Genomic DNA, 57,671 nt, shown 5'->3' with positions numbered 1-57,671 from the left:
CTGGCCGGCGAGCACTTCGCGCACAACCTCCGGTGGGACGCGCCCCTCGGTGTCGCAGATGTGCAGCCGCCGTTCGTCATCTCCGACCCATCGCTCGCCGACATGAGCGCGGTCTACAACGACCACCCCGACGCCGCGCACGGTGTCCGCTACCAGTTGAGCAGCGCCTCTCCCGGGGATGTGGTCTTCCTCCTGGCCTATGACTCGGACAGCCGGACTGTCCAGGAAGCGATCCGGGCCGCCGAAGCGGCAGGCGCCTGGCTCTTCCTCATCCATCAGGCCGGCCTGACTGGTTCCGGCGCCGAGCCGCGCCACTTCACACTGCCCCAGGTCAACCATTTCGGCCAGGCAGCGCTGCTGCAGTCCATCGCGCACCTGGTCTGCCGGACCACCCGCGCCGAACTGACGGCCGGCCCCGCCGGGCAAGTCACGCAGCTGTCGTCCGACGGCCTCATGGACCAGGACCTGGCGCCGCTCCGCGAGCTTTCCTCCGCCCCAGAACATCTCTGAAAGAAGGGCTTCAACATGTCCGAACGCGAGATCCACATCGAGATCGTCCGCCCCGCCCGCAGCCAGATCGCCGCACTGTCACGCCTCCCGGTCGCCTCGATCCTCGACGCCCTCGGCAAGACCGGAGCTCTCTCGCACTGCCTGAGGCTCCAGACCCCGGGCCTGGTCCTGTGCGGCAGCGCCGTCACGGTCCTGGGCCCGGACGTGACCGTGCGCCGAGCGGCCATCGACCTCGCGCAGCCCGGCGACATCGTCGTGGTTGCGGCTGGCGGCAGCAAGGAGCGCGCCTGCTTCGGGAGCGTGACCGCCGAACACATGCAAAGCCGGGGCATCACCGGCGTCCTGGTCGACGGCATGGTCCGCGACGTCACCGAGCTGCGCCGCATCGGCTTCCCCACCGTCGCTCGCGGCATCACCCCGCTGAACTACGACTATCCCGCGGGTATCCAGAACGGTGCGGTCAACGTCCCCGTGATCATCGACGGCGTCCGCGTATCTCCCGGAGACGTCGTGGTCGGCGACGAGGACGGGGCCGTGGTTGTTCCACGCGCCCAGGTCAACGCCGTCATCGACACCGTCCTGGCCGCTACGGCCGCCGAGGCCGAGAAGTGGTGGGGCCGCCGAGGCCAGAGCCTCGGCGCCGTTCAGCAGCTCGCCGACTCCGGTTACAAGATCATCTGAGGAGTTCCTGTGACCACCCACACCCAACTCGCTGAAACCTTTGAGCGGTTCGCCGCCCAGCAAGCCGCGGGCAGGTCCCCGCTGTACGCCACCTTGTCCCGCGCCGTCGCGCGCACCCCCGAACTCCTCGACCTCGCCGATGGCACCCAGCCTGGGCAGCCGGCCCCCAACATGTTGCTCGGAGCTGTCCACCACATCCTCCGCCGCGGCGTCCAGCATCCCCTGGCCACCTACTTCACCGGTCACGGACCGCTCGACGAGGAACGCGCCGGCAACCTGCTGACGGACTTCTGCCGACGCCACGTCGAGCACATAACGCGGATCATTTCCACCCGATCCGTTCAGACCAATGAGGTGGGCCGCTGCGCGGTGCTCCTGCCGGCCTTCGCAGCGCTCCAACAGCGACTCGACGAGCGCCCCATCCGGATCGTAGATGTGGGTGCCAGCGCCGGACTGAACTTACTGTGGGACCGCTACACCTACGACTATGGCGGGCAGCGGATCCGCCTTCCCGCCAGTCATCCGGACACGGTCCTGTCCTGCGAGGTCAAGGGTGAGATGCCGCCCCTGTCCCTGGACGTCGCACGGTTCGTCCGGCCGGTCGGGATCGAGCTCAATCCGGTGGACATCACCGACACCGAGGCCACCGAGTGGCTGGTCAGCCTCACCTGGCCGGAACAGACAGCGCGGATGCGCACCCTCAACAGCGCCCTGGCCTTGGCCGCACGCACACCACCGACGATTCTGGCAGGCCGGGCCGAGGACCACCTCGCCCACGTCGTCGCGGAGACCCCGACCGACCAGCACCTTGTGTTCGTCTTCTCGTGGTCCATCTACCAGATTTTCGGCTCGCCCGGTGGTCGGGAACGGCTGGTCGACACCCTCGCGGAGCTGAGCCGGCAGCGCCCTCTGCACGAGATCTCCATCGGGCACTTCGGCCACGAAACCCCTCGCATGATCACGGCCGACTACAACGACGGAGCAGGGGCGGCCCACATCGTGGCCCACTGCGACGTCTACGGCACCTGGATCAACTGGCTGGCCACAGCCGCTGGCCGCTCGACGGGAGCCAAGACCTCATGACACACACCATCACTAGGGCAGTCGTGGCCGCCGGCGGGGCAGGGACCAAGATGGCGCCGATCACCCGCTTCATCGCCAAGGAAATGCTGCCTGTCGCACGGAAGCCGATCCTGGAGCACCTGATCCACGAGCTGAGCGCGGCCGGCATTCAGGACGTCCTCTTTGTGATCTCCTCGCACAAGACGCAGATTCCCCGCTACTTCGGCGGCGGCGAGGCGTACGGAATGGACTTCTCCTACCGCATCCAGCGCGATGGGGCCGGCCCTGGGGCACCTGTTCTCGCTGCCGAGACATGGACACGGGAGCAGCCGTACGTCTTCGCCTTTGGGGACAACCTGATCCGCGCAGCTGCCGACGGTGAGCCGCCGCTGCGCCGCCTCGTTCATGGCAACACGGCGCAATGCTCTGTGCTGACCTGCCGGTTCAGCGCTGACCAGATTCCGCTGCACGAGACCCTGCTGGGCGCGGCCGACCCGCCCAGCCCGGACCCCGACTGCCCTCATGTCGTGAACTTCGGCAGAGAACTTCTGGACCACACCGGTGCTCCGTGGGTACACGCCTGCGCCGCCCGCTGGGTCCTGGGGCCATTCATCTTCGAGGCTCTGCGCGCATGCCCGCCCCGCTCCAACGGCGAGCTGTATCTCATCGACGCGGTGCGCCGCTGGATCGACGAAGGCAACAGTGCCAGGGCCATGACTCTGCTGCCGTCCGACCTCCGGTTTAACTGCGACAACTGGGAGACCTACGCAGATGCCATCGCCACCATCCGTGCCTGAACACCCCTCCATTCCGCACATGCGCAGACTCCTCCTCGGCACCGCCCCCCTGCCCGCGAACATCCGAATCGCCCTGGAGAGTCCCTATCAGAGGCCCGGGACCCAGGTCACCCTGGCCTTGCCCGAGCAGCCTGTACGCAGAATCGTCGTAGCCCTGCCAGTCGAGAAGGGCGACGGGAGCAAGTACGGCCGCAGCCTCGACGAGATCGGCCAGCTCCCACCAGACCTACGCGATGGAACGGCCTTCGTCGCACCGACCTTCAGCGAATCACCCTGGCTGGTCAATCATGCGACGCGAGCCAACTGCCGGCAGGAGGATCATCTCGTGCACGTTGTCGTGCCGACGGTCCACGCCCTCCTTGGCGGACAGTCCCGGAGACCGGTGCACCTGTTGGGGTTCAGCAAGGGCGGCTTCGCGGCCCTCAACCTACTGACCCGCTACCCTGACCGGTTTTCCGTCGCCAGCATCTGGGATCCTTCTCTGCTCAGCGGGAGGCCACCGCACCCGCAGCTCGTGGAGGTCGCCGGCAGCACCGGCCGGCTCAACGAGTACGACGTCCGGCAGAACCTGTGCCGACATGCGCCGGCCCTGCGAGGAGCCTGCCGCATCGCGCTCGGGGGCATCGGCACCCTGGCGGCCGACTGGATCGCCGGCCGCCAACTCCTCGAAGAGCTGCAAATCCCCCACCACGCCTACCAGGATGCTCCGGCGGAACACCGGTGGGACACCGCATGGCTCGCTCCCGCCATGCGGCAGGTGCTGGCTCTCGAAGCCGTCTCGCGTTGAAGCCGTCGAGAGGTATCAGTCCTTCAGCATCCTGTCGCGCACCGGGATCCAATTCAGGGCAGAGCGGATGCCTTCCTCCAACGGCAACTTCGGCGTCCACCCCAGAAGCTTTTCGGCCCGGTCGCTCTGGGTATAGCCGCCGGCGACGTCACCCGGGCGAGGGTCGGCGTCGACGGTGGCCAGGGGCGTGGACACGACGTTGTTGAACGCCGCGCACAGTTCCCGGACCGTGGTGCCGGAGCCTGTGCCCAGATTGATCGCGCTCGAGCGCTTCGACTCCGTCAGAATCGAGTCGAAGCGTTCGAGCGCCGCGACGTGGGCCGCAGCGAGGTCCCACACGTGCACATAGTCCCGGATACCCGACCCGTCACGTGTCGGGTACTTCGTACCTGTGACGGGGAAGGGGCGACCTTCCTGATGGGCCTGAATAAGTACGCCCAAGGCGTGGCTGGGTCGCCTGAGCTGAAGGCCGGTGCGCAGCTCAGGATCAGCCCCGATCGGGTTGAAATATCGCAGCGATAGCACGCGCGGTCCGGCCTCGGCGATGTCGCGGAACATCTCCTCGCACACGGCCTTGGTCCGCGCGTAGGGGCTCTGAGGCGCCAGCGGCGATTCCTCGTTGACGGGCGAGCCGTCCTCGGCCTGGTAGATGGAGGCGGAAGAACTGAAGACGATACGATCACAGCCATTGCGGTGCAGGTGGCCCACGAACGCCAGGCTCTTGGCTACGTTGGCCTCGTAGTAGCCCATCGGATCCGCAACCGACTCCGGCACCACGATCAAGGCCGCGCAATGCACCACGGCAGAAATATCCGGGTGCTCCGAGAAGATCCGGTCGATCAGCGCCGCGTCCGAGATGTCACCTTCATAGAAGGTCCGCCCTTCGGTGAATTCCTTGCGGCCCCGGACGAGGCTGTCGAGGATCACCGGGGTGATGCCCGCATCCAGACACGCTGACGCGACAGTACTTCCGATGTAGCCGGCTCCCCCGGCGATGAGGACAGACATGCGATTCTCTTCCCGGCCTCGGACCAGACCCAGTAGACGACCGGAGCAAGGCTAGCTGAGAAGCCAGGTATGAAAGTGCGGCCGCCGAAACCCGGTACGAATGCAGCCCCACACAACCTGTTGCTTTTAGGCCGCGCGCACTCTCCCTGCAGGATCCTGGATTGCCTCGGCCCTTGAGCACCCACGTGGATCATGCTGAGTTCACCGAGCCGGAGAGCACCGCCCGCCACCAAGCGGCGCTCCGCCCGTTCTCCCCTGCACCGCGTTCAGAAGGAGCCAACGGTATGACCGACATCGTCAAGCGCAACGCTCGCGCCATCCTCCTCGCCGGCGACGAGCTGGTCCTGATCAAGCGCACCAAGCCGGGCAGGGACCCGTACTGGGTGACGGTCGGCGGCGGCGTAGAGGAAGACGACCCAACCATCGAAGCAGCCCTGCACCGTGAGGTGTTCGAGGAGCTCGGCGGCAAGCTGGAGCGCGCCGAGCTCGTCCATCTGATCACCGAGCAGTTGGAGGGCGGCATCGGCGTTCAGCACATCTTCGCGGCCCGCCTGGAGTCGATGGACCTGTCCGCCCGTACGGGCACGGAGTTCGCCAAGCCGGAGCGGGGCGGGTACGAGGTGGTCCGGGTGCCGTTCACAGCCAAGGCCGTCCGTGAGCTGAACCTGATGCCGCCGGAGCTGGCCGACTTCATCGCCACGAACACGGACGCGATCGTCTCCGTCCTCAACACCCTCATCCGCGAGTCATGAGCGATGACGTCGGCCCCAGACTTCGTCAGCCAAAATGGCCCTGACAACGTGACCAAGACGACCCACGGCGCGCGGCTGGCCGAGCGGTGGGACGGCTTATAGCCGCTGGGCGCTGTCCACGAGCACGACCCCGAGCCGTGGGTTGGACACCAATCTCCCGCACGCGTTCGGTCAACCCATCCCCACGGCAGGCTGACCTGCAAAAACGCCCCGCCCGTGCGTTACCCCGTGGCGCATGGGCGGGGTCTCCGGCGTCTGGCCCCGCATTCCGTCCAGGTCCTTGTAGAGCGATGACAGCAGGACTTCACGCCTCCGGGCTCTTGTCCGCCCCCGGGCCGCTGCAGCGTGCCTTAGCGTGTGCGGCATGACGGTGCTGATCATCGGTGGCAGTGGATTCTTAGGGACGGAGTTGCTGCGCCAGGCGCGCGGGCGTGGCTGGGAGGCGGATGCGACGTTCCACTCCCGCCCTGGGGCTCGGCAGGCCAGCGCCTGGCACCAGCTCGATGTTCGTGATCCCGTGCGTGTGGAGGAGCTTCTGGCCGCGGTGGAGCCTCGTGCGGTGATCAACGTAACCAGTGGCGGTGCGGACTGGGCGGTCACGGCGGACGGGTCCGTGCACGTCGCCATGGCCGCCGCAAAGCTCGGGATCCGCCTGATGCACGTCTCCTCCGACGCTGTCTTCTCCGGCATCGGAAAGACTCACTACGACAAGACCTGCGCCCCGGACCCGATCACCCCCTACGGGGCCGCGAAGGCCGCCGCCGAGACGGCCGTGCGACTGCTGTGCCCGGACGCGGCCGTCGTGCGCACCTCCCTGATCATCGGCGACGGAGGATCCGACCACGAGCGGATCGTGCACGAACTCCCCGCCGGAACACGCGAGGGCGCCCTGTTCACGGACGGCATCCGCTGCCCCGTCCACGTCACAGACCTAGCGGCGGCTCTGTGGGAACTCTCTGCCTCCGGGGCTGTCGGCACCGCCCACCTGGCCGGCCCCGACGCTGTCAGCCGCTACGCCCTCGGCGTGCTCGTTGCCCGACGGGACGGGCTCGACCCAGCCCTTCTGCCAGCTGGCCGCCGGGTGGACAGCCCGCTGCCCGGAGCTCTCGATGTACGTCTCGACAGCCGTGCAACACAGCAGCAGCTCGCTACCCGGCTGCGCGGAGTACGGGAGTTCCTGCACAGGAGGTGACGACAAGCCTTCCACGTAGCGGCGGCCCGCACCTCGAAGCGGGCCATGCCCAGCTTCGACCCCGTCAGGCGTGTCCCTGATCGAGCGCCGTGCCGCACGCGGCGCGGAATCTTCGCCGTACGAGCGCGAGACGAGCACTGGGTGGAGTGGCGCGGCGGAAGAGCGCACGAGCATGAGGCCGCCCGAGGCGCCGAGGTACCGCCAGCCGCCGACGGGGCCCGTACCCGGCTGCAACGGCTGCGGCGACCATAGGGGCGACCCCGCCTTCTGCACTGGCGTCGCCGATCCTGTCACGCACCGACGGAGCACGGCCCCTGATTCGACGAGGCCGAGGCGATCCGAGGAGATGCCCCCGGTGCCCGGCCCTGATGCAGGTTCCGCCGACAAACCGAGCCTCACGGCGCCAGCGGCCGTCCTCCCCGCGGTGGCACTGGACGGCTGGCCGCACTCGTGATGCGACTCACTTCGCCACCGAGATCTCCGCCACCGCACTCTGGCGTCGCGATATTGCATGAGCGCTCCGGAGCCTTCCCAGGTCACAGGGCATATCCAGACCCGCGCGAGAGGCAATGTCAGTTATGCCTGATATACAGAAACGATGGCATATGACCAAGAAGATGAACATGATCCATATCGCGTGGATCCGGATACCTATGAAACAGAGGGCCTGACGGCGGACGAGCGTGATCTGTTCACTGAGCTCGGGCAGTCTGCAGTGGCCTCGCCCGAGTGGCAGGAACTGGTCCGAGCCCCCGGGTTCATGCGGCGGCGGGTGTCACTCGCTCTTTCGGGGACGCTGCACGACTTGGCACGACGCCCGGGACCCCAGCCGTTCCCGCGGCAGCGGTATGACCTGGTGAGTTTGGCATTGGCGGCGCTGGACGCTGTGGTCTCCCGGCAAGGGCTGGAGGATGAGGCCACCACCGAGGAGATCGTGCGCTTCTTGAGCGGGATGGCGGAGCGGTCCGCGCCGGACCGTCCCCATGACGAGCACGTGACTGTGGCCCGGTTCGTGTGGCGGGGCCTGCTCAACGACGACGCCGGCGGGGCCGATTTCACCGTTGATTGCAGTGACTTCCGTGACGGTCACCAGATGCAGCCAGTGCGGTTCCATCTGGTCCGCGAGGAGCCGCACCGCTCCGGCAATCCCGTGGTCCGGGCCAGCAGCGAGGCAATCAATGTGCTACTCAGCGGTCTGGACCTGGCGGTGGAGGATGCGCAGGCGGCGATGGACACGGTGCTGCGTCGCCAGATCGAGGGCGGCCAGTGGAGCCGGGCCGAGCAGAGCGCGGCTCAGAGCCTGCGCCTGTCGGTCGCCTACGCCGAGCGGGTGCGCACCGTGCTGGTGGCGACGGAACGCGATGTGGCGTCGGTGGACTGGAATCAGCGGGCACCGGAACTGCTGCACGAGGCACGCGAGCACCTCACAGAACGCCTGGCAGCCGAAGGTGACCTCATCGACCGGCTGCGCCAGACCCACAGCGGCTTCGGAGACGACCAAGTGCGGCAAGCCTGCGGACGGGTACTGGACCTGCTGCAGCGCGCCTACACGCGCCACTCGGAACTTCACGGGCAGGTCATGCGTGCGGAACCGACCTTCCTGGATGCGCAGGCGGCCCAACGGTTCCGGCCCCCTGCGCAACTGCACACGGTCGCGATGAAGGAAGACGTCTTCACCCCGCTGCTGAACCTGGACTGGGCCGAGGCCCTAGACGTCGCGGAGGCGTTCGCCGAGGCAGTGTGCGGTCCGGTCGTCGGTGCTCTGCCGGTCCTGGCGGACCTGTATCCGATGCTGCTCACACCGCCGCGGGAGAACCTGGCCGCGTTCCCCGACGAAGACGTAGAGATCATCGACGACGGACTGGATACGGCACCGGCCTACGACAGCACCATCTGGGAACAGGCATTCCAGGTCCTAACCCGGGCCGCGGACGGGCCGATGCGGTTGTCGCAGTTGCTGGCCGATGCCGCGCCCTTCGGCCCCGTGGTCACTGACCTGGTGGCGCTGAGCGTACTGCGGGCCTTTGCGCCCAACCCCGAGGACGCCGAAGAAGATACCGCCGACCCGGACCCGGCCGTCCGGCTGAGAAGCCTGTTGGCCTCTGAGCTCATCGTGCTGGACGACGGCACCTCCCTTACCTCGGCCACCCACCAGGGCAGCGACCTGCTTGCCCTTCCCGCGCCCGCCGTGCGCCACCTTGCAGCAGAAGAGGCCGCTTGATGAGCACCACCACCGCCCCACGTACCCAACAGATATCCGATGCGGCCCGGCTGGTGCGCTACGCGTGCCAGCCCCGCCGCAAGCCGCTGGGTGACGCCGACTACCACGATCTCGTGGAGCGCTATCGGTCCTCGCCCGCCTTCCGGGAACTGGTCGACGCCATCGCCGAGGGCATGTCACTGAACGTCATCACGGCCCACGCCGAGGAGGGCCTACGAGTGTCGGCCGTCGCCGGGGGGCTGTTCGCCTTCAAGCTCGCCGACCTGCCGGCCAAGATGCGCGACCCCAAAGACCGGCTGGTCTACGGGCTGATCCACGTGGCGATCGCCGCGCATGCCTACCCCACTGCCGCCGATCTGGAAGAGGAGACGATCAAGCGGGTCTCGGTCAAGGAGATCGACGCGTTCGTCCGCCACCTGATCCACCGGCTCCGCGAGGAAGCCGAGGATGACGCCGGGCTATTGCCCGCAGCAGCCGCCGCCCAGGCCGCCTGGAACGCGTACGACTCGCTGTCCCCACACCGGCTGACCAAGACCGGGCAACTGGCCGCGTCCTCCAGCCTCGGCAGGATCAAGGCCGTCCTGGACTGGCTCGTCGGGCAGGGCTACGCCCAACAGGCCAGAGCCCTAGGACCGCTGGAGTACCGGCTGCTGAACAGCTTCCGCCTGCAGGTAGCCGGCGCCGCTGCCTTGCCCGCCTTCCAAAAGATCACCGATGTACGCCGTCAGCAGATCGCGGACACCGACCCCCACCCCGCTGCTGCCGAGGAGAACTGAACATGCTGCGACTGCGCCGGATCCGGCTGGAAAACATCGGCCACAAGGACGCCCGCTTCAACGGCACCGTGCTGGACATCACCGACCCCAACGGGCAGATCAGCGACGCCATCATCTGGCTGCGGAACGGCGGCGGCAAGTCCAGCCTGCTCGCGCTGTTCTTCAACCTGCTCTTGCCCGGTAAGCCTGACTTCATCGGCTACACGAAGAAGAAGGGCCTGATCGACTATGTCCTGGAGGGCAAGCCCGCCCACGTCATCGCGGAATGGGAAGACGACGCCTCTCCCTTCGGGATCCCCGCACTGATCACCGGCGCCGTCTACCAGTGGCCCGACGGACACCGCCCGGCTAACGATGACGATGCCTGGGACAAGCTCCAGCGCGCTTGGTACACCGTTCGCCCCTCCGGGACTACCGGCCTCACCACCCTGCCCGTACACACATTGGGCGGCTGGCGCAGCAAGAAGGGGTATCTAGAGGCCCTCACCCACCTGATGACAGCGGATCACCACCTGGACCTGCACATCGTGAACGACGGCAGCCACACCACGTGGGAGAAGGTGCTGTCCAACCGTGGGCTCGATCCGCGGCTGCTGCAGGTACAGCGCCGGATGAACCTCGACGAGGGGGCGATCACCGAACTCTTCCAGTTCGACAGCGCCAAGGGTTTCCTGGAGCTCCTCATCGACCTGGTCGTCGACCCCACCCAACCGACGACCGTGCGCGCCAACCTCAAGAACCAAGCAGAACGGCTGGCCAAGCGGCCCGCCCGTGAACTTGAACTACGGTTCCTGACTGGCGCTATCACCCGTCTGCGGCCATTGCAGCAGGCTGTCGCTGACTCGGCGGCCCTCAATGGGCAGATGGCCGCCGCCCACGCGGCTGGCGAGCTGGCCTGTACATGGATCGGCGCCCGTCGCAACGCCCTCACCGCTCAGAAAGCGTCGTTGGCTGCTGGTGCGAGCGAGGCGCAGCAGAAGGCCGAACAGGCGCGTTGCCGCGCCGAAGAGCGTCGGCAGCGGGCCGATGTTCTCGACCTCGCGGCTGCGGTTCTCACCACCAGAGCCCGGCGTGCCGACCAGGAGAAGGCCGAAGCCGCCAAGGAGAAGGCCGAAGCACGGAGGAGGGCCTGGCAGTCGGTTCATATTCACCTGGAGCACGAGGGCCTGGCCCGTGCGCAGGCCGAGTTGAACACTCTGCTCACCCGTCGTGTTCATGATGCTGCCCCGCTGCGGGAGGCGATGGAGAGCGCCGGCGCGATGTTGCGCGCCAAGCTCACCCAGGTCATTGAGGAGCGCGAGGCAGAGTCCGCGGAGCTCACGCAGCGCATCAAGGACGCCGAACGCGAGGGGAAGACGGCGGACCAGGCCGAGACGCAGCACTTGGTCGCTGCGGAGCAGGCCCGCAGTAGCGTCGCCCGCCTGCAGCAGTCCCTCAAGAAGATCGACACCCTGATCTCTCGGGCCCGTACGGACGGACTCCTGGAGCGGGAGGAGACTCCGGAGGATGCCCACGTCCGCTGGTCAGCCGACACTGCCCAGCTGGACACTCAGTTGGCGCGTGGTCAGGTGCGCCTCAAGGAGCTGGCTGAACAGCTTGCGGAAATGGCCGGTGACCGGGAGACGGCTGACAGGCACTGGCGGGAAGCAGCCAACGAGCACGACCGGATCTGGGACCGTTGGAGCAAACTCCGCGCACAGCAGGAGCTCTTGGCCAGTCACCCGCGGCTGACCGAACTGGCCCTGCTGGACGACGAAGTAGCCGCCGGTAATGGTCTGGACTTCGATGTTGCCGGCTATCCCCTCCTGAAGATGCTGGACCAGGAGATCACGCGGGCACGCGACGCGCTGATCGCCGAGCAGCTCGCCGTAGCCGCCGACCGGCGAGCCCTGGCCTGCCTGGAATCCGAGGGCTATCTCCCTGCGCCGCTGGAGACCGAGCGCGCCCTGGCCGCACTCAAGGCTGCTGGCATCTCGGTGGAGGCGGTCAGCGGTCTTCAGTTCCTGCGAGAATCTCTGCCTCCCCGCCAGCACGCCACCGCGATCGCCAAAGCCCCCGACGTCGTCGGCGGCATCGTCGTTCTTGGCGATGTCGATGACCAGGATCTGCGCCGTCATATCGCTGCCACCGGCGTGAGCACTCGCTCGGTGATCTCGGTCTGCGATAGCGCCGCCGCCCGCGCTCGCCTCACCGACACGGGCCACGGCGATATCCATGCTGTCTTTCCCGTCCAGAGCGCAGCGTTGGAGCCCCAGGCCGCCGACAAGGAACAGGTACGGCTCAGCGCCCGCATCAGCGAGAGCGCAGAACGCTGTCAGCACATCACCACTGCCCAGGAACGCGACCAGACTCTGGTCCGCGAACTGGCTGGGCACCTGGAAGCCTTCGCAGCCGCCCCTCGCCAGCGGCTCAAGGAGTCCCTGGATCGGGCCGAATCCCGCAGAGACGGTTGGAAGGACAAGCTCGACGCCCAGAACATGAGCCGTCGGCAGGTACTGTCCGAACGCGACCGGATCCAGCAGAAGATCGCTGAGGCAACCGGTCGCCTGCGACAAGTGGCGGCGAGCGAGGAACGAGCCCGGCAGGTGGCTGAGCAGGCACAGCGCACCAACGATCTGCGAGAGCAGCTTGCCTCTGCACAGCAGCACCAAGCTGACCGGCTGGAACAGGCGCGTCTTGCCACCAGCGTTAAGAAGGACGTCCGCAAAGCCGAGCAGCGTCACCGGCGTGACGAGACGCTCTGTAGGCAGGATCTGAAACGACACCGCAGCGCTCTGCGCAAGCTCGCCACCTTGGTGGCCGAGGACCCGGCCGTGAGCCTGAACCAGCGGACCTTGGAGCGTTCGTCGCTGGATGCTTTGCAGGAACGGTTCACCAACGCCCGGACCGTCTATGAGTCCGATACGGCAGACACCCAGCTGCGCACCGACCTTGCCATCACCGCTGGCCGGTTGGAGATAGCGGACAAAGCCCTGGCCACGCTGGACGACCCCACCCGCGCTCTCACCGCCGAGCTCGCCGCGCGTCCCGAGGCCACAGCCCCGGACCGCCGTGACCACGCTGTGGAGCAAGCCGAGCACGACGCCCGTGAAGCTGGCGAGCACGCAACGCGCAGCGTCATGCGGGCCGAGCAGGCTGTTGAGGCCGAAGCGTCCGCCGGCCAGAAGCTCGGCGACGCAGGAGCCGCGGCGGACTCTCTTGCCGACTTCTCTGGGCCCGGAGCGGCTGAGACCGCAGCGCGAGAAGCCCGGCAGGAGGCCGAGCAGGCCGATCGAGACCAAACCGCCTGCACCGAGCAGCACTACGCCCTCAAGGAGAAGGCCAACACAGCTGCGCTAACCGCGAGTTCGCTGTCCGGCGCCCACCAAGTGCTCCAGGCCAGTCTCAATGCTCTGGTCACTCAATGGTCGCCCAGCCCAGAGGAACCGCTGGTGGACGCCGAATCCTGGCTCACAGAACGCTGCTCCATCACAGTTCAGGGCGCGTCCACTCTGACCGAGGAACAGGCTCACCAGCTGCGGGACCTGCTGACTGAAACCATCACCGCCGCACAGTCGACCCTCGCAAAAGCCACCCGCAAACTCGCCGGCGCCACCCGCCACGTACAACAACTGGCCGCCGACCGGCAGTACACCGATGCCGTCGACGCACAGATCGTCGCCCGGCTCAGTGAGGACCCCGCGCAGCTGCACGCATCCCTGTCCGAACTGATCCCGGAGATCGAGCTCCGCGAGAAGCGCATCACTGAGCTGCTCGATCAACTCACCGAGGACCAGCTCCTCCTGGTGCAGCAGTGCGCGGCCCTCACCAAGACCATCGTGGCGATGCTGCACCAGGTTGCCCGGCACTCCAAGCTCCCTGCCGGACTGGGCGCCTGGTCGGGTAAGCCCTTCCTTACGCTCAAACTGGCTGACTGGGGCAGCGAGGAGACCCTCACCCACCGCATATCCACCTGCGTCGACATCTTGGTCGCCGACGTCGCCGCCAAGCACTCCAACAGCGCCAATGTCCTACCCCCTGCAGTCGACTTGGCCAAACGATTGGTCCTCGCCGCCCTGGGCGGTAGCGGAAGCATCACCGCCAAGGTCCTCAAGCCCCACCCGGTGCCGGTCATGGACCCCGTCGACGTCACAAAGATCAAGAAGTTCTCCGGCGGTGAACTCCTGACCGTATCTGTGATGTTGTACTGCTGCCTGGCGCAGGTGCGTGCTGCCAACCGCAACAGCGGGCTTCCCGGCGGAGTCGGCACCCTGCTGCTGGACAACCCGATGGGCAAATCCAACTACGTGCCGTTCATCGACCTCCAGCGCACCGTCGCCGCCACTCATGGCGTCCAGCTCATCTACACCACTGGTGTGGAAGACCTCGATGCCGTCGGCCGCTTCCCCCTCATCCTGCGCCTGCGCAACAACGCACACGACGCCCGCAGCGGCCACCGCCTCGTCCAGCTGACCGAACGCTACGGGGATGCGGTCAGTGCCGGCGTCACCGATGCCCGCTCCGACGGCATCCGTGCCGCACGGCTGCACCGGTTCCCTCTCTCCGAGCCCGACCACGACCAGCCGGACGACTCCACGGAACCTGATGACCGGGATAGGGAAGACCGGGCATGACCACACCACGCACGCTCGACAAGATTCTGCTGGACCGGCTGAACGCGCACCCGCGGAAACGGATCCCCTTCGACGACCTGGCCGACGCCGCGTACACCTCGAACCCGGCCCTCCTCACCGCGCCCGAACGACGTCAACTCCTCGCCGAGGCTCTCGCTGTTCTCCGGGACACCGGCGCCCTCAAGCTGCCCGTCACCCGGAAGTTCTGGGACCATACGGCGCTTCCGCCCCTGCCCCAATGGGCCGAGCGCATTGACCCGCCCCGCCCAGCCACCAGCCGCCCCCCAACCCGATCCTGGGTAGCAGAGCTGTCATTTCTCGACGGCCTCCGACTCTCCCCGCACGACCATCACTTGTTCACCCGCCTCAATGCCTTCCTCCTCGCCGACGGAGCCGGCAGCGAACTGGTTCCGCTACGCGACCGTGCCTTCGAGCTTTTCGGCGACGAAAAGCACCTCGACGGCATTCACGACTCGAAATGGGTACTCGGCGGCTTCCTGAGCATCAAGGACCACCTACGGGCCTACCTCACCCCGGAGCCCTTGAACATCATCGAGCTCGGGCCGGCGCCCTGGCTTCTGATCGTCGAAAACACAGCCGCCTTCGACAACCTCCGCCGCATCCTGCGAAATTGGCCCCACCGCCACGAAATCGGCTGGCTCGCTTTCGGCGACGGCGACCGCGTCGCCTCCAGCATCACCACGCTCCCGGAGCGCCTCGCCGAAACAGGCCAATCGCTCACGGAAATCCTGTACTACGGAGACCTCGATTACGACGGTCTCCACTGCGTGATCCTCGCCAGCCAACGATCAGTTTCGGTCGGCCTCCCCCCGCTCACCCCAGCAAACGGGCTCTACGCAGCACTCCTCAAATGCGCACGCCGAACGTCTGCTGTAGTCACTCCCGAAGCCGCCCACAACGTCAGCGCCTGGCTGCCCTCACCACTCGCCGTCGACGCAATCGGCATACTTACCAGCGGAACCGTTGTCCGCCAGGAAGCCCTTCTACTCACCGCACTGCGGAAAGTTCTCGCACCGACCAATGGCGCCTTGCGGCAACAACTCGCCACTGACCCCGGCGACGCGGGCCCACCATACAACTAGGCTCTGCGCGCTCACCAGACGTACCTCAACTGCTGTCGGATAGCTTGCCCATTCAGCACGCGAGGGACGGCAACATAGCCGACGATCCCCGGTTACCGAAACCGGGGATCCGCCGCATCCTTATAGCTCCACCGCCACTCCCTGACCGCCCCGTCGAAAGGAAGCACCACGGCAGCAGCCCACAACTACACATCCCGGCCGCAAAGCCCGCACCGGCCACTGGCCCGCTACGCAGCGGCAAAGCTGAGGCGGAGCAGGTCCTGGGCCCGCTCCAGATCCCGTTCCGTGCGCAACTGCAGCTCCAGGTCGCCGGTGCCATGGTGACCGAGCCCCGTCACATCCCGGGTGAAGCCCGCAACGAGGTCGACCTCCTTCGGGGCCGCCTTGAGGTAGACGAGGACCTTGGTCTGCTGCGGCGGGCAGACACAGGCAAAGTTCCGCAGCCGCTGGTAGGCGCGGTACTGCTTGCGCTGGATCCGCGTCACGCCTTCCCCGAGGCCGAGCAGCACCTCGTCGAGCGCCCAGGCCAGCTCGGGCATCGCGCCGTCCTGCCGTCGGTCAGTCGACAGGGTGGCCGAATGCCGGCGAACCCGCCGCGAAGAGGCCGACTGCCCGGTGACCGAAGCCACGGTCTCAAGGCCGAAGTGGTCGTTGCCGAAGTACCGGTAGCGGACCAGGTCAATGCTGCGCCGGTGCTCACGAACAGCGTGCGCGTCATAGCGGGTGAAGTCACCGGCGACACAGATCAGCCGCGGAGCGCTCCACAGCACCTGGGACGCGGCTGTGATACCGAGCTGATCTCGGACCAGGCTCCGAAAGACTTCCTTGTGCGCCATGAGCCACGACATGTAGTACAGGCCCTGGTTGATCACCCCGGCGTCGGTGCCGCGCTTGTACTCGACGATCACCGGTGCCCCGTTCTCGTCGAGACCCAGCGAGTCGATCCGCCCGCCGTCGACGCAGTTGATGACGTACTCGCTCGCCAGGAACGTGACACCCAGCATCTTCTCCATGTGCGCCTCGACGAGATCCTGTACATCCGCCTCGACCTCCGCGAGACGCGGCATCACCTCGGCAACGCCACCTGCCGTGCTGAACAGCTTCAGACCGACCACTCCCCCACTCTCGATTACGACGCCAGAGGGGAACGCCGCACCGCCCAGGGATATTTCCGTCGCCCACCGCCATTTCGAGAAGGAACCAGCGAGCAGCACATGCACCGACATGACCACCAGCCACAGGGCGCCCCCTATAGCCCCGCGCGCATCCGCGCCACCTGGGGCGGAACAGGCAGCGTAGAAGATGCCTCCACGGCTTTCGGGTTCTCCCGGGCCAAGGGGTACGACCTGGTCCGCCGCGGCGAGTTCCCCTGCCGGGTACTACGCATCGGCCGGAGCACCCGCGTCGTCACCGCCTCCCTGCTCCGCGTCCTCGACAGCGGCGAGCCCGAGTACAGCGCAAGTCACGACACACACCCCGCGCCAGCATGACCCACTGCACGCAGAAGCCCCCGCCGGATGGGCGGGGGCTTCTGCGCGAGCACACGTGTCACACACTTATCACCAACAGCGTTGACGCACCTGGACCACAAGACCCTGACCTGCGTCTACGCCCCTGAGCTGGACCACCTGGACCGCACAAGACGCATTAGCCCACCTGTGCCATGTAGTACCGAGGGAGGGGCCTATGACGAGGACCGGGGCGTCTTCTGGCCCGTCAAAGCGGTATTGCAGGGTGTTCGGAGGTGTCTCGCTCACCCGCCCGACCCTCTCATCTGTCACGACAGCCCCTATGATCGGGGGTCTGGTTCCAGCTGTCCGACCAGGTGAAAGACCTCCCGGGCAGCCTAGCGTTTCAGGCAGAGGACGTTTCTGCGTCGGCCCTGCCCTCCTTGATCCGACGCTCAGGTGACCCTCAGCGCGTGGGGCGACCCGCTTGCGCATGTGCACAATGCGGTGGAGTGCAGCATTTTGCTTGACGGCGGCCGCCGGCGGTTGAGGCGACGGGACCACCGGCGTCCCGAAGAACGCTCGACGGACTGGCCACGCGCAGCGGGCGAGGGACGCCTTGCTGTTCAGCCGTGCATCCCCGATGCGGTCTACTCCCAAGCCACCTCCCGCACAGGCCGACGGCGGAGGGACTTCGGAGCAGGTGCCGCGCTGGACACAGTTGAACTGAGCATGCCCGCCGTCCCTCCGATCCGATGACGCGTCGCGTTGCCGGTACCGGGCCACGTCGGACGGTCAGGAACGTGAGGACGCCATATCATTCGGCAGGCCCCTATTGGGACACACCCCGTCGGCCCGGCACCGACAACGCACCATCCCCGGTCAACGGCCGACAATGTGACAACAGGACACCTCGGTCAGATGTGTCATGAGTCAGACCCCAGACCCGGGACAGCACCCACCTATACTCCCGACCCTGACTGCACGTCGAAGCCGGTGTTCCAACCTGATGGCCAGTTGAGAACATTTGACAGTTGATGCCCAGCACCGACAAGACATGCGCGAAGAAGAACATCGGCTACGCACCGTGCGGCAGGTCTTGCCAGCCACCTCCTCAGCCAGAGAAGTGGGGTTGGCCCGCGGCCGGCCCACACTCTCGGCGCGTAGGTGCAGTCGGTGCGTGACCGGCCGCGCCTCCGCGTCCTACTCGCTCAGACCCACGACCCCCCAGCCTCGCCGGGCTGCTTCGGACAGGACGTGGCCCCAGTCGTCCAACAAGTCGGTGAAACCGTCGAATTCGCCGACCCACCCACGGGAAACGGCGGCATGCTCGTCGAAGGCCCCACGCAGCCCGCCGAGCAGCGGACGTACCCGACGCCACGTCGCGGCCAGTTCCCGCACGCTGTCCGGCGACCGCGCGAGCAGCACGCCATAGGAGACGGCGGGGTCATCGTCGAAAAAGCCCGGATCCATGTGCTCTGCCTCGCCGTCCAGCCCTCTCCAGATCAGCCCGAGCAGCAACGTGTCCAACCCGGCCCGCAGCAGCGGGTCGGGTTGGTCGCGTACGGACTCCCACCGCTCCCCGGCCCAGAAGTGCGCCTTGAACGAGCCGGCGGTCCGCCGGAACTCGTAGACGGCGAAGGAGTCGCTGTGCGGTCCCCGTGGCCATTCCCAGTCGCCTTCGGGCGCCGGTGCGTCGTGATCCCACATCCCGGTCTCGTCGTCGTACCAGGCGTCCCTCAACCGCGAGAGCCTCTGCCTTGGCGCGACCTCACCCAGCCACGACCAGTCGGCAATCAGCACCGTGATGTCCAATCCCATGCCCGTGACCGTATCGATCACCCAGGACACCGATCCGTCGGCGGGCGTCGCCTCGGTCAGCTGCTCGGACGCGTTCGCCGGAGGCATGCCTCGGGGCGTATGAGGTGGCGCAGCGTCACGTCCTGCTCATCCGGATCCCAGGCTGTGATCTGGACGAAGAGAGCCGGCTGCCGTCGAGCCGAAGGGCCCTCGGGCAGTGAACTTCACAGCTGTCTCGACGGGTCAGAACCCGTGCCGGCCACTCCGGTGCGCGATTCCTACCCGGCAACTGAGCCGCGCCCGCTCCCACCCGACGCGGCCACGGGCAGGCATGGATTCCAGGTCGGTTCATTCACCGGGCGGGCGCCGCCACGGCTGTCATTCCGCTGCAGGTCAAACGCCATCCCGGCCTGCCCACACCCACCCTCCTGCAACAACCTTTGGCTTCGTCACGATAGAACTGTCGCCACCTGCCGCTCTGCTTGGACGACAGCGTTTCTAACAATTGAGATCTGTCGACATCGGCGACCTCGCCGTTTCGCGCAGGTCCAGCCCCGCGCTACTTCGTAGGCTTGCTCACCAAAACTCTGTGGGGGCTTCGGTGCGCGATTCGATGCCAGCCGTGGCGATCTCCCCACGGTTGTGAGCAAGAGTCCACAGGATGAGCCCCGGCAGCCCGCAGGCATCGGCACGCCGGGCCGTCAGCGGGCGTACACGATCTCACCGCCCAGCACCGTCAGGTCGATCGCCGCGTCTCGCAGCGCCTCCGCGGGCGCGGCGAACACGTCCTGCGACACCACTGCGAAGTCCGCATACTTGCCGACGGTTACCGAACCCCGGTCGTTCTCGCAGAAGTTGGCGTACGCGCTGCCCAGCGTGTACGCCTCCACGGCCTCCTGCAGGGTGATGGCCTGCTCGGGGACCCAGGCGCGGCCACCGTCACGGTCGCGCCGGGTGACCGCCGTGTAGAGGTGGGCCAGCGGGTCCATCTCTGCGACGTTCCAGTCGCTGGAGAACGCCAGCGTCGTACCGGCGTCGCGCAGCGAACGGAACGCCCAGGCATGCGCCCAGCGGTCCTGACCGACGCCCTCCGCCCAGTCCTTGCCCGGCCCGGCCACGTCCGGCGCGCCGTGCCGGGGCTGCATGCAGGCGACCACGCCGAGCCGGGCGAACCGGTCGACGTCACCGGGGTGCAGGCACTCCACGTGTACGAGTTGGTGGCGGGCATCGCGCGGGCCGTTGGCGCGGCGGGCTGCCTCGTGCGCGTCGAGCGCGACCCGGATGCCCCGGTCGCCCGTGGCGTGCGTGAAGGTCTGGAATCCACGCCGGTCGAGTTCGGTGAGGACGGCGGCGAACTCCTCGGGGTCGTAGAACGTGCGGCCCGAGTTGCCGGGCTCGTTGGCGTACGGTTCCAGCAGGGCGGCGGTGTGGGGTTCGACGACGTCGTCGATGTACAGCTTCAGCGGGCCCACTCGGAACTGGTCGTCGTCGAACTTCTTCGCCGCTGCGGCGAATTCGTCCAGCTCGGCCGCCGTGGTGCCGCGCCCGTGGAACAGCGCCGCGATCAGCCGTGAGCGCAGTCTGCCCTCGCCGCGCGCCCGCTCGAACAGCGGCAGGTCGTCCAGCGAGTTCTGCGGCTCGACCACGGTGGTGAGGCCGTTCTCCGCCGCCATGTCGAGAGAGCGGCACAGCCGGTGGTAGCGCCGGCTGTCGCCCGCCCACGGCAGGAATTCCGCGAGCGCCCGTTGTCCGTCCCGGGCCAGTCCCAGCACCGCGAACCCGGTGAGGAAGCCCGTCGGTTCGCCGGTCGCCGGGTCCTTCTCCACGACTCCGAATGGCAATCGCTCGGTGTCCCGGGTGACGCCGAGCCGACGCAGCGCCGCCGTGTTCAGCCACACACTGTGCACGTCGTAGGTGAGCACGAACGCGGGCCGGTCACCCGTAACCACGTCCAGGTCGGCGGCCGTGGGCATCCGGCCGCCGGGAATCGCGCCGTAGTCGAAAGCCTCCGCCTCGATCCAGTCGGCCCCCGGGTGGGCCGCGGCCCAGGCGGCGATCCGCCGGTGCACTTCCGCGAGGCTGTCGGCGCCCGCCAGCTGGGCGCTGTCCTCGTCGGATCCGAGCCGTACGTGGTTGTGCGCGTCGACGAATCCCGGCAGCAGCAGCCGGCCACACAGATCGACGACCTCGGTGGAGGAGGCCGCCACCGCCGACACCTCGGCGGCCGAGCCGAGCATGGTGATGCGGCCGCCGGTCACGGCCACCGCCTCGGCTCGCGGCCGGGTGCGGTCCACCGTATGGACGGTGCCGCCGGTGAGGATCAGGTCGGGGGCCGGGACGTGAGACGTGGGCATGCGGGACTCCATGGCGTGGCGCGGGTCGGAAGAGGAGCTCTGGTCGGGCGTTGCCGGCCCGGCCCGCAGGTGGATGCGCGGGCCGGGCCGGCAGCGGGTTGCGGCGCCCGGCGGGCCGTCAGGCGGGACTCGGGGCGGTCAGCAGATGCGGTACGTCGATGGTGCCGCCCGCCTCCGCGAACTCACGCCGTACCGCAGCCCGCAGCCCGGCGTCGGCCAGGAAGTCGGCGGCGGTGCGGGCCAGTGCCGCCGCACCGTCGAGTACGGCGGTGTCTGCCTCGGGACCTTGCGCGTACGCCGCGAACTCAGCGGTGTGCAGGGCCGTTCCGGTCGGCGCGATCGACAGCATCGGGTGGATCGCCGGGATGCGTACGCTGATGTTGCCCAGATCCGTGGAGCCGTGGGCGCTGTCCGGTGCCGCTCTCCCGGACACGACGGTCCTGCCTCGGCCGGTCAGGTGCACCGCGAACGTCGAGGCGAGCGTGTCGTTGTTGCGTACCGGCAGACATGGCGGGCAGTCGTCCCAGCGCACGGTCGCGCGGGTGCCCGTCATCGCTGCGGCGCCCTCGAAGATCCGCTGGACCCGGTCGGAGAGTTCCGCGAGTGACTCGACGGTGGCCGACCGCAGATAGAAGTGGGCCTCGGCGCGCTCGGGTACCACGTTGGGACGTGTGCCGCCGTCGGTGATCACACCGTGTACCCGGTCGGACGGCAGCATGTGCTGGCGCAGCGCGGAGACGCCCTGGTACGCGGCGACCACCGCGTCCAGCGCGTTGCGCCCCATGAACGGGGCGCCGGAGGCGTGCGCGGCCAGGCCGGTGTATTCGACCACCACCTCGCGCAGCCCCAGGAACGGGGCATCGGCCAGGTCGGGCCCCGCGAAGGGGTGGATCATCACGGCCGCGTCAATTTCTTCGAACGCGCCTGAGCGGGCCAGGAGTTCTTTGCCGGTGCCGTTCTCCTCGGCGGGCGTGCCGAGGAGAACGGCGGTGCCGCCGGTCTCAGCAACCACGGTGGTCAGTGCCAGGAAGGCGCCGACCGCGCTGGCGCAGATGATGTTGTGGCCGCATCCGTGTCCGATGCCCGGGAGCGCGTCGTACTCGGCGAGCACGGCGATGGTGGGTCCGGAGCCTGATCCGGCCGTGGCGCGCAGCGCCGTCGGCAGACCGTGCACGCCGAGTTCCGTCGTGATGCCGTGGGCGCGCAGGAGCTCTACGACGCGGGCGGCGGCGCGGTGTTCCTCGAAGCCCGGCTCGGGGTCCTCGTGCAGTGCGTGGCTGAGCGCCAGCACCTCGGCATGGCGCTCGGCCACAGCGGTGTCGATCCGGGCGTGCACCGCCTCGCCCGCCCCGTCGTGGGGGGAGTCCCAGGCGGGTGCGGCGGCAGCGGCACGCTCTGCCGCGCGGGCGGCCCGCTCCAGGTGGGCGCGGCCCGCCGGCGAGGCGCTGGGCGGTGTGGTGGACGAGTTCATCGGGTCCCTTGCAGAAGAGTGTCGGCCGTGGCCGCGGTGGTGGTGGTGCCGGTTTTGGTGTCCGGCCGGTACGCCAGCACGCAGACGATGCTGATCAGGGTCATCACGGCGAAGAGGACGGCCACCGGGGTCCAGGAGGCCCCCGACCCGCCGGCCAGCCACTGCGCGAGCGGCGGGACGATGCCTCCGCCGAGGAGGCCGGCGATCTGGTAGCCGAGGGACAGGCCGGTGTAGCGGATCCGGGGTGGGAACCACTCGCTGATCATCGTGCCGACGGTTGCGTAGGCGATGGTGCTGGCGAGCATGCCGAGTCCCATGCCCGCCCACAGCCCTACGACGCTCTGTGACCCGGCGAGCCAGAACATCGGGAAGGCGACCACGAGGTGCGCGGACATCCCGATCAGGGTGATGCGCCGCACGCCGTACCGGTCGGCGAGCAGCGCCGTGAGCGGTGTGAAGACGATCACCACGACTGAGGCGAACATGCCGGCGGCGGACGTCTCGGCGTCGGTGAACCCGAGGTGTGCCACGGCATACGCGGACATGAAGGTGACAATGACGTAGAAGCCGCCGATGGTGATGAGGAACGCTCCGATGGCCAGCAGCCAGGTGCGCCAGGAGGAACGTGCGACGTTCAGCAGGGGCAGTTTCCCGGCGAGGTCACCACCTTCCTTCTCCTGTCGCAGCGCTTCCTTGATCTCGGGTGACTCTTCGAGCTGAGTGCGGATGATCAGCCCGGTGAGGACGAGCACACTCGACAACAGGAAGGGGATGCGCCAGGTCCACGCGAGGAGGGCGTCGTGTCCCGGCAGCGCGGCAAGTGTGAAGGCGCCGGTGGCGAGGAAGAAGCCGATCCCGTCGCCGATCTGCGGGAACGATCCGTACAGGGCTTTGCGGCCCGGCGGTGCGTTCTCCACCGCGTACAGGACGGCACCGCCCCATTCACCGCCGACGGCCAGGGACTGTGTGATCCGGATGAGCAGGAGCAGTGCCGGGGCGAGGCCGCCGGCCACCGCGTAGCTCGGCAGCACACCGATCAGGAAGGTGGACACGCCCATCAGGAGCAGGGAGCCGATGAGCGCGCGCTTGCGACCGTACCGGTCGCCGATGTGTCCGAAGAGGATGGCGCCGACCGGCCGGCCGAGCGAGCCCACGGCCAAGGTGGCGAAGGAGCTGAGCACGCCGAGCGCGGGACTCATGTCGGGGAAGAACAGTTTGGGGAAGACCAGGGCGGCCGCGGTGCTGTAGATGCCGAAGTCGTACCACTCCACGCTGGTGCCGATCAGCGTGGCGGTCGCGATGCGCAGCGGACTTTGCCGGCGTTCGGTGGCCGGTGGTGCGGGGTGCGTCATGGGCCGGGGCTCCTTCTGAGGGCAGGACGGCAGACCGCGAGGGAGCGGGGGGTGGTGGTGCTGACGGCCGACCGGGGATACGCAGACCAGCACTATGGGTTCGGTTGGACCCATAAAGTGGTAACCGGACGCTATGGCGCGGCGATTGCACTGTCAATAGGGTCCGATTGAGTCCAATAAGACGAGGGAGCGCACGTGGCGAACGAGCCGGGTACGAACGGGGCGGCGACGGATGACGGGGTGCCGCGGCCGGGGCAGCGCACGCCCTCTCGCGACATGGTCACGGAGATCCTGCGCAAGCGCATCGCCCTGGGCGGCTTCGCACCCGGCAGCCGGCTGCCCCCGGAACGGGAGCTGGCCGCCGCCCTCGGCGTCGGCCGCAACACCGTGCGCCAGGCCGTGCGCCACCTCGCCGACGAGGGCCTAGTCGTCACCACCCTGGGCCGTTCCGGCGGCACGCGGGTGCGTCCGGCACCGGCGGTGACCGGTGAACGCGCCGCCGTGGTCGCCGATTTCCGGGCCACCATCCGCGATCACATGGAGTACCGCACAGCCGTCGAGCCGTTCGCGGCCGGGCTCGCGGCCCGGCGGGGCTCCACCGTGGGCCGGCGCGCCCTGGTGCGCATGCTCGACGAAAAAGTTGCCGACCTGGCCGCCTATCACCAGGTGGACTCCCGGTTCCACCTGGCGATCGCCGCAGCGGCAGGCAACGAGGTGCTCACCGAGGCTGTGGCATCGGCCCGCACGGACATGTTCGTGCGCGCCAACGCACTGTGGCTGGAGTGCGACTGGTCGCTCGTCTACCCGGCCGACAGCGACCTTTCCGAGGTCTTCTGCGAGGAGCACCGGGCCATCGCACTCGCCGTGCTCGCCGGGGACGCCGAAGCGGCCGAGACCCGGATGCGCGAGCACCTGGAGGATTCCCACCGCCAGTTCCTGGTGCTGCTCGACCACTTCGAGACGATGGGCGAGAGCTGAAGAGCGCGGCCGCGCATTGACCTGCGGGCGCACCTGTGGCTAGCCTCCAAAATGGGTCCGGATGAATCCAATTAAGCCGCACCCGTGTCAGGCGCCGCCTCGGGCGCCCAGCTCCTGGAGGTACGGCACTGTGCACCGCTACGAAGAAGCCCTCGCCCGCACCGTTCTCGCTCACGTGGAGAACCGGCTGCGGCTGGATCCCGCACCGCTCGGCCGGCTGGGCGACGCGACGGAGCTGGACATCGCACTCAAGGACGCCCTCGGAAGCGAACCGGCCGACGCCACCGAGGTACTGCGCCTGTACGCCGACCACATCGAGCCCACCGTCGTCTCCTGCGACAGTCCGACCTTCCTGTCGTTCATCCCGGGCGCCCCGACCAAAGCCGCCGCCCTCTTCGACATGGTGCTCTCGGCCTCGTCCCTGCACGGAGTCTCCTGGCTGGAGGCGGCCGGGGCAGTTGCCGCGGAGAACCAGGTCCTGCGCCTGCTCGCCGACCTCGCGGGGATGCCCGCTGACGCCGGCGGCTGTTTCGTCAGCGGCGGCTCGGCGGGCAATCTCTCTGGACTCCTGGTCGCCCGCGACACCGCCCGCACCCTCGACGGCGCCCCAGTCGCCCGGCCCCGCGTCGCCGTCAGCGACCAGGCCCACTCCTCCATCGGCAGCACCCTGCGCATCATGGGCGTCGGCGCCCTCGTGGTCCCCACCACGGACCACCGCCTCACCGGCGAGGCAGTTCGCGCCGCGCTGGCAGCCGATCCCGACGCGGCGAGTGTCGTCGCCGTCGTCGCCACCGCGGGCACCACCAACGCCGGCATCGTCGACGACCTCGCGGGAGTCGCCGAGGTGGCCCGCGAGCACGGCCTGTGGTTCCACGTCGACGCGGCCTACGGCGGCGGGGCTCTGTTCTCGCCGCGCCTGCGCGAGCGTTTCGCGGGCATCGAGCACGCCGACTCCCTCGTCATCGACCCGCACAAGTGGCTGTTCACCCCGTTCGACTGCGGCGCCCTGATCTACCGAAACCCGGCGCTCGCGCGCACCGTGCACACCCAGGACGCCTCGTACCTGGACTGCATCCACACCGACGCCCCGCAGGAGTGGAACCCCAGCGACTACGCGTACCACCTCACGCGGCGCCCTCGCGGCCTCCCGCTCTGGTTCTCCCTCGCGGTCCACGGCACCGACGCCTACCGTGAGGCCGTCGAGGCCGGGCACCGGCTCGCGACGGAAACCGCCGAGCTGATCCGTGCCACCGACGGCCTGGAACTGCTGCGGGACCCGGAACTGTCGGTGGTGCTCCTGCGCCGCACCGGCTGGCGGCCCGAAGATTACGACACATGGTCGCGCCAGCTCCTGGAGCGGCAGCTCGCCTTCGTGGTACCGACGGTATGGGAGGGCGAGACCGTGACCAGGTTCGCCTTCCTGCACCCGGGCCTGACTATGGACACCGTCCGGGACATCCTGGCTACGATGACGGCCGAACCGGCCCGTCCACACGAGGCTTGACAACCGCAGACCCAGGAGAGTCGGGCGCATCGCACCGACCCGGGAACAGGGGCGAGGCGGCGTCACGTGCTGGACCGTCGAGCACGGCGCCCTCCGCTGCCGCGCACGAGCGCTGCCGCCGAGAACAGCTCACCGCGCCACACGCTGCGATCGCAGCCCGCTGAAGTACGTCCACCCACCACTGATCAGTCATGCGCAGACCGTAAATGTCGCCACCGGCACCCAGGACACAGGGCTCACCGCTACCGCGGGAACAGCCCGGTACCGCAAGCCCGTCGGCAGATCACGCAGATCGACCGATTGAGGTCCTTCCTCGGTGCGCAGCGCGGTGGGCGTTATTCAGTGATTCCGGTGAGGAGTTCCCGCGTGTGTTCGCCGAGAGTGGGGGCCGCGGCACGGAAGGTGTCAAGACCGGCCCCGAAGGTGACAGGGAAGCGGGCCTGAGGTGGTGTGCCTGGCCCGCCGGGGCGGGTGAAGAGGTCGCGGGCCACGGCGTGCGGATCGGCCAGGAGCTCGGCGGGGCGGGTGATGACCGGCGCCCAGGGCGCCCCGATCGCCGTGAGGCGCTCTTGCCACCAGTCGTGGTCGCGGGCTGCGAACACCTTGGTGAGCAGCGCGTTGACCTCGTCCTTGGCGGCCGTGCGGGCCGCGCGGAGGTCGTAGACGTCCGTGTCCAACTCAGGGAAGAACGGGGCGAGTTCGGTGCGCAACTCGCGCCAGAACTTGTCCTCGAAGGTCGCCAACGAGAAGGTGCGGCCGTCGGCGGTGGTGAACAGGGCGTTGTCGCCCTGGACCAGCCCGGCCGTGAGGGGGTCCTCGGTGTCGAGCTGCTGGAAGGCGAACAGGGAGCACCATGCGGTGATGGAGTCGCTGAGGGAGACGTCGATGTGCTGGCCCTCGTCGCCGGCGAGGGCGGCCGTGAGGGCGAGAGCGGCGTGCATGGCACCGGCCATGTCGCCGACGCGTACCCCGGGACGGGTGATCTCACCGCTGAGGTCCCCCGGCACTCCGAAGAAGCCGGACAGACCCAGGAAGTTGAGTTCGTGGCCGGGCTTGTCGGCGTAGGGGCCGCTCTGGCCGTAGCCGGTGAGGGAGCACAGGACCAGGCGCGGGTTGGCCGCGTGCAGCGTGTCGAAGCCGAGGCCGAGGCTGTCGAGGACGCCGGGGCGGTGGCTCTCGACGACGGCGTCGGCGGTACGGGCCAGGCGCAGGAACGCGTCCCTGCCGCTCTCGGTGCGCAGGTCGAGGGCGACGGAGCGTTTGTTGCGATTGAGGGCGTCGAACAGGGCGGGGGCGACGCGGAGCGGGTCTCCCCCGGCCGGGCTCTCGATCTTGATCACGTCGGCGCCGAGGTCGGCGAGGAGCGAGGTGGCGTACGGGCCGGGGAGCAGGCGGGAGAGGTCGAGAATGCGTTTGCCGGCGAGGGCGGACCAGGTCGGGGGCGATGCGGTCATGGCGTGCGGGCCTTTCAGGATGCGGATGCCGGGGTGAACGGGGCTCAGGTGCCGGCCGCGAGCATCTTGGCGATGCCGTTGCGCTGGATCTCGGACGTGCCGGTCAGGACACGGAACATGCGGACCTTTCGGAACATGAACTCGACCTCGTTGCCCTGGGTGAGCCCCTCCTTGCCGTGGATCTGCACGGCCTCGTCGAGGATGCGGAAGCAGGACTCGGCGACGAACAGCTTGCACATGAAGGCTTCCGTACGGACGTCCCGGCCCTCGTCCAGCGCCTTGAGCGCCGCGTACGTCATCGAGCGGGCGGCGTAGAAGTCGGTGGCCATGTCGGCGAGCTTGTGCTGGATGGCTTGGAGCGAGATGAGGGGGCGGCCGCCGGCGACCTTGCGGGTGCGGGCGCGCTGGAGTGTCAGGTCGAGGGCGCGGCGGGTGAGGCCGAGGATGGTGGGGCAGTGCAGCAGCCGGTTGGTGGTGACGCGGCCCAGTGCGATGCGCATGCCGTCGCCCTCGGCGCCCATGAGGTTGGCGGCCGGGACGTAGCAGGCGTCCAGGACGATGTCGCTCTCGATGTGTTCGCCGGACATCGGGGTCACTCCGTCCTCGACTCGGCAGCCGGGGCTGTCGAGGTCGACGAGGAAGGCCGAGAAGGACGGCTTGTCGCCTTCCGCCTCTCCGGTGCCGGCCATGCGCGCGACGACGATCGCGAAGTCGGCGAAGGGGCCGGCGGAGGAGAACACCTTGTGTCCGGTCAGCCGGTAGCCGTCGCCGTCGGGTACGGCGACCGTCCGCATGGAGCGGACGTCGGAGCCGGCGTCGGTCTCGGTGAGGGAGAAGCAGCATGCCCGCTCGCCGCGGATCAGCGGCAGCAGGTAGGTGTCCAGCTGATGCCGGGTGGCGTGCTTGAGGATGTCGCCGGCGCGCAGGGGGCCGCCCATGTCGCCGAGCACGCTGTGCGACAGGACGCGTCCGCTCGCCCCCAGCTCCTCCTTGAGGGCGGCGAGCTGCGAGAAGGTCAGGTCCTGGCCGCCGTGTTCCTTGGGCAGGTGGATGCCGTAGAAGCCGAGTTCGATGCTGCGGCGCCAGACCGGTTCCAGGTCGGCGCGGGTCAGGCGGCTGCTGTCGGTCAGGCCGTGCTCACGTTCGTAGTCGGCAAGCTCGCCGCCGAGGTAGTCACGCAGCCGGCCGACGAGTTCGGCGGTCCGGGGATCGTCGTAGGAGGGGTGCAGGGAGAAGGTCACAGGAACTCCAGAAGTCGGTGGAGCGAGGTCAGTTGACGCGGCGGGCGGTACCGCCCCAGAACGGCTCACGCACGGCCTTGCGGTCGACCTTGCCGTTGCGGTTGGTGGGCAGCTCGGCCACGAAGTCGACCGAGCGCGGCTTCTTGAAGCGGTCCAGTCGCTCGGCGCAGAAGTCGATCAGCTGCTCCGCGGTGATGTCCTGGCCGGCGTGGGTCACGACGACCGCCTTGACGGCCTCGCCCCACTTCTCGTCGGGCACGCCGACGACGCAGGTCTCCTGCACGGCGGGGTGCTCGTAGAGGGCGGCCTCGACCTCGGTGCAGTAGATGTTGAAGCCACCGGAGATGATCATGTCCTTCTTGCGGTCGACGAGGAACAGGTAGCCGTCCTCCCGCATCCACCCCAGGTCGCCGGTGAGCACCCAACCGTCACGGAAGGCTTCCGCTGACAGCTCAGGCGCCTTCCAGTACCCGCCCACGCAGTCCGGCCCGCGCACGACGAGTTCACCGATCTCGCCGGGGGCCAGTTCCTGGCCCTTCTCGTCGACGATGCGGATCTCGGTGTCGAAGACCGCACGGCCGCAGGACTGCAGCAGCTCGGGGTCCTCGCGCACCCCGCGCGCGACGTCCGCGCTGGACAGGCTGGCGATGATGCTGGTCGTCTCGCCGAGGCCGTAGCCCTGGGCAACGACCGGGCCGAAGAACTCAACCGCGTCGCGCAGCCTCTGGGGGGAGATGGGGGCGCCGCCGACCCGCAGGTTTGTCAGCGACGACACGTCGTGGTCGGCCGCGCCGGGGTGGGCGAGCAGCGTGTTGAGCATGGCGGGGACCAGGAACGTGGCGGTGATCTGCTCCTTCTCCACCGTCTCGAAGAAGGTCTGCGGGTTCCAGGCGGGCAGGACGTGCGTGGTGGCGCCGCTGAACACGCAGGCGAGCAGGGGCATTCCCGTGGCGTGGGTGATGGGGCCGCAGGCCAGGTAGCGGGTGCCGGGCCGGGGTCGGGACTCCTCGACCATCAACTGCTTGCGCATGTTGGCCAAGCGGTTGCCGACCGTCTGCACGGCGGCCTTGAGGGATCCGGTGGAGCCGGAGGTGAAGTTGAGGACACAGGGCTGGTCCTGGTCGACCTCTACGCGGACCGGCACCCCGGCCCCCTCGCCTCCCTCGGCCAACAGATCCTCGTAGCTGATCTCGCCCGGTCCCGTGGCCTGCGGCTCGTCGAGCGCGACGGGGATGCAGTCCGTACCGGCGGCGGCTATGGCCGCGAGGGCGTCCTCGCGGTGCGCGGCGTCGTACACCAGGACGCGTACCGGGGCGTAACGCAGGATGTGTTCGATCTCGCCGCGTCCGAGGCGCGCGTTGATGGGGGCGCGCGTCAGCCCGGCCTTGTACAGGGCGAACTCGACCTCGACCAGTTCACCGCGGTTCCAGGCCAGGGAGGCGACAGCGTCGCCGGGGCGCAGGCCGCGCGAGACGAGGGCGGAAGCGAGGCGGTTCGTCGACCGTTCCAGCTCCCGGTAGCTCCAGGATCGGTCCTGGCAGACGAGGGCAGGAGCCTCGGGCCAGTAACGGGTGCTGCGCGTCAGGTAGATGCCTAGGTTCATGGGGTTCACTCCAGCCAGCTCGGGAGGGGACGTCGACGGGCGAGGCACGCGACAGCAGCCGCACACTCCAAAAGATATCCACTCAGACCAGTTACATACAGAGTGTTCATTAACGTGTTCAGTGTCAAGATCTCATAGACTGGTGCGGACGAAAACGTGGGAGTGAAGGAGGGGAACATGGCCGAGGACAGGCGCACGAGACGCTCACGCCGGCTGCTGGGCACCGCGCTGGTGGAGCTGGTTCTGGAGCGCGGTTTCGCCGCGCTCACCGTGGAGGACATCACCGAGCGCGCGGACGTGGCCCGGGCGACGTTCTACGCCCACTTCCGCAGCAAGGAGGAGCTGTTCGCGCGAGTGACCGCCGACCTGCTCGACGAGCTGGTGACACGGCTGACCCACACCATCGCCGGCAGCAGCACCGGGTTCACCGGCAAGCCGGTCCTGGAAATGCTCCGCCACGCCCGCGAGGAACGCGACCTGTACCGGATCGTGCTGCGGGGGGAGGGTGACGGCAAACCGCTGCAGATGTTCACCGACACCTGCGCGCGCATCACCGCCGACGAGTTCCGGGCGCGGGCCGAGCGCAACGACGTGAAGCCGCGCATCGACCCGGAACTGTTGGCCCGCGTCTGGGTGGGCGAACAGACCGCGGTGCTGCGCTGGTGGGCCGAGCAGGACTCGCCGTCCCTGCCCGCCGAGGAGGTCGTGCGCATGCTGCTCGACCTGGCCCTGCACGGACGCTACTGGGCCACCGGGTTCGAGGCGCCGGCCTGAGCGCCGGCGCCGTCACCGCCTCAGTGCGCCGTTGCCTGCGTCGGCGCGGGAGCGGCCGGGGTGAGCCCGAGACGTCGCGCGTCCCGCTCGGGCCGAATGGTCACCATCGCGAAGATCCCGCAGACCAGCATCACCGCCCCCGACACGAGGAAGGCATGCAGGTATCCGGCGCTGCGCGAGGACGCCGTATCGAGGAAGTGCCCGGTCAGATAGGGCGCGATCAGGATCGGCAGCGTTCCCGTGCCCGCGACGATGCCGAACACCGCGCCACGCTGTGACGGCGGCACCACCGCGGCGGCCGTCACGTAGTGCAGCGGGAAGACCAGGGCGAAGACGCTGAACGCCACCGCGACCAGGACCAGCGTCGCTCCCCGTCCTTCGACGAGCGGGACAGCCGCCATGGCCAGACCTGCCATGGTGACCGCCGCCCCCTGCAGGGCACCGCTCGACCAACGCATCGACACGCCGCGCCGGTTCAGCGCGTCCACCACTGGTGACACCGCCAGCAGCAGCACGAAGCCGAGGCCCGCCACGATGCTGATCACCGTCGCCGCCCGCCCCGGCGCCAACCCCAACTCCGTACGCAGATAAGCCGGCAGCCACGCCTGGCTGAGGGCATTGGCCCACGAACCGCCGAACGCACCCACCATGCTGCCCAGCATCGTGCCGGTCGTCAGCAGCCTGCGGTACGGCAGCCCGGCCACCTTCGCGGGTTGCACCGCTGTCCCCTGCTCCGGAGCCGGCTCGCGCGGTGCACCGCGCTTGGGCGCGGGGCGCTGGTCGTAGGGGCCGTCATGCCCCAACTTCCACCACACCAGGCTCCACACCACACTCGTCACCGCGAGCGCGGCGAAGCCCGAACGCCAGCCGAAACCCGTGATCAGCCCGGTCAGTACCGGTGCCGCGATCAACGTACCGAGCGCCGCACCACTGATCTGCAGCGCCGACGGCAGCCCACGACGCCCCTCGGGAAACCACTTGTACAGGGCGTGCATCGACATCGGAGTCGCGGGCCCTTCGGCGGCCCCCAGCAGCACCCGGCCCGCCACCAGTGCCGGAACCGAGGCAACCAGCAGCACCGGGACCTGCGCCACGGCCCACAGCAGGGCCATCACGAACAGCATGACCCTGCTCGAGATCCGCGAGGAGAAGAACCCCGCGAGAAACCCCGACAGGCTGAACAGCACGGCGAACGAACTCGCTATCAGCCCGTACGCACTGTTGCTCAGCTGCAGCTCATCCATGATCGGCACCGCGGCCAGCCCCAGCACCGCCTTGTCCGCGTAATTGATCAGCATGAACGTCACGATCAGCGCAGCGATCAACCACGCGCGCCGTCGCCTGCCCGTCTCGTCCGGTGGCGGCACCCTCGCTCCCTTCGGTGGCGAGACCTGGCGGGGCTGCGGCATGGGCATAGGGCTCTCCTGCGGCTCAAAGGCAATGCAAAGGCAATACGGGAGGCGACCTGCAGGAATCACGCACAACGCACCCGGACCAGCCGACGGCGGCCCACAGGTTGAACGAATCCATACAGACAGTCCAGTAAAAAGTGATCCGTTCAGAAAGCTAAACGGAGTTCGCCACTCGGTCAACAGCCTGGCGACCGCGACTGTCGGGCCCTGCCCGAAGAGCTAGTGAGCGGCAACGGTGAGGTCAAGGTCTGGACCGTCGGTCCTGACTGCGCGGTCAGCGACGGGAAGATCACAGGCATACCGGATCCTGTGATCGCTGAACATTTCCCCGAGGCGGGACCGTTGTGGCACGGACGGCTCCGGGTCCAGGCTTGGCCCCGCCCGCGGAGGCGCACCGTGCGCTCCGTCGCGAGGCACCGCCGTACGTGGCGAGTGGTCGGCCTCGAAACGTCCGCATGCGGGTTCCGTGGAACCGACATGCGCGTCCGGGCGTTCTGCCGCAGGTACGACGTCGGCGCTGCACCGGCGCCGATGCTGTCCGCTTCCCGGCTGCGCGCCGACCACCGTTGCGATCACCAGGGGCGGATTGCCTGGAGCCTCACTCGGCGACCGTCCTCGTCCAGCAGATGCCCCAAGCGTTGCAGACGCCAGCGGCTGCCTCCACCGAGAGCGACGCGATGAAGCCGTCCAAGGTCCGCGTCGTTCCCGCCCGCCGATCCATTCGGACTGGGGGAGATACCCGGCACCAAGTCATCCCGTGGAGACTCTGCTACGGCGTCGGTCGGTCAAGGCGGGTGATGGACGGTAGGGGCCATGTTCCGTCGAAGGCAGCATCGGTCGGCTGATAGAGGCGCAGGATGAGGTAGAAGGGTTCGGCCGGTGCCGGCAGCCAGTTGACGGTGCCGGCGGCGGGACGCGGATGCTGGATGACAATGTCGAGAGTGCCGTCGGGGCCGTGGACGAGACCGGGGGTGTCGGAGCCGATCTTGTACCGGTCCAACTCATTGTCGACAAGCATCTTGTCGGCGGCACGGTAAAGAGTGAGGGACCAGAAGGCGTCGACCGGCGGGCTGCCCGCGAAGCGCACGCGGTAGGCGTGCTCGCCGGTGAGAGGGCGGCCGTGGTCATCGGTGAAGCCGCCGGGATACATGGCTTCCCGCTCGCCGTTGCCACCCAGGTACGGGCCCGCGATGACGGCACGGCGGGGGTAGTCGAACCCGAAAGCATCCATGCCCGGGACCCAGGTCCAGCCGTTGCGGTCCTGTGCGGTGGAGGCAAATCCCGCTTGAGCGGCAGCGGGGCCGTCATTGAGTGCTCTGACCAGGGCGTGGCGTTGGCGGTCGGTGAGCCGCTCCGGCTGGAAGCCCTCGGTGGTCAGGCCGATACGCTCGTACTGGGCGACCAGGGCGGCATCGGCGGGGTAGATGGGGTTCTCCCGCATGGCAGCGCCGAGGTGCGTGAAAAAGCCCAGCTCGTCGCCCTCGATGTCCGGGAGTGCCGGCAAGCTGGTCGTGGACGTCGCCACGGCGTCGAGGGTGAAAAGCTTCTGCAGGTCGTGGACAGGCATGAGGTCCTCGCCATCACGCACGTGGAGCCGGCCCCACAGCCAGACCCGTCCGGTGGTTACGTCCAGGCGGACCGCATCGGACGGCAGATCGCCCGTCCAGTGCGGAGGCACGATCACGTACCGCCCCGGCTTCGTGCCCGTGGTGCGGCGTCCGATGTAGTGCTGCAGCTCCTGGTACATGTTGAATACGTTCACCACGTAGTAGCGGTCGCCGACGTCCGGAACCGTGAACACGCAGGGCCGATCCAGATCCACGACGGCGCTCATGTAGAGCGTGTCGTAGTTGGCTGTGGGCATGTCGCGCGAGGCCGGTGTCGCCAGTTGGGTGGCCCACCCGATCCGGTTGAGCGGTGCGCGGTAACTCGAAGCCGGCAGAGGCTCGGGAACGTCCGTGTATTCACGGCAGACACGCTCCATCCGCACGAGTGGGTAGCCCCAGAGGAACGCGGAAACGCCGAGGTGGTAGGCGTCGTACTCCAAGCCGTCGGCGATCAGCTCCGGAGTCATCACCGCTTCCAGTAGCGGATCGGGTGTACTCGACATCTCGGCTTCCTTCCGGACAGGCTTCCGTCATGACTGGCGGCCTGCGCCGCGGCGGGCGGATCTCGGCCCACCGGGCGCCCCTTGCAAATCCGGTGCATTCGAGTCTCCGCGCCGTCGCTCGAACGCACCTCGATGACCAGTTCAACAGTGGACATAAGTACATATATCACCCTACTCACAGAGGGTCGTCCGACGCGCCCGCAGCCGACTTTCCGCTGCCATGGGTGTCAGTGCTGAGTGGTCATGCCCCGTCGAGGCTCCAACTGGCCACCGGGTGTGTGCTGCAGTTGCTGCTCGGCCTGTCGGACCAGCCGTCCGTCGAGGCGGTCCGCTACCGCATCGACTTCATGTACACGATGGCCATGGAGCTGGACGCCCCGGCTCCCACCACAGCGTGCTGACCGTCTTCCGCGACCATCTCGCCGAAGATCACCGCGCTGACCAACTCCTCGACCTCGCGCTGGCTCGACTCAAGGAGGCCGGGCTCGCCCCACGCAGTGGACCGACTCCGCCCATGCCCTGGCCTTGAGGCCGGCCCTGACCTGCCTGAGCTGATCACCGAAGCGACGCACCGCACTGGAAGAAGTTGCCGGCACCGCACCTGCTGGACGAACCGGTCGGCCAGGACCGGGGACACCGCTGCGGCCGACCGGTCCGCCTAAGGGCTCGCAGAGAATCAACATGTTGAGTTGATCTTCGTGGGTCTGCTGTTGGTGAGGAATGCGGTGACGTCAGCGGGTGTGCGGAATCTGGCTGTCGAGGGTGGGATGGTGTGACCGTTCTCGGCGAGGATGGGCTGGACTTGGTGCACGGCCCTGGTGATGGTGCTGCCATTGACTCCAAATAGCTGACCGATCAGGTCTCGAGTGCCAAGTTTGCGCAGGTAGAGCACGGTGGCCAGGACTCTGTCTGCGGTGGTCAGCCTGTCCTTGGCCCCGGCGCCGCGGGCCCGGATGCGGTCTCTTCCTCGCTGCTGGGACCACCCGTGTTCCCGTAGCTGATCGAGTCTCTGGGACACCTGCTCGACGAGTCCGTCCAGCGCCGGCTCGGTCATACCGGTCAGTTCCGAATTGCGTAGATCGTCAGCGCGGGACCGTGAGGACAGGCCCTTGGCCGGCCGAGGTTCTTCGGCCGCGCCGACTGTGTCGCGGTGTTGGGGGTGGAGCGTGTAGTTCCAGTCGCCGTGGAAGCGGTGCCGGTGCATGGGCAGGGCGTCGATGTCTTTGTCAGTGACCTTGATGCCGGTCTCGTAGGTGCCCGGGTCGAGTTCGGCGTGGACTCTCAGCCCGGCGTGAGTGGTGGTGGCCTTAATACTGTTCACGATGATGTCGTGGCTGGTCAGGGGCCTGCCTTCGCCAGTTCATGGAGATGTGGGAGAACAGCCGGTGCTCGATCTTGTTCCACTTCGAGGTGCCCGGCGGCATGTGGCAGACCGTGATCTCCAAGCCGGTCTCGGCGGCCAGGGCAGCAAGCTCGGTCTTCCAGGCGCGGGTGCGGTATCCGTTGGAGCCGCCCGCGTCCGCGGTGATCAGCAGCCGGGTGGCCTGAGGGTAGTCGTGACTGCCACGGGCCTTCCACCAGCGACGGATCGAAGCAACGGCGAACGCGGCCGTGTCGTGATCGGTGCCGACACTGACCCAGCCGGTGTTCGCAGCGACGTCGTAGATCCCGTAAGGGATCGCCTTGCCCGGTCCCTGCCGATCCAGGAAGTCATGGGTCCTGACCTGGGTCGGCAGTCCTTTCGGACGCCACTCGCGGCCCCCGTTCCTGTACTGGCCGACCAGCTCCTTCTTCTTGGTATCGACGCTGATCACCGGGTCGCCAGCTCCCATATGCTCTTTGGCCCGGTCGTTGACGTAGCGGAACTGGGCATCCCGGTCCGGATGCTGAGCTCCCTCGACGGTCTTGGCGTTGGCCTGGAGGCTGAACCCCTCCTCCCTCAGCAGGTCGGCGACGGTATCCGCCGAGATCCGGTGACCCTGCCTGGTGAGCTCGTCGGCGAGTCTGCGGGTGGACTTCGTCGTCCATCGCAGCGGTGACATCGGATCCCCGCGCATATCCGGCTCGACCAGGGCCAACAACGCGGGCCGCAGTCCGGCATCTACCTCAGCCGCCCGCTTGCGCCCGCCACCAAGACGGCGAACCCGGCCCAGCGGTTCCGCCCCCGCCTCCAACTCGTCCACGCCTTTGCGGACGGTGGTCTCGCTGACCTCGGCCGCCTGAGCGACCGCCCGGATTCCGCCGTGTCCCAGGATCCTGGCCTCAGCCCCCATCAGCAGACGGCGCTGCCGCTCGTCCAGGTGTGGGAACAACACCTGGAACTTCACCGCAAGTTGACCACGTGCCTCGCCAGATACGCGCATACCACACCAACGAGCCGAACCACGGGAAGCAACACTTTGATTCTCTGCGAGCCCTTAGTGACGTGAAAGTCCGGCGCATGTCGCTCGAGAACGTGAGCGCCTACCGGATCGGTGATCATGTGTGGGCAACGGCTGACGTCAGCTGGGAACTGTCCGGATTCACACTGGTCGATGCCGACGAGCAATTCGTTCACGCAGCCACTCGGTACGACACACGCATCCTGGCGTCTATTCAAGACGAAGCCTCAGACTTGTCCGTCCTCCGAGGTGATCGACTCCGCGCCGTCGACTACGACATCAGAGAGCGCAGTGTCGGCAAGCGCCTCGACCGCGTGCGGTTCCAGAACGCACTCGACGTCCTGTCGTCCGAGAGGACGTCGCTGGCGTTGGACCAAGTGCTCAGCAATGTCGGGGACAAGACGAGCAGTGAACGGCTTCGAGCCCTACACCGCGCCCGCAACGAGCACGCCCATGGCATCTCACGCAACCCTGTCATCGCACGCATCCCCGCCGAGAGCTGGCCCATCATCAGCTACGAGCCGCCACAGGACCACCGCGGCTGATCCACGGGCCGTGCGCCGCCGGGCCAGAACAGAACCGGGTCGGTGACCTACTCCGGGTACTCCTCGTCCGGGGCGGGCCCCTCCGGCTTCTCGTCGGGGAACTCCATCTGTCCGAACGGGAGGTCGACGATCTCTAGCGATCCGGCGCACGACAGCAGGTGTCTGTCGGCGACGCGGCGGGCGTCGGGGCGTCGTGCCGCCAGAGCCGGCCCTTGCCGAGCCGACCGGCGACCATCCCGGCCGCGAACGACCTGCACGACCACTCTGCAGCCCGCTGTGCAGAACGGCTCATCTCCTCGCCAGTCAGCGTATGAACCCTTCGGCGACATACGAAACATATCCAAGGGAGGATGGCGGTCCCGAGGCCGTCGCAAACCTTCCGTGCCTCTACCCGACAGCCCCCATAGTCAAAGTCCTGGCTGTAGCTTTCCGACCAGGCGAAATACCTCGCGGGCCGCGTAGCGTTTGAGGCAGCGGACGATTTCGCGGCGGGTTTTGCCTTCCTTGATGCGGCGCTCGTAGTAGTTCTGCGTGCGTGGGTCGACCCGCAGGCGGGTGAACACGATGCGGTGGAGCGCGGCATTTGCCTGACGGTCGCCGCCGCGGTTGAGGCGACGGAACTGTCGGCGTCCCGAGGAACGCTCGACCGGGCTGACCCCGCACAACGCGGCGAAGGCCGCCTCACTGTCCAGCCGTTCCGGGTTGTCCCCCACCGTGATCAGCAAAGTGACAGCCGTGTCCGGACCGATCCCCACCACATCGAGCAACTGCGGGGCGTACCAGTTCACGAGCCGTGTCAGACGAGCGTCCACATCCCGGATCTGCTCGGAAAGCTGGCCGATCCGGTGAGCCAGCAGACCCAGCGCGACTCGAGCGGCCAGCAACACCCCCTCCTCGCCCATCTCCTCCTGAGCGCTCACGTCGGCGAACCGTGCACAGCGACGGAAGAGTTCGGCATTGCCCAGGCCCGCCAGTTCCTCCCGCAAGGCAGGGTCGGCAGTGATGAGGATGGCCTTCAGCTGGTTGATGGCCTGCGTGCGGGCTTTGACAGCGGATGCCTTCGTGAGTTTGTACATTCTCGCGATCTGTACCGGCCCATCGCCCGACTTGGCCCTGGCGCGGGCCCGCCCGCTCAATACAGCTCGCGCCGCGTTCTGCGCATCGAGCGGATCCGATTTGCCGCGCCGACGGCGATCTGCCCGGTCCATCCGATTCACGTCGAACACGTCCACGCCCTGAGCCAGCAGATAGCGCGACAGTGACGCCCCGTAGGAGCCGGTCCCCTCCACACCGGCCCGCCCCACCCCGCCCAACGTCCGTGCCCACTTCAGCAGATCGCGGTATCCCGCTGCGGTGGCCGGGAACTCATCGGTGGCCAGGACTGCCCCCGTCACGGAAAGCACCGCAGCCACATGAGCATCCCGGTGCGTATCCACTCCCAAAATCACCTCCCCCGCAGGGCGGCGACGGCGAGCCTGCGGAACAGGCGACGTAATGGACACGGTCGAACTTGACATGCCCGTTCTCCTTCCGGTCCGATGGCATATCGCGGTGCCGGTGCCGGTCCGGATCGGACGGTCAGAGTCGTGAGGACGCCACAATGATCGGCAGGCCCCTATCGGGACACACCCGCCGGCCCGGCACCGACAACGCACCGCCCCCGGCCAACGGCCGACACTGTGAAAGCTGGACACAGTCGCACTTCGGTCAGAGATGTCATGAGTCAGACCCCGGACCCGGAACAGCACCCACCCATGCTCCCGCCCCTCACAACACATCGGGCTCTGCGTTCAAACCTGACCGTCGATGGAGAACATTCGGCAGCCGACGCCCAGTCGCGACTACACATGCGCGAAGACGAACAGCGAACAAGCGCATTTGCTTCACAACTCGGCAAGGTGCTTGCGATGCCTCCGAAGGCAAGGAAGTGCTCGGCCTTGCGCTCATAGCTGCAGTGCAGACGGCGGCGTCCACCGAGCCCAACATCGGCGTACCGATGCAGCGTCCAACGAAGCCAGCGGAAGCCGCTGGCCCAGCCGCCGGGCGAACGGGCCCAGTCCGCCAGCACCGTCGCGACAGCGTTCAGTACGTCTTCTGGGACCGGCCCGTCGACTGCATCACTCTCGTTCCGGGGCCTGTCGCCCGACAGAGCGATCTCCGCGTGTGCGAAACCAACGAGGTCTTCGGGTCCAGGCGATCCCGCGCCATGAGCGATCTCCGCGTGCGCAGCGATGTTCCGCACCTGTGTCACTGGTAGATGGCCTGGCGCACGTCTGCTCCGCGTAGGTGTTCGGTCGGCTACCCGGGCCCTGGCGGGGTTTCTGACGTCGTCCGCCGTTGATGGCGGCGAACATGCGAGAGATACAGCCGTGACGAACACGATATGGCAACCCTAAGTTCCTCCGCGAAGCGACCTCCTGATCTGCGCAACGATCCACCGTCTCGGGCGGATGATGCCGATGAAGCCCTCCCTCACTCAACAGCGCTCACCAGACGTGCAGTTGGACTGTCAGTGGCGCGTGGTATCCCTGAAGGCATGACACCTTACGGATCATGCCCGGAATATTCTGAGGGATAAAACCGTGTATCCTCAGCGGAGTTATGACTTGCCAGGGTTGGAGGTGGACCGTGAGTGATCAAAGGGAGTTGCTGGCGGATCCCGCCATGCTCGTCCTGGCGCGCGACTCTCGGGGGTGGACCCAGTCCGAGCTTGCGGAGCAGATGTCGCACGTGGAGGGCAACCGCATCTCGCAGGGGTACGTAAGCCGGGCCGAAGCCGGACGCATCCCGGTCCGGGCGGAGCGGGTACTCCTGTTCGCCGCCGCACTTCGCTTCACCCCCGAGATGCTGTGCCAGGCCACCGACACGGCCGGGGCCGGCATCGGGCTGATCCACCACCGTAAGCGGGCCTCACTGGGCGCCCCCGCACTGCGCCGGATCCATGCGACGCTGACGCTCACCCGCCTCCAGGTCGAAGCGGTAACGCAGGCGGCAGACCTCAGCCATCCCCACCGGTTCAGGCCCATTGAGGTCAACGACTTCGACACCCCCGCGGACGCCGCGGAAACGGTACGCGAGGAGTGGAACGTTCCCGCCGGCCCCATCGCCGACCTGGTCGAGGTGCTCGAAGACGCCGGCACCCTGGTCGTAGTCCGCGACCTGGGCACCACGGGACTCGACGCTGTTAGCCAGTGGCCGCGCGGCCGGACGCCGCTGGTTCTTCTCAACTCCGCTGTGCCTGGTGATCGTTCACGCTTCAGCCTCGCTCACGAGCTGGGCCATCTGATCATGCACCAGGAACCGGGCGAGGGCCGTACTCAGGAGGCACAAGCCGACCGGTTCGCCGCCGAGTTCCTCATGCCGCACGAGGAGATCCTGAGCGAGCTGAAGCCCGGCATCGACATCGCCCGCCTCATGGATCTGAAAGCCCGCTGGGGGGTCTCCATGGCCGCTCTCATCCGGCGTGCTGTGGACCTGGGCGTGATCACCGAATGGCAGTACCGCACGCTCATGGTCGAGTTGTCCGCACTCGGCTACCGCACAAGCGAACCGATCGTCATCCGGCGCGAGACCCCGCGCCATATCGCTCAGGCCGTCACCCGGCTTGCAGGACAGCACCACCTCAGTGCGACCGAGACCGCTCACCTGGCGGGTCTGGGGCGTGAGGAGTTCCACGAGATCTACCTGTGCGCTTCTTCGTCCGGACACAAGGACGTGCCGGACCCTTCTGCGAGGTGATTCATGAGCAACGCCCCCGATCCGAGGCGGCGGCCGCCCGCCGTGAAGACGCTCGACCACACCGTGGCAGCGGTGCCGCTCCTGCAGGGACGCGTGCTACTGCACGAACATGCCCGGTACACCCCTCGGCCTCGTCCTGCCCTTGATGATGACCTGAGCGGTGTCGTCATGACCGGCGCCAACGCCGACGCACGCGCCTTCCAGCTCCGCGCCGATGTCGGCTACACAGGAACTCTCCTGATCGACAGCGCCGCCTACACCACGTACACGGCAACGGCGGAGGAACCGTTCATGGCGCCTCCCGACGAACTGTTCGCCACCGTGCACGACTCCTTGAACTTCCAGAAGGCTCGAGGGGCAAGCGCAGCACTGACGCCCACCGGCTACATACCGCCGGCGAACTCCCGGACGCTCAAAGCAGTAATGCGGGAAGCCAACCGAATCGAGCGAGCAGACACCCTGATATCCCTCCCGATCGACGCCACCTGGCTCAACCGGGAGAACATCAGTCAGCTGATCGCGGTCTGCGCCAAGATCCACCACCCCAAAGCCCTCATCCTCTTCCGCCAGTTCGACCCGCTGGAACGGGCGAAGGACATTCCGGCCAACCTCCGGCGGTTGTTCACCGAGGTCGAGCACATGTCACTGTTGCGCACAGACCTCGCAGCCCTCGACGTGATGGCGCACGGCGCCTTCTGTGCGGGAATCGGTGCTCAAAGCTCGCTCCGCCACGCGATACCGCCCGACGAGAAACCCCAGATAGGAAAGCGCGGCGGCGGGCCCACATACCCGCACGTCCTAATGCCGCAGTTAATGTGCTTCAAGGGCGCCGAATTTCTGTCCAACGTCTACGGCAACGCCGACCCGGCAACCTGCGACTGCGAGGAGTGCGACGGGCGCGGTCTCGAGCGTTTCTACCTTTCCGACGGCGACACGCGGCGTGAGGCCGAGAACCACAACATCCTCACCTGGAGCGAATGGGTCAGCGACATGGCCAGCCACCGCGCCGGCAGCGAGCGCAAGACGTGGTGGCGCAACAAATGCGCGGCAGCCGTCGACCGCTACGGACTGGAAAACCAACGCATCGAAGTGGGCGCAAGCCCCAGGTCCGGGTTCCAAGTACCGCCGCCGCTGAAGACGTGGGCAACGCTGCCCGTCTCTCCCTAATCGAAATCGGGCAGAAAGCTTAGGACAGCTGACGGTGGACATCCTCCAGGAACTTCCAGTTGGCCACCGTATGACGTTTGCGAACAAAGGGGCTCGGCGGCACAACAACCTCCACGGTTGCCCCTTGGACACGGAGCAATCCGATGCCATAGAAGGCTGCACGCATCACAGCTTCCTCCTTGCGCCTCAACACACCATCGATCAGTACGGCACGAGCAGTGAATGGCGTGAACCGCTCGACCTGCTCCATCGCCGACTCCCAGCCGCGTCCAGACACGAACACCATGTCGACATGCACCGGCTGGGTCGCCAGACGGGTAATCAATCCGTCGCGCCGAACCACAGCCCCCTTCGGAAGGCACTTCAACGCTCGGCGCTCCCTGTCGCTCAGTGACCCGGCAGGAACAGGCTCTCCGAGTGGCAGCGCCATCAAGAGGTTCAAGGCATCCGGCCGCGTCAGCGGTTTCATCCCCGCAGCCGCCCGCCGCTCCCGCTCTCGCGCCTCGAATCGGTAGGCCGCCACAACCTTCGCCCCCAAGGCTTCAACGACCGCCAGGCTCGCTTCGCGGGGTACGAGATCGCCGGGAGCCAGCGCTCCCGCAACCACACCCAAGGACTCTCGTGCCGCGATTGCCATCGACCAACCCGCTCTCGTCCCGCATCGACGCTCTTCCAGCAGGGCTGTGCGCGCCCATCCTTACCGCTTGCCCCGGGCCACCGGGAGCAGCCTCAACAACAAAGCCAACGGACCTCAACCGGCCCTAGACACGGGAACGCGGCCAAACGAACGGCAAGGCTAGTACGGACACTCGCGCGATCGTCGACCACGTCCCCGAATAGCTCCACATCGGTCACCCACCGCCCTCTCGCTAGCCAACTTGCACCCACAACAGGTCGCGGACGAGCGACTGCGATCGTAGCCATCCCGCGCCACGATGCCTACAGCTGTTCGAATTCTGGGGCGCGCCCCAGCTACGGGAACATCTCCCAGGCCGCAGCCGACCAGCACCGCGCCAGCGGCCCCGCAGGCCGACGGGGGCAACATCTGTCACGTCCGTGTCACCAACAACGTCGACGCACCTGGACCACCGAGACCAAACCCGCGTGAACAGCGTCGAACTGGACCACGTGGACGCCAGAAGACGGTACTGCCTACCTGTGCCACGTAGCGCCGAGGGAGGTGCCCATGACGAGGACAGGGGCGTCTTCCGGCCCGTCAAAGCGGTATTGCAGGGGTTCAACGTTCTTCTCACTCACCCACTCACGCTCCCACATCTCACATTCGCGGCGTGAGCGGGGGCCGCGGCACTCGCCAGACCTCCCCACGTATCCGCAGCCGGCCGTAGATCCTCCACATCCGGCTCCACAAACCACCGCTTCGTACCCGGCATGATCCAGACGAGAGGCCCTGGCCCGCTGGGCCGGGCACAGCGACGTCCGCACGATCCGCCGGCCGCGAACCCATCACGGACAGGAAGAAGGCGGCGTACAGACGGTAGGCCCTGACCGCATCCACGAAGGCGCGCATCTCCTGGAGGTGCCGGGGCGGGATGACGGTCTTCGTCCACCGCTCCCCTTCCGATGACCGTGAGACTGCGGTCACATGTCCTGAGTCGCAGCTCGAGTCGCTGTCCGTAGCCTGCTCTCGAATCGGCCATCCCGTGCCCTGGGAACGCTTGTTGGTCGGATGGCACTCACCCTGCCCCGTACAGCCGCGTCGGCCCGCCGCAGAGCGGGACGCAAAGACTCAGGTGCCGCACGGCTGAGCGGCATGGTGCGCGCTCCGCCGCTGCGCGCCTCCACATCGCAGGCACATCTTCCTCACTGACATGAACATGCGTTATTCGCCAACGGGGCAACGATGTGGCGCACTTGACAGAGCCTCATGATCGTCCGGTGATACGCTCGCGTGCACATGCCACGTGAGCTTTCACCTTGGCATGGATACAGCCAGGGGGGCTCTCCGGGCGGTGAGGTCTGCCCACAGCCGAGGGTCCGCTTGGACAGATTTCGAGAGCTGGAATCCAGCCGCTCAATAGAGAGTCACATGACGAATTTTTGGCAGGATCCGACAGTTTGGGCGCTTGTCGTCGGCGTCGCTGTCGCCGCCACGGTAATCACGCGCCAGCGAAAAACGATCAAGGCGCTACGTCGCCAGAAGCAGGGCCTTCAAGGTGAGCTGACCGCATCGCAGGGCAGCGCCGCCGCACTCGATTCCACCGTCACCGAGCTGCGCAGCGGCTACGACGAGGTGGTCCGCCAGGCCAAGGAAGAGGCGGAGGAGGCCACAAACACCGTACTGAAGTCGGCTATGCGGACCCTTCAGGGCCTCGCCGCGGAACAGCAGCGGGCCATCTCCGGGCTGCAGAAGAAGTACGGCGACTCGGCCGTGTTGCGGGACATGCTGGGCATCGACCACATGAACTCGCAGTTCAACCGGCGCGCGCAGTCCATTGCGGTGCTGTGCGGCGGTTGGCTCGGCCGGCAGCGGGAGGCCGCATCGGTCTATGACGTGATCCGCGGAGCGCAGGGCCGCATCCGGCACTACCAGCGCATCGAAATAGCGTCCCGGGTCGATTTCGCGGTGACCAGCCGTGCCGTCGAACCGATCGCGCTGACGGTGGCCGAGCTGCTCGACAACGCGACCAGCTATTCCGAGCCGTCCACCATGGTCGAGGTCGAGGTACGGACGGTGCCCCGGGGCATCTGCATCGTGATCGACGACGCCGGCGTCGGCATGAGCGAGGAGGAGCGGACGAACGCCACCGCTCTGCTGTCCAGCGGGTCTGCGGTGAGCGTCTCGGAGCTCGGCAACCCTCCCGCGTTCGGCTTCGCGGTGATCGGTGCCCTGTGTGCGCGGTTCGGGTTCACGGTCGCCATCGACAGCACCTCTCCCTACGGCGGCGTCCGCGCGGTGGTGATGGTGCCGAAGGAGTTGTTGACCGAGATGCCCGAGCCCAAGACACCCACTTCCACTCACGAAGTCAATGACGCTGCCGCGAGCCGCGGTTCGGCTCCCGCAGCGACGGATGGCGGGCTGCCCCGGCGACGGAACAAGCGCGGCATGGCGCTCGTGCAGGACGGAGGCGGCAGGTCCGACGCAGCGCCGCCGGCCCGGTCAGCAGAGGCACGGGTGGCGGCCATGGGCGCGTTTCAGCGCGGCACTCTCAGCGGCCGAGGTGCGGGGGTACCGGCCGCCGAAGGTGACACCACTGCCGATTCACACGAAGGATTCGATGCCCCGTGAGCGATGACCTGTCCTGGATGCTCGAGGACGCGCTGCAGATACCGCATGCTCTCCACGCGGTCCTGATTTCTGCCGACGGCCTCCAGATGTCCCGCACTGCGGAGATCGACAGGGGCGATGCCGACAAGGTGGCCGCCGCCGTCTCCGGACTGCAGTCGCTCAGCCGGGCCGTCAGCTTCTTCTGCGGTGAGCACGGAGCGAACTGGCGCCAGACCCTCATCGAGTTCGACGGGGGATGGGTGTTCCTGAACGCTGCGGGCGGCGGCAGCTACCTTGCCGTGGCGGCGTCGGCCGAGGTCGACATGCAGGACATCACGTACCGGATGCAGCAACTGGTCAGCCGGCTGGGCAAGGCGATGTCGGCCGACCTCCGCGGCGACACGGTCACGTCATGACGGAACCCGGCCGTCCCGAGCCCGAGCCCGAGTTCGTGTCCGAGGCCGGAGAACTGGTCCGGCCCTACGTCATCACCCGTGGCCGCGACCTGCCCGATGAGGGCGAGTTCGCCCTCATCACGCTCGTGACCACGGCCACCGACGAGCAGCAGCGTCCCCAGCGGCTCTCGCCCGAGGAGCAGCAGATCCTGGAGATGTGCTCCAGTGGCTACCTCTCGGTCGCCGAGGTCGCCGCGCACTCCCAGCTGCCGCTCGGGGTGGTCAAAGCGCTGCTCAGTTCCCTCGCCGAGGGGGGCTATCTCGTGACCCGGGTGCCGGTGCCCTCGGCCCGTCCCACCAACAAGGCCCTGCTCAAGGAGGTGCTCGATGGCCTCAAGGCTCTCTCTGTCTGAGGATGCCTACGTGCCCGGCGGCGCACAGCAGACTGCAGTGAAAATCCTGGTCGTCGGGCATTTCGCCGTCGGCAAGACCACCCTGATCGGCTCACTCTCCGAGATCACGCCGTTGTCCACCGAGGAGCGGATGACGACGCTCTCGGAACGCGTCGACGATCTCAAAGGGGTGCAGGGAAAGACCACCACCACCGTCGCCCTGGACTTTGGCCGGCTGACGCTGAGCGAGCGCATCGTTCTGTACCTGTTCGGCTCCCCCGGACAGCAGCGCTTCGTGAGTCTGTGGGACGACACGGCCCGCGGAGCGCTGGGCGCCCTGGTCCTGGTGGACCCCGAGCGCCTGGCCGACTCCTTCGACATCATGGATCTGGTCGAGAGCTACGGCCTCGAGTTCGCCGTGGCCATCAATCACTTCGACGGCAGTACGGTCCACACCCCGGAGGCAGTCCGGGAGGCACTCGACCTGCTGCCCGACACCCCCGTCGTCACCATCGACGCACGCGACGAGAAGTCGTCCGTTGACGCCCTGATCACCTTGGTCCGCTATCTGCACGAGCGCGCCGACCTGGAGCACGCATGACAACCCCCTCTGTACCTCCGCCCGGCTGCCCCGCACACGGCAGCGGGCAGCGCATACCCCTGGACAGCGCGGAGTTCGCTGCCAATCCGCACGCGTACTACCGGTACATGCGCGAACTCGGCCCCACCGCTGCGGTCACCATCGCCCCCGGCGTGGAGGCGACGCTGGTGACCGATTACAACGCGGCTCTGGAACTGCTGCAGGATTCGACGACCTTCCGCAAGGACTCCCGCCGCTGGCGCGCACTGTCCGAGGGCTGCATCCGCCCCGACAGCCCGGTCCTGCCGCTGCTGGCCTACCGGCCGAACGCGATGTTCACCGACGGCGCCGAGCATGTGCGGCTGCGGCAGGCCATCACCGACTCCTTCGCCCGCGTCAGCAACAAGCGGCTGAACCGGATCGTCAGCCAGGCAGCCCAGTTCCTGATCAACCAGTTCAGCGCCCGCGGCAGCGCCGACCTGCTCCGCGACTACGCCCAGCAGCTCCCGCTGTACGTGTTCAACGAGCTGTTCGGCTGCCCCGCGGAGATCGGTGACCGGGTGCTGTTCGGCATCTCCGGCATGTTCGACGGAGTCAACGCCGAGGCGGCCAGCCAGGTCCTGCTCGGAGCGGTAGGCGAGCTGGTGGCGCTCAAGCGCGCCCGGCCCGGGGAGGACGTCACGTCCTACCTGATGCAGCATCCGGCGCAGCTGAGCGACGAGGAGCTGGCGCACACGCTGGTGTTGCTCCTCGGTGCGGGCGGCGAGCCGGAGGGCAACCTGATCGGCAACGCCTTCTACACGATGCTGACCAACGAGGAGTTCGCGCGCCTGGGGCAGTTCGACAAGGCTGTGGACGACACTCTGTGGCGCAATGCGCCGATGTCCAACTACGCGCCCCATTACCCGGTGGTCGACACGGACGTGGCCGGCGACAAGGTGCGCGCCGGAGACCTGGTGCTGGTGTCCTTCGGCGCCGCCAACACGGCGCTCGCGGACCGCGGTGCCGACACCCGCGGTCACCTCGCCTGGAGCGCGGGCCCGCACGCCTGCCCGTCGAAGGAGCCGGCCAGGCTGATCGCCCTGACGGGCCTGGAGACGCTGTTCAACGCCCTGCCCGACGTTGAACTCGCCGTTCCCGCGGACAGCCTCACCTGGCGGCCCGGCCCCTTCAACCGGGCCCTGGCCTCCCTTCCCGTCCGGTTCAGCGCGGCCACCCCGCGCGCCGCGGCCGCACCGGAACCGACGGCCGCGACCCGCTACCAGGCACCCCCCGGCGCGGCCGCACCCGCGCACGCGGCGCCGCAGCCCACCGCCAAAGCGGGGCGCTGGAGCGGCTTCATGAAGTGGCTGACGGGCCAGTAGCCCACACCCCCTGTGAGGCATGTGACACAGGCAGTTGCTGTAGCCTGCATGAAAGATCAACTTCCTGGGTAGGACGGCGCGGAGTTTCTGGAGTGACACAAGATGAAGGAGAGGCAGTGGACCTCGCAAGCATCTCCGCGCCCCCATCCGCGAGCGCCCGACCGGGCGCACAGCGCACCACCCCCAGCAGACGGAACCCGTGCGGGGGCGGCGACCCCGACAAGCCGCAGGAACGAATACCCGCTGCTCACGGCAGCGGGCCGGCCCTCGGCTCCTCGCTTGTCGGCAGAGCACGTCCCCGTACTCCCGCACCGTCCGGACGCGATACGCACCACGACGTGCGGGGCACACGATGACCTCCCGCCCGAGCGTCGTCTCACCGGCAACCAGCCCCGGTGAGACGACGCTCGGCGACCACGTACTCGGTCAACTCCGGCGCCTGGGCGCCACGGTGGGGCTGAGCAAAACGGACATCGAGCTGTACGGACAGGTCCTGACCGACTCCCTGGCAGGCGCCGCCCACCGGCCGCTGTCCCTGCCGCCGGCCTCGCCCACCTTCCTCTCCGATGACCACAGCCCCGTCGAGTTCTCCCTCGCCAACGCGCCGGACTCCGCCCCGGCCCTGCGCGTGCTCGTGGAGCCCGGGTGGGCCCACAGCGACATGGCCGACAGCGGCCGCGCCGGGCTTGCGGTCATCCGCGCAATGGGCGCCCGCTGGGGCTTCGCAACCGACCGGCTCGACTCCATCGCCGACTTGTTCCTCCCCGCTGCACCCCAGGGCACCCTGGCCCTGTGGTACGCGCTCGATCTGCGCGCCGGAGGGGTCCCAGGGGTCAAGGTCTACCTGGACCCCTCCGCCTCCGGCCCGGAGAACGCGGCCCGCACCGTGCGCGAGGCACTGCGGCGGCTCGGCTACGGCCGGGCCTTCGAGCAACTGCCCCCGGCGGCCGGCTATCCGTTCCTCGCCCTGGACCTGGGCGACTGGGCGTCCCCCCGCGTCAAGGTCTATGTGAGGCACCCGCGCATGTCAGCCGATGACGCCTGCGCGCTCAGCCGTAACTCCGGAGCCACAGCGGCCGACATCCGCTACTTCTTCCACGCGGCCGCGGGCTCCCTCGCCCCGTCCGAGCGCGGCGGGACCGACCCGCTGCGACTGGTGCGGCGGCCGGCGCTCACCTGCCACTCCTTCACCGAAGGCGACAACAACCCGAGCGGCTTCACACTCCACATTCCCGTTCGTGACTACGTGCGCGACGACGAAGAGACCCTCGCCCGCGCCACTGCCCTGCTGACCCGGGCCGGCATGGACCCCACTGTCCTGAACCGAAGTCTGGGAGCGCTCACACAACGAACCCTCGCCGACGGCGTGGGGCTGATCGCCTACCTGGCCCTGGTGTACGAGCGCAACCGGCCGCCACGGCTCACCACCTACCTGAGTTCCGAGGCCTACCGCGTCCGGCCGCCGCAGGAGGAGTACCCGCAGAGCACCTGGATGCCTGCGCAACGCCCCCAGAGCGTCCTGGACCTCGCGCACCAGACCTTCGGCCACGTCAGCCCGCACACCGCACAGAAGGAAGTCACATGGAGCCCTACCGCATCAAGGTCGTAGAACCTCTTGCCTTCACCACCCGGGAGGAGCGCAAGGCCGCGCTGGAGCGGGTCGCCTACAACCCCTTCGAGCTGCGGGCCGACGAAGTCACCATCGACCTTCTGAGCGACTCCGGGACCGGCGCCATCTCCGCAGACCAGCTCGCCGCAGGAATGCAGGGCGACGAGTCCTACGCCGGCAGCCGCTCCTTCTACCGGTGGCACGAGGTCGTCTCCGAACTGACCGGCTACCCCCATATCCTGCCGGCCCACCAAGGCCGCGCGGCCGAGCGCATCCTCTTCTCCTCGCTGCTCCGGCCCGGCACGAGTGTGCTGTCCAACACGCACTTCGACACCACCCGTGCCAACGTCGAACTGACCGGCTGCACGGCGCACGACCTGCCCTGCGCCGAGGCGAAGGACCTCGACAGCGACTTTCCCTTCAAGGGCAACATCGACCTGATCGCCCTCGAACAGGCCCTGGAGAACGCGGACCGGGCGCCCGTTGCGGCTGTGCTGATGACCATCACCAACAACGGTGGCGGGGGCCAGCCGGTCAGCATGGAGAACCTGCACCGCACCGCGGAACTGTGCCGCCGTCACCACGTGCCGATGATCCTCGACGCGGCCCGGTTCGCGGAGAACGCCTGGCTCGTGACCCAGCGCGAACCCGGCTACGCCGACCGCACCCCGCGCCAGGTAGCCGAGGAAGCCTTCCGCCTCGCCGACGGCTGCGTCATGAGCGCGAAGAAGGACGGGATCGTCCACATCGGCGGCTTCATCGGCCTGAAGGACGCCGAACTCGCCGAGCGGTGCGGGGGTCTGCTCATCGCCACCGAAGGATTCACCACCTACGGCGGACTGTCCGGACGCGACCTCGACATGATGGCCCGCGGCCTCCTCGAAGTGACCGAGCCGGCCTACCTCGCCGAGCGCGCCGACATAGCCGCCTATCTCGCCGCACGCATCCGCGAGGCCGGCGTCGACATCGTGGAGCCCGCCGGTCTGCACGCCCTCTACATCAACGCCGGCCGCCTCCTGCCCCACATCCCCCCGCACCAGTACCCCGGCACCGCACTCGTCTGCGAGCTCTATCTGCGCGGAGGCATCCGCTCGGCGGAGCTGGGGTCGCTGTACCTCGGCGAAGAGGACGAGCACGGCAACCCGGTCAAGACGGCGCCCTACGAACTCGTACGCCTGGCTCTCCCCCGCCGGGTCTACACCCGCAGCCACTACGACCACGTTGCCGCCACCCTGGCGGATATCGCGAAGAATCCTGAATCGGTCCGTGGCTACCGGGTTACGGGCCAGTCCCCGATCCTGCGTCACTTCAGCATCAAACTGGAGCCCGTGAAGTCCGGCGACTGATCAGCATTCTTCGTTCGCGACGACGCGGGCCCAGCCATCAGATCCTGTAGCCGTGCAGATCTTTCGGCTGCACCGGTCCAGCGACAGTGCAGCGGCCGCGGGAAGGCGCCACCCCGGTGGGCGGATTCCGGCGGTCGTCGCAACACGTGATCACTGACGTGTGGTGGCGAGCAGTACGGACAGACGCTCGGCCGGGGTTTCCCGGCCGAGCGTCGTGCGTGGGCGGCTGTTGAGTTCGGCTGCGGCGGCGGCTGCGGCTGCGTGCAAGTCCTCGCGGCTGTAGTGGGACAGGGCGGCGCCTTGGGGGAAGTACTGCCGGAGCAGGCCGTTCGTACGCTCGTTGGAGCCGCGTTGCCAGGGGCTGCCGGGGTCGCAGACGCGGACCGGCATGCCCGTGGCGGTGGGCGGTTCAGGACGTGCCGCGCACCGTGCGCTCGGGACGTGGCGCTGCCGGCAGGGGCGGGGAGAGGAGGGGCTCCAGCAGCTGGGCGAGCTGGTCGCGCTGCTCCGCATCGAGCCGTCCGGTGGCCGGCGCGAGGACGGCCTTGCCTTCCTCGTACAGGCGCTGGATGAGGGCGCGCCCCTCGTCGGTGATCAGGACGACGACGGCGCGCTTGTCCTCTGGACTGGTGCCGCGCGTCAGGAGCCCGCGCCGTTCGGCGCGGGCGATGAGTCCGGACATCGTCGACTTGTCCAGTCCCAGAAAGGCCGCAAGGTCGCTCATGCGGGGGCTTCGGTCGCGCAGGATGCCGAGCACGCGCAGCTGGGTGAGGGACAGGTCGTGCTCGGCGCCGATGCGGGTGAGCACGCCCATGATCTGGAATGCGCTGCGCACCAGGCCGTCGACCAGGGCGTCCGTGGAGTCTTCGGGAGCCATGCACACCACCCTACTTGACATTGTTTGCATTACCAACAACTCTCATAGTGATTGGCAATGCAAACCAACTGACCTGTGGGAGTTCCTCATGCATGCTGCGGTCATCACGGCATACGACGCCTCGCCCGTCTACGGCGAGCACCCCGACCCTGTGGCCCGGGGCGAGCACGACCTCGTCGTGGACGTCCTCGCGGCGGGCCTGCACCACCTCACCCGGTCCAAGGCGGACGGCAGCCACTACTCCGCCTCCGGCGTGTTCCCGCTGGTTCCCGGCACGGACGGCGTCGTGCGCGACTCCTCGGGCCGCCTGCGCTACGCGGCCCTGGACGACACGGAGCTCGGGACCTTCGCCGAGCGCACCGTGATCGATTCACGCCGAAGCATCGTCCTGCCGGACGACGTGGACCCCGTCCGGATCGCCGCCGCGATGAACCCGGGCATGTCCTCCTGGGTGGCCCTGCGCCGCCGCATCACCTTCCGCGAGGGGCAGCGCGTTCTCGTCCTCGGCGCCACCGGCAGCGCCGGACGCATGGCCGTCCAGATCGCCAAGCGGTTCGGTGCCGCCCAGGTCTTCGCCGCCGGCCGCGACGCCACCCGGCTCGGGGAGCTGTCCGGCCTCGGCGCGGACCGGGCGCTCACCTTCGACGACGTCGCCGCCGCAGCCGACGTCGATGTCGTCCTGGACTTCGTGTGGGGCGAACCCGCCGCCGACGCGATGCTTCCGATCCTCACCGCCCGTGCCGACCGCTCCGCCCCGCTGACCTGGGTCCAGATCGGCTCCATGGCCGGCCGGACCGCCCCGATCCCTTCGTCGGCCCTGCGGGCGGCACAGCTGGAGATCGTGGGCAGCGGCATCGGCTCGGTCTCTCCCCGCGACTTCATCGCCGAACTGCCGGAGCTGGCGCAAGCGGTGACCGCGGGCGCCCTTGACGTCAAGGCCCGAGCGGTACCGCTGGCCCGGATCGCGCAGGCGTGGTCCGAGAAGACCAGCGAACGCCTGGTCTTCGTGCCCTGAGGGCTGTCCCGCGATTGATCTCGGGGCGTGCCGGCCTGGAGGTTCGGCTGCTGGATGGTTCGGCAGGCCGTCTCGCGGACGAGTGCGAGTTCGGTGCTCGCCTTGCGGCGAGTGGGTCTGCGGGCGGCGCGGTCGGGGACGAGTCCGGCGATGGCGGGTGGGTCTCGGCGTAGGTTGCGCGCCGTCCGGTGGATCGCTGGAGCGGACGCCACTGGCGGTGCTCGGCCTGCGCGTGCTCGACGCAGATCCGACGGGAGACGGGAGGACTGGCGGCGCTCGGTCTACGCGCCGGCCGTGCTGCTCGGTCAGCGGTGCGTCATCACCGTGCCCTTTCGTCTTCCTCGGCGGGACCGAGACCTGTTCGGGGAACTCGTTCGCCAGGTCCCGACAGCCGTCGTCGACCTCGGCTTCGGTGCCGGGGCGTTGGCGGAACTGCTCGGCGATGCCCTCGGTGCGCATCGCGCTCCGGTCATGCATCCTGCCGGGCCGGGTGGCCCCGGACCACAGGGTGCGGCCCTGGCCGTCGCCGATGGTCGTCGTCTCGATCGTGTTCCGCCTGCGTTTGCCGGAGACGAACGCCCGCCGCCCGGGTCCGGCGTCCCGTTGCCGTACACCCCCCCGCGCCGGTCCCGGCGCCCGGACTCGCGCCGCGCCTCCCAGCGCCTGGGCGAGCTCCATGGCGAGCTCGCCCAGGTGCTCCCGCGACAGGCCGCAGAGGGCGGCACGGGACATGGCCGTGCGGGCCTGACTTGTCATCACACGCGACTCGACTCGTGCGGCCTTCGCCATGTGCCCACCTGCGACCAGGATCGGTCGCGGGCGCAGTCCGTCAGGCGGAGAAGCCAGTGACCTTGTTCGGTGTCACCCGCACGATGAGCCGGAGTACTTCCTCCGGCTCGGCGGGCGGGTTCTCACCGAGGTATTTCTGCGAGAGCGTGTGAGGCAGTGACTTCTCCCGGTCCTCGATCAGCTCGGCGGTGCCCCGGATGTCTACGGACTGGTACGGGTTCTCGGTATCGAAGACGGTAAGGCTGATCCGCGGGTCCCGGGCGAGATTCCTGGCCTTCTGGCGCCCCGCCGTAGTGGAGAAGAGCACCGTGTCTCCGTCCCTCGCGATCCAGACCACCGAGGTCTGCGGCCCACCGTCCCGGTTCAGCGTCGCGACAGTGGCGAAGTTCCTCCCGTCCAGCAGTGCGCGCGTCCCCTCGTTGAACGTTGCTGACACAACCTCACCCTTCCTTCCAACACTCCGAGTTGTTCACTGCTGATGCAGAACAAGCATGAAGATCGAATTCTTCCCACCACAGGACAGAGGCTGCTGACCTCAGCCACGGCACCGGCCCTCCCTGGTACCGCAGACGGCGCCGGGACACGTGTGGCCGCGATCGCGCATTGTGCGCACCGGTGAAGAGACGGTGACGGCGCGTCCAGCAGAGAGCCTGCCAATCGGCCGGAGACGTTCGACGCTCTGGCGGGGTGTATCGCGGGTCAGCCCGCCAGGCGTACTCGGGCCGCTCCCAAGCCGGCTGACGGCCTGGTCCGTTGAACAAACCGGCGCGGCCTGCAAGCCTTGCCCGTCATGATCGATGAATGCGCGAAGGAGCACCTGCACGCCAGTCTGCGGTGGATACGCAAGTCGATGGTCTGGAAGCTCGACGGTCTCTCCGCATACGACGTCCGGCGTCCCCTGACCTCGTCGGGGACCAACCTCCTCGGTCTGGTCAAACACTTGGCGACTTGGGAGGCGAGATACTTCGGCGAGGTCTTCGGCCGCCCGTTCCCGCAACCGCTGCCCCGTTGGGACGACAAGGCCGCGCACGGTACCGACCTCTGGGCGGCCGAGGGCGAGACCCGCGAGCAGATCATCGGCTTGTACCGGCAGGCGTGGGAACACGCGGACGCGACCATCGAGGCGCTCGACATCGACGCGCCCGGTCACGTCCCGTGGTGGCCGCACCCCCACGTGACACTGTTCAACGTCCTGGTCCACGTCCTGAACGAGACCCAGCGCCACACCGGTCATGCCGACATCCTGCGGGAACAGCTCGACGGCGCGGTCGGCACACACAGCACGGACACCCAGGAATACGACGTGGATGACGGGGCGCGCCACCGTGCGAAGGTCGAGCGGGCCGCCGGAGCGGCTGATCCCACCAGCATGTGAGCCGTCCTCGCCGGGACTTCCGACACGACCGCACCACCCAGTGATCTCAGCCCGGTCCCTCCTGCGTCGCTCCCCAGGCTGCCGCGCACAGGCGCTCGGCGACGGCCGCCGTGTATCGGGCGGCGGTGAGCCAGTAGGTGGCGAAGCCGTCGGTGTCGGCAGGGAGGAGCCGGCCGAAGAGGTCGCGATCGCGTCGGGCCGCCGAGGCGCACAGGGCGCCGAGGAGTCCGGCGGCCGTGGGGAGGCCCGCGCGGCGGATGCGGTGGGTCTCGGCGGTGACGTCGCCGAGCATGCCGAGGGCGCCGCGGCCCGCCGTCACCGCCTGTTCGACCCGGCGCTCCAGGAGGTAGAGGGGCGCGTGCGCGCCGTCCTCTCCGGGCTGTGGCGGGGCGAGGTGCACAGGGGCGGACGGGTCCGGGAGGTCGGCGCGGCGCAGGCGGTCGAGGCCGAGGTCGATCGTGCCCTCGCCAGTGGGGTGCGAACAGGCGAGAAGAGTGAGCCGGGGGTGTGGGGCGGGTACCAGGCGGCCGATGATCCGCAGCCGTGTGCCCGGCGCCGTGGCCAGCAGGGTCAGGTTGTCGCGGTGGGCCAGCGCGGAATCGTCGTCGGCGACGGTAAGCCGGACCTGTACGCCTCCCTCGCACAGCGCAAGCAGACAGGAGCCTCCCGACTCCCTTACGGCCCCGAGGAGTTCGACGTCCAGGAAGAGCAGGTCACTGCCTCCGCCCTCCGGGGCCGCGTAGCGGGAGGTCGACCGCAGCGCGCGGGCGGCCTGTTCGGACGGCGGCGTCTCCCACAGGACGCTGAGCGGCAGTTCCGTCCACGCCGCGCCCCGGGCGGTCACGGCCTTGACGCCCTTCCCGGCGCCCAGCCTGCCGTCCGGCGAGACCGTCGCCCCCGAGACCGCCAGGCCGGCCCGGCCCAGCTCCCGGTGGGTGAGCGCGCAGTCCCCCAGGCGCACAGCCCGGTCGGCGACGCCCAGGGCGCGCCCGACGCCGCCGGGTGCCACGTCACCGACCGTGCAGAGGCGGCCGTCCGTTCCGGCGACCCAGGTGCGGACGCCGCCGTGTCCCGAGTCGGTGACCACGGGTTCGGTGAACAGGCCGTACAGGCGCAGCGAGCCGTCCGAGCTGTACGGACGGCGCGCGCGGCCTCTGACCTCGACCAGCTCCGCCCCGGACGCCGCACCTACGCGGTGTGCGGTACCCATGAGTTCGGCCAGGGCCGTGACGAGGTCGGCGGTGCGGTACGAGGGGTCCCCGGTGCGGGCCGCCCGCAGCAGCGTGACGACGGACAGCGCGGCGCCCGAGGCGCGCGGCAGTTGCCGGAGCCGGGCGGTGTGCGCGGCACGGAGGAGGACGGACTGGGTGACGGCGCCTGCCCCGTCGACGCCGGCCTCCAGCACGGCGGCGGCTGCCGACCACAAGGCGTCGGCGGCGGCACGCTGGGCCTGGCTCGCCACCTCGGGCGGGGAGGCAGCGTCCGGAGTGGGCCCGAGGGTCGGCGTGGAGGCGGAGGTCGGTGTGGGGGTGGAGGTCGGCGTGGAGGTGGGGGTGGGGGTAGAGGTCGGGGTGGAAGTAGGGGGCGGTGTCGAGGTGACGGCCGGACGGTCGGCGAGGTCCCGTGCCGGGTCCGTTGCGGAGTCGGATTCGGGGGTCGCCCGGGCGGGCGGTTCGGCGGGCTCCGGCCCCGGGTCCGCCGTGGGGGCGGCGCAGGCGGCGGCTGCACGGTGGACGCATGCCGGGGCGAGGAGGCAGCCACACGTGATGGCGTCCGCCGTCGCCACCACACCGCCCGGGGCGTGCAGACGCAACTCGGTCTCGTCGTCGACCGCGATCGTCACCGTGTCCCCGTCGCGACGCGTCGGAC

Annotated in this window: 44 protein-coding genes and 4 pseudogenes (2 of these 48 cut by a window edge); 28 read left to right on the top strand and 20 right to left on the bottom strand. The window is 68.3% G+C overall.

What is annotated here, in order from left to right; genetic code table 11:
* The 5 genes in view from ACGFZA_RS09520 to ACGFZA_RS09500 are tightly spaced (at most 19 nt apart) and all read left to right on the top strand, a layout consistent with a single transcriptional unit that may run on beyond the window.
* On the top strand, window positions 1-510 hold the final stretch of the coding sequence (locus ACGFZA_RS09520) for an SIS domain-containing protein (RefSeq protein ID WP_393678525.1). It extends 699 nt beyond the left edge of the window; only the last 510 of its 1,209 coding nucleotides appear in the window; its start codon lies off the left edge, out of view; the stop codon is at window positions 508-510.
* A gap of 15 nt (window positions 511-525) precedes the next feature.
* Window positions 526-1,191, top strand: a complete 666-nt coding sequence (locus tag ACGFZA_RS09515) for a hypothetical protein (protein ID WP_330829914.1) — start codon at window positions 526-528, stop codon at window positions 1,189-1,191.
* A 9-nt stretch (window positions 1,192-1,200) separates the two neighbouring features.
* Window positions 1,201-2,274, top strand: coding sequence for a DUF2332 domain-containing protein (locus tag ACGFZA_RS09510; RefSeq protein WP_330829912.1), 1,074 nt, complete (start codon window positions 1,201-1,203; stop codon window positions 2,272-2,274).
* Window positions 2,271-3,050, top strand: a complete 780-nt coding sequence (locus ACGFZA_RS09505) for a sugar phosphate nucleotidyltransferase (protein WP_329539314.1) — start codon at window positions 2,271-2,273, stop codon at window positions 3,048-3,050. The genes ACGFZA_RS09510 and ACGFZA_RS09505 overlap by 4 nt, the downstream gene beginning before the upstream one ends.
* 19 nt (window positions 3,051-3,069) lie before the next feature.
* Window positions 3,070-3,837, top strand: a complete 768-nt coding sequence (locus ACGFZA_RS09500; protein WP_329539315.1) for an alpha/beta hydrolase-fold protein — start codon at window positions 3,070-3,072, stop codon at window positions 3,835-3,837.
* Window positions 3,838-3,852: 15 nt separating this feature from the next.
* Here ACGFZA_RS09500 and galE read toward each other — a convergent pair whose 3' ends face one another.
* Window positions 3,853-4,845, bottom strand: coding sequence for a UDP-glucose 4-epimerase GalE (gene galE / locus ACGFZA_RS09495; RefSeq protein WP_330829910.1), 993 nt, complete (start codon window positions 4,843-4,845; stop codon window positions 3,853-3,855).
* 284 nt (window positions 4,846-5,129) lie between these two features.
* Between galE and ACGFZA_RS09490 the strand changes: the two genes are divergently transcribed.
* From ACGFZA_RS09490 to ACGFZA_RS09465, 6 genes are all read left to right on the top strand, one after another.
* Window positions 5,130-5,597: an NUDIX domain-containing protein gene (locus tag ACGFZA_RS09490; protein WP_393678521.1), complete on the top strand. Its 468-nt coding sequence runs from the start codon at window positions 5,130-5,132 to the stop codon at window positions 5,595-5,597.
* Window positions 5,598-5,961: 364 nt separating this feature from the next.
* Window positions 5,962-6,789, top strand: coding sequence for an SDR family oxidoreductase (locus tag ACGFZA_RS09485; RefSeq protein WP_393678519.1), 828 nt, complete (start codon window positions 5,962-5,964; stop codon window positions 6,787-6,789).
* A 598-nt stretch (window positions 6,790-7,387) separates the two neighbouring features.
* Entirely contained in the window at window positions 7,388-9,010 is a 1,623-nt protein-coding gene (locus tag ACGFZA_RS09480) for a hypothetical protein (RefSeq protein WP_330829908.1), read from the top strand.
* On the top strand, window positions 9,010-9,786 hold the full coding sequence (locus tag ACGFZA_RS09475) for a hypothetical protein (RefSeq protein ID WP_329539320.1): 777 nt from the start codon (window positions 9,010-9,012) through the stop codon (window positions 9,784-9,786). The genes ACGFZA_RS09480 and ACGFZA_RS09475 overlap by 1 nt, the downstream gene beginning before the upstream one ends.
* Before the next feature lie 2 nt (window positions 9,787-9,788).
* Window positions 9,789-14,399 (top strand): hypothetical protein, encoded by a 4,611-nt coding sequence (locus tag ACGFZA_RS09470; RefSeq protein WP_393678516.1) that lies wholly within the window; start codon window positions 9,789-9,791, stop codon window positions 14,397-14,399.
* On the top strand, window positions 14,396-15,502 hold the full coding sequence (locus tag ACGFZA_RS09465; protein WP_393678514.1) for a hypothetical protein: 1,107 nt from the start codon (window positions 14,396-14,398) through the stop codon (window positions 15,500-15,502). The genes ACGFZA_RS09470 and ACGFZA_RS09465 overlap by 4 nt, the downstream gene beginning before the upstream one ends.
* A gap of 227 nt (window positions 15,503-15,729) precedes the next feature.
* On the opposite strand, the gene ACGFZA_RS09460 is transcribed toward ACGFZA_RS09465, so the two are convergent.
* Window positions 15,730-16,617: a DUF5655 domain-containing protein gene (locus ACGFZA_RS09460; protein ID WP_393678887.1), complete on the bottom strand. Its 888-nt coding sequence runs from the start codon at window positions 16,615-16,617 to the stop codon at window positions 15,730-15,732.
* Window positions 16,618-16,716: 99 nt separating this feature from the next.
* Between ACGFZA_RS09460 and ACGFZA_RS09455 the strand changes: the two genes are divergently transcribed.
* On the top strand, window positions 16,717-16,992 hold the full coding sequence (locus tag ACGFZA_RS09455) for a hypothetical protein (protein WP_329539324.1): 276 nt from the start codon (window positions 16,717-16,719) through the stop codon (window positions 16,990-16,992).
* A gap of 162 nt (window positions 16,993-17,154) precedes the next feature.
* Here ACGFZA_RS09455 and ACGFZA_RS09450 read toward each other — a convergent pair.
* From ACGFZA_RS09450 to ACGFZA_RS09430, 5 genes and pseudogenes are all read right to left on the bottom strand, one after another.
* A pseudogene (locus ACGFZA_RS09450) lies at window positions 17,155-17,283 on the bottom strand (3-oxoadipate enol-lactone hydrolase); the annotation flags it as partial.
* Window positions 17,284-18,153: 870 nt separating this feature from the next.
* Window positions 18,154-18,858: a hypothetical protein gene (locus ACGFZA_RS09445; protein ID WP_393678512.1), complete on the bottom strand. Its 705-nt coding sequence runs from the start codon at window positions 18,856-18,858 to the stop codon at window positions 18,154-18,156.
* Between the two features lie 593 nt (window positions 18,859-19,451).
* Window positions 19,452-21,104 carry an amidohydrolase gene (locus tag ACGFZA_RS09440; RefSeq protein WP_393678510.1) on the bottom strand — a complete coding sequence of 551 codons (1,653 nt, stop codon included), beginning with the start codon at window positions 21,102-21,104 and terminating at the stop codon, window positions 19,452-19,454.
* Window positions 21,105-21,222: 118 nt separating this feature from the next.
* Window positions 21,223-22,575 carry a M20 family metallopeptidase gene (locus ACGFZA_RS09435; protein ID WP_326656654.1) on the bottom strand — a complete coding sequence of 451 codons (1,353 nt, stop codon included), beginning with the start codon at window positions 22,573-22,575 and terminating at the stop codon, window positions 21,223-21,225.
* Window positions 22,572-23,927 carry an MFS transporter gene (locus ACGFZA_RS09430; RefSeq protein ID WP_326656655.1) on the bottom strand — a complete coding sequence of 452 codons (1,356 nt, stop codon included), beginning with the start codon at window positions 23,925-23,927 and terminating at the stop codon, window positions 22,572-22,574. The genes ACGFZA_RS09435 and ACGFZA_RS09430 overlap by 4 nt, the downstream gene beginning before the upstream one ends.
* Window positions 23,928-24,122: 195 nt before the next feature.
* Between ACGFZA_RS09430 and ACGFZA_RS09425 the strand changes: the two genes are divergently transcribed.
* Together ACGFZA_RS09425 and ACGFZA_RS09420 are read left to right on the top strand one after the other, a co-directional pair.
* A complete protein-coding gene (locus tag ACGFZA_RS09425) occupies window positions 24,123-24,905 on the top strand; it encodes an FCD domain-containing protein (RefSeq protein ID WP_326656656.1) in 783 nt (260 codons plus the stop codon).
* Between the two features lie 130 nt (window positions 24,906-25,035).
* The gene (locus tag ACGFZA_RS09420; protein ID WP_393678506.1) at window positions 25,036-26,409 is read left to right on the top strand and encodes a pyridoxal phosphate-dependent decarboxylase family protein; all 1,374 of its coding nucleotides are present in this window, start codon (window positions 25,036-25,038) and stop codon (window positions 26,407-26,409) included.
* A gap of 335 nt (window positions 26,410-26,744) precedes the next feature.
* Here the strand turns inward: ACGFZA_RS09420 and ACGFZA_RS09415 are convergent, their stop codons facing one another.
* Genes ACGFZA_RS09415 through ACGFZA_RS09405 form a run of 3 tightly spaced genes read right to left on the bottom strand, consistent with a single transcriptional unit; the run spans window position 26,745 to window position 30,707 of the window.
* Complete coding sequence (locus ACGFZA_RS09415; protein WP_393678504.1) at window positions 26,745-27,863, bottom strand: CaiB/BaiF CoA transferase family protein; 1,119 nt, start codon at window positions 27,861-27,863, stop codon at window positions 26,745-26,747.
* Between the two features lie 44 nt (window positions 27,864-27,907).
* On the bottom strand, window positions 27,908-29,104 hold the full coding sequence (locus tag ACGFZA_RS09410) for an acyl-CoA dehydrogenase family protein (protein ID WP_393678502.1): 1,197 nt from the start codon (window positions 29,102-29,104) through the stop codon (window positions 27,908-27,910).
* A gap of 28 nt (window positions 29,105-29,132) precedes the next feature.
* Window positions 29,133-30,707: a class I adenylate-forming enzyme family protein gene (locus tag ACGFZA_RS09405; RefSeq protein WP_393678500.1), complete on the bottom strand. Its 1,575-nt coding sequence runs from the start codon at window positions 30,705-30,707 to the stop codon at window positions 29,133-29,135.
* A 177-nt stretch (window positions 30,708-30,884) separates the two neighbouring features.
* Here ACGFZA_RS09405 and ACGFZA_RS09400 point away from each other — a divergent pair, with 177 nt between their 5' ends.
* Complete coding sequence (locus ACGFZA_RS09400) at window positions 30,885-31,481, top strand: TetR/AcrR family transcriptional regulator (protein WP_393678498.1); 597 nt, start codon at window positions 30,885-30,887, stop codon at window positions 31,479-31,481.
* A gap of 20 nt (window positions 31,482-31,501) precedes the next feature.
* On the opposite strand, the gene ACGFZA_RS09395 is transcribed toward ACGFZA_RS09400, so the two are convergent.
* Entirely contained in the window at window positions 31,502-32,896 is a 1,395-nt protein-coding gene (locus tag ACGFZA_RS09395; protein WP_393678496.1) for an MFS transporter, read from the bottom strand.
* Window positions 32,897-33,662: 766 nt separating this feature from the next.
* A complete protein-coding gene (locus ACGFZA_RS09390; RefSeq protein ID WP_393678494.1) occupies window positions 33,663-35,003 on the bottom strand; it encodes a DUF1254 domain-containing protein in 1,341 nt (446 codons plus the stop codon).
* Between the two features lie 224 nt (window positions 35,004-35,227).
* Between ACGFZA_RS09390 and ACGFZA_RS09385 the strand changes: the two genes are divergently transcribed.
* A complete protein-coding gene (locus tag ACGFZA_RS09385) occupies window positions 35,228-35,404 on the top strand; it encodes a transposase (protein ID WP_393678492.1) in 177 nt (58 codons plus the stop codon).
* A 275-nt stretch (window positions 35,405-35,679) separates the two neighbouring features.
* Here ACGFZA_RS09385 and ACGFZA_RS09380 read toward each other — a convergent pair.
* Window positions 35,680-37,276, bottom strand: a pseudogene (locus ACGFZA_RS09380) (ISAzo13 family transposase).
* A gap of 167 nt (window positions 37,277-37,443) precedes the next feature.
* Between ACGFZA_RS09380 and ACGFZA_RS09375 the strand changes: the two are divergent.
* Window positions 37,444-37,929 (top strand): hypothetical protein, encoded by a 486-nt coding sequence (locus ACGFZA_RS09375; protein WP_393678490.1) that lies wholly within the window; start codon window positions 37,444-37,446, stop codon window positions 37,927-37,929.
* Between the two features lie 407 nt (window positions 37,930-38,336).
* Here ACGFZA_RS09375 and ACGFZA_RS09370 read toward each other — a convergent pair whose 3' ends face one another.
* Together ACGFZA_RS09370 and ACGFZA_RS09365 are read right to left on the bottom strand one after the other, a co-directional pair.
* A complete protein-coding gene (locus ACGFZA_RS09370; protein ID WP_393678488.1) occupies window positions 38,337-39,446 on the bottom strand; it encodes an IS110 family transposase in 1,110 nt (369 codons plus the stop codon).
* Between the two features lie 377 nt (window positions 39,447-39,823).
* Window positions 39,824-39,907 (bottom strand): annotated as a pseudogene (locus ACGFZA_RS09365) (IS5/IS1182 family transposase); the annotation flags it as partial.
* Window positions 39,908-40,557: 650 nt separating this feature from the next.
* Between ACGFZA_RS09365 and ACGFZA_RS09360 the strand changes: the two are divergent.
* Both ACGFZA_RS09360 and ACGFZA_RS09355 read left to right on the top strand, forming a co-directional pair.
* A complete protein-coding gene (locus tag ACGFZA_RS09360; protein WP_393678486.1) occupies window positions 40,558-41,667 on the top strand; it encodes an ImmA/IrrE family metallo-endopeptidase in 1,110 nt (369 codons plus the stop codon).
* A 3-nt stretch (window positions 41,668-41,670) separates the two neighbouring features.
* The gene (locus ACGFZA_RS09355; protein ID WP_393678484.1) at window positions 41,671-42,834 is read left to right on the top strand and encodes a hypothetical protein; all 1,164 of its coding nucleotides are present in this window, start codon (window positions 41,671-41,673) and stop codon (window positions 42,832-42,834) included.
* Window positions 42,835-42,853: 19 nt separating this feature from the next.
* Here the strand turns inward: ACGFZA_RS09355 and ACGFZA_RS09350 are convergent, their stop codons facing one another.
* Window positions 42,854-43,471 (bottom strand): hypothetical protein, encoded by a 618-nt coding sequence (locus ACGFZA_RS09350; RefSeq protein WP_393678482.1) that lies wholly within the window; start codon window positions 43,469-43,471, stop codon window positions 42,854-42,856.
* Window positions 43,472-44,881: 1,410 nt separating this feature from the next.
* Here ACGFZA_RS09350 and ACGFZA_RS09345 point away from each other — a divergent pair.
* The 7 genes from ACGFZA_RS09345 (at window position 44,882) to ACGFZA_RS09315 (ending at window position 51,746) form a co-directional block, all read left to right on the top strand.
* Complete coding sequence (locus tag ACGFZA_RS09345; protein ID WP_385272811.1) at window positions 44,882-46,081, top strand: ATP-binding protein; 1,200 nt, start codon at window positions 44,882-44,884, stop codon at window positions 46,079-46,081.
* Window positions 46,078-46,476 (top strand): roadblock/LC7 domain-containing protein, encoded by a 399-nt coding sequence (locus ACGFZA_RS09340; protein ID WP_385272814.1) that lies wholly within the window; start codon window positions 46,078-46,080, stop codon window positions 46,474-46,476. The genes ACGFZA_RS09345 and ACGFZA_RS09340 overlap by 4 nt, the downstream gene beginning before the upstream one ends.
* Window positions 46,473-46,868, top strand: a complete 396-nt coding sequence (locus tag ACGFZA_RS09335; RefSeq protein WP_385272818.1) for a DUF742 domain-containing protein — start codon at window positions 46,473-46,475, stop codon at window positions 46,866-46,868. The genes ACGFZA_RS09340 and ACGFZA_RS09335 overlap by 4 nt, the downstream gene beginning before the upstream one ends.
* Window positions 46,843-47,448 (top strand): ATP/GTP-binding protein, encoded by a 606-nt coding sequence (locus ACGFZA_RS09330; protein ID WP_385272821.1) that lies wholly within the window; start codon window positions 46,843-46,845, stop codon window positions 47,446-47,448. The genes ACGFZA_RS09335 and ACGFZA_RS09330 overlap by 26 nt, the downstream gene beginning before the upstream one ends.
* Entirely contained in the window at window positions 47,445-48,791 is a 1,347-nt protein-coding gene (locus tag ACGFZA_RS09325; protein WP_385272824.1) for a cytochrome P450, read from the top strand. Before ACGFZA_RS09330 ends, ACGFZA_RS09325 begins: the two co-directional genes overlap by 4 nt.
* A gap of 352 nt (window positions 48,792-49,143) precedes the next feature.
* The gene (locus ACGFZA_RS09320) at window positions 49,144-50,400 is read left to right on the top strand and encodes a tryptophan dimethylallyltransferase family protein (protein WP_393678478.1); all 1,257 of its coding nucleotides are present in this window, start codon (window positions 49,144-49,146) and stop codon (window positions 50,398-50,400) included.
* Window positions 50,373-51,746, top strand: coding sequence for a tryptophanase (locus tag ACGFZA_RS09315; RefSeq protein WP_385272830.1), 1,374 nt, complete (start codon window positions 50,373-50,375; stop codon window positions 51,744-51,746). The genes ACGFZA_RS09320 and ACGFZA_RS09315 overlap by 28 nt, the downstream gene beginning before the upstream one ends.
* A 150-nt stretch (window positions 51,747-51,896) precedes the next feature.
* On the opposite strand, the pseudogene ACGFZA_RS09310 reads toward ACGFZA_RS09315, so the two are convergent.
* Window positions 51,897-52,145, bottom strand: a pseudogene (locus tag ACGFZA_RS09310) (transposase); the annotation flags it as partial.
* A 10-nt stretch (window positions 52,146-52,155) separates the two neighbouring features.
* A complete protein-coding gene (locus ACGFZA_RS09305; RefSeq protein WP_385272833.1) occupies window positions 52,156-52,623 on the bottom strand; it encodes a MarR family winged helix-turn-helix transcriptional regulator in 468 nt (155 codons plus the stop codon).
* An 88-nt stretch (window positions 52,624-52,711) separates the two neighbouring features.
* Between ACGFZA_RS09305 and ACGFZA_RS09300 the strand changes: the two genes are divergently transcribed.
* Window positions 52,712-53,638 (top strand): zinc-binding dehydrogenase, encoded by a 927-nt coding sequence (locus ACGFZA_RS09300; RefSeq protein ID WP_393678475.1) that lies wholly within the window; start codon window positions 52,712-52,714, stop codon window positions 53,636-53,638.
* Between the two features lie 829 nt (window positions 53,639-54,467).
* Here ACGFZA_RS09300 and ACGFZA_RS09295 read toward each other — a convergent pair.
* The gene (locus tag ACGFZA_RS09295) at window positions 54,468-54,863 is read right to left on the bottom strand and encodes a PPOX class F420-dependent oxidoreductase (protein ID WP_385272839.1); all 396 of its coding nucleotides are present in this window, start codon (window positions 54,861-54,863) and stop codon (window positions 54,468-54,470) included.
* A 354-nt stretch (window positions 54,864-55,217) separates the two neighbouring features.
* On the opposite strand from ACGFZA_RS09295, the gene ACGFZA_RS09290 reads away from it, so the two are divergent.
* On the top strand, window positions 55,218-55,802 hold the full coding sequence (locus ACGFZA_RS09290; protein WP_385272842.1) for a DinB family protein: 585 nt from the start codon (window positions 55,218-55,220) through the stop codon (window positions 55,800-55,802).
* Window positions 55,803-55,848: 46 nt separating this feature from the next.
* Here ACGFZA_RS09290 and ACGFZA_RS09285 read toward each other — a convergent pair whose 3' ends face one another.
* On the bottom strand, window positions 55,849-57,671 hold the 3' portion of the coding sequence (locus ACGFZA_RS09285) for a hypothetical protein (protein ID WP_393678472.1). Its footprint extends 115 nt past the window's final position; the window shows 1,823 of its 1,938 coding nt (coding positions 116-1,938); its start codon lies off the right edge, out of view; the stop codon is at window positions 55,849-55,851.

The organism is Streptomyces sp. NPDC048211, from assembly GCF_043202315.1.
Lineage (GTDB): Bacteria > Actinomycetota > Actinomycetes > Streptomycetales > Streptomycetaceae > Streptomyces.
This window is presented reverse-complemented; position numbering and strand designations above follow the sequence as displayed.

Excerpts from the sequence above, each read along its gene's own strand:
- ACGFZA_RS09390 (WP_393678494.1), bottom strand. The coding sequence starts at position 35,003 with ATGTCGAGTACACCCGATCCGCTACTGGAAGCGGTGATGACTCCGGAG.
- ACGFZA_RS09415 (WP_393678504.1), bottom strand. The coding sequence starts at position 27,863 with ATGACCGCATCGCCCCCGACCTGGTCCGCCCTCGCCGGCAAACGCATT.
- ACGFZA_RS09515 (WP_330829914.1), top strand. The coding sequence starts at position 526 with ATGTCCGAACGCGAGATCCACATCGAGATCGTCCGCCCCGCCCGCAGC.
- ACGFZA_RS09290 (WP_385272842.1), top strand. The coding sequence starts at position 55,218 with ATGATCGATGAATGCGCGAAGGAGCACCTGCACGCCAGTCTGCGGTGG.
- ACGFZA_RS09370 (WP_393678488.1), bottom strand. The coding sequence starts at position 39,446 with ATGTCAAGTTCGACCGTGTCCATTACGTCGCCTGTTCCGCAGGCTCGC.
- ACGFZA_RS09345 (WP_385272811.1), top strand. The coding sequence starts at position 44,882 with ATGACGAATTTTTGGCAGGATCCGACAGTTTGGGCGCTTGTCGTCGGC.
- ACGFZA_RS09350 (WP_393678482.1), bottom strand. The coding sequence starts at position 43,471 with ATGGCAATCGCGGCACGAGAGTCCTTGGGTGTGGTTGCGGGAGCGCTG.
- ACGFZA_RS09430 (WP_326656655.1), bottom strand. The coding sequence starts at position 23,927 with ATGACGCACCCCGCACCACCGGCCACCGAACGCCGGCAAAGTCCGCTG.
- ACGFZA_RS09480 (WP_330829908.1), top strand. The coding sequence starts at position 7,388 with ATGGCATATGACCAAGAAGATGAACATGATCCATATCGCGTGGATCCG.
- ACGFZA_RS09505 (WP_329539314.1), top strand. The coding sequence starts at position 2,271 with ATGACACACACCATCACTAGGGCAGTCGTGGCCGCCGGCGGGGCAGGG.
- ACGFZA_RS09485 (WP_393678519.1), top strand. The coding sequence starts at position 5,962 with ATGACGGTGCTGATCATCGGTGGCAGTGGATTCTTAGGGACGGAGTTG.
- ACGFZA_RS09315 (WP_385272830.1), top strand. The coding sequence starts at position 50,373 with ATGGAGCCCTACCGCATCAAGGTCGTAGAACCTCTTGCCTTCACCACC.
- ACGFZA_RS09465 (WP_393678514.1), top strand. The coding sequence starts at position 14,396 with ATGACCACACCACGCACGCTCGACAAGATTCTGCTGGACCGGCTGAAC.
- ACGFZA_RS09470 (WP_393678516.1), top strand. The coding sequence starts at position 9,789 with ATGCTGCGACTGCGCCGGATCCGGCTGGAAAACATCGGCCACAAGGAC.
- ACGFZA_RS09320 (WP_393678478.1), top strand. The coding sequence starts at position 49,144 with ATGACCTCCCGCCCGAGCGTCGTCTCACCGGCAACCAGCCCCGGTGAG.
- ACGFZA_RS09405 (WP_393678500.1), bottom strand. The coding sequence starts at position 30,707 with ATGAACCTAGGCATCTACCTGACGCGCAGCACCCGTTACTGGCCCGAG.
- ACGFZA_RS09395 (WP_393678496.1), bottom strand. The coding sequence starts at position 32,896 with ATGCCCATGCCGCAGCCCCGCCAGGTCTCGCCACCGAAGGGAGCGAGG.
- ACGFZA_RS09325 (WP_385272824.1), top strand. The coding sequence starts at position 47,445 with ATGACAACCCCCTCTGTACCTCCGCCCGGCTGCCCCGCACACGGCAGC.
- ACGFZA_RS09375 (WP_393678490.1), top strand. The coding sequence starts at position 37,444 with ATGTCGCTCGAGAACGTGAGCGCCTACCGGATCGGTGATCATGTGTGG.
- ACGFZA_RS09440 (WP_393678510.1), bottom strand. The coding sequence starts at position 21,104 with ATGCCCACGTCTCACGTCCCGGCCCCCGACCTGATCCTCACCGGCGGC.
- ACGFZA_RS09355 (WP_393678484.1), top strand. The coding sequence starts at position 41,671 with ATGAGCAACGCCCCCGATCCGAGGCGGCGGCCGCCCGCCGTGAAGACG.
- ACGFZA_RS09335 (WP_385272818.1), top strand. The coding sequence starts at position 46,473 with ATGACGGAACCCGGCCGTCCCGAGCCCGAGCCCGAGTTCGTGTCCGAG.
- ACGFZA_RS09330 (WP_385272821.1), top strand. The coding sequence starts at position 46,843 with ATGGCCTCAAGGCTCTCTCTGTCTGAGGATGCCTACGTGCCCGGCGGC.
- ACGFZA_RS09490 (WP_393678521.1), top strand. The coding sequence starts at position 5,130 with ATGACCGACATCGTCAAGCGCAACGCTCGCGCCATCCTCCTCGCCGGC.
- ACGFZA_RS09500 (WP_329539315.1), top strand. The coding sequence starts at position 3,070 with ATGCGCAGACTCCTCCTCGGCACCGCCCCCCTGCCCGCGAACATCCGA.
- ACGFZA_RS09435 (WP_326656654.1), bottom strand. The coding sequence starts at position 22,575 with ATGAACTCGTCCACCACACCGCCCAGCGCCTCGCCGGCGGGCCGCGCC.
- ACGFZA_RS09305 (WP_385272833.1), bottom strand. The coding sequence starts at position 52,623 with ATGGCTCCCGAAGACTCCACGGACGCCCTGGTCGACGGCCTGGTGCGC.
- ACGFZA_RS09400 (WP_393678498.1), top strand. The coding sequence starts at position 30,885 with ATGGCCGAGGACAGGCGCACGAGACGCTCACGCCGGCTGCTGGGCACC.
- galE (WP_330829910.1), bottom strand. The coding sequence starts at position 4,845 with ATGTCTGTCCTCATCGCCGGGGGAGCCGGCTACATCGGAAGTACTGTC.
- ACGFZA_RS09445 (WP_393678512.1), bottom strand. The coding sequence starts at position 18,858 with ATGCCTCCGGCGAACGCGTCCGAGCAGCTGACCGAGGCGACGCCCGCC.
- ACGFZA_RS09300 (WP_393678475.1), top strand. The coding sequence starts at position 52,712 with ATGCATGCTGCGGTCATCACGGCATACGACGCCTCGCCCGTCTACGGC.
- ACGFZA_RS09455 (WP_329539324.1), top strand. The coding sequence starts at position 16,717 with ATGCACCGACATGACCACCAGCCACAGGGCGCCCCCTATAGCCCCGCG.
- ACGFZA_RS09475 (WP_329539320.1), top strand. The coding sequence starts at position 9,010 with ATGAGCACCACCACCGCCCCACGTACCCAACAGATATCCGATGCGGCC.